This window comes from Microlunatus sp. YIM B11417 (assembly GCF_059617205.1).
Map to the genome: position 1 here is coordinate 111,280 of NZ_JCAMPJ010000006.1, position 55,985 is coordinate 167,264.

General features: G+C 70.6%; 55 protein-coding genes and 1 pseudogene (2 of these 56 only partly in view). 34 read left to right on the plus strand and 22 right to left on the minus strand.

Annotated elements, in window-relative coordinates:
• The 7 genes from AC6CCG_RS25400 to AC6CCG_RS25430 all read left to right on the plus strand — a co-directional run.
• Positions 1 to 486, plus strand: the 3' portion of a protein-coding gene (locus tag AC6CCG_RS25400) for a F0F1 ATP synthase subunit B (protein ID WP_496657722.1). Its footprint begins 69 nt before the window's first position; 486 of the gene's 555 nt are visible here — the last part of the coding sequence; the start codon falls outside the window, past its left edge; the stop codon is at positions 484 to 486.
• Complete coding sequence (locus tag AC6CCG_RS25405; RefSeq protein ID WP_496657546.1) at positions 483 to 1,289, plus strand: F0F1 ATP synthase subunit delta; 807 nt, start codon at positions 483 to 485, stop codon at positions 1,287 to 1,289. The genes AC6CCG_RS25400 and AC6CCG_RS25405 overlap by 4 nt, the downstream gene beginning before the upstream one ends.
• 63 nt (positions 1,290 to 1,352) lie before the next feature.
• Positions 1,353 to 2,987 carry a F0F1 ATP synthase subunit alpha gene (gene atpA / locus AC6CCG_RS25410; protein ID WP_496657547.1) on the plus strand — a complete coding sequence of 545 codons (1,635 nt, stop codon included), beginning with the start codon at positions 1,353 to 1,355 and terminating at the stop codon, positions 2,985 to 2,987.
• A 6-nt stretch (positions 2,988 to 2,993) separates the two neighbouring features.
• The gene (locus AC6CCG_RS25415) at positions 2,994 to 3,905 is read left to right on the plus strand and encodes a F0F1 ATP synthase subunit gamma (protein ID WP_496657548.1); all 912 of its coding nucleotides are present in this window, start codon (positions 2,994 to 2,996) and stop codon (positions 3,903 to 3,905) included.
• A gap of 48 nt (positions 3,906 to 3,953) precedes the next feature.
• Positions 3,954 to 5,405 carry a F0F1 ATP synthase subunit beta gene (gene atpD, locus AC6CCG_RS25420; RefSeq protein ID WP_496657549.1) on the plus strand — a complete coding sequence of 484 codons (1,452 nt, stop codon included), beginning with the start codon at positions 3,954 to 3,956 and terminating at the stop codon, positions 5,403 to 5,405.
• 48 nt (positions 5,406 to 5,453) lie between these two features.
• Entirely contained in the window at positions 5,454 to 5,855 is a 402-nt protein-coding gene (locus tag AC6CCG_RS25425) for a F0F1 ATP synthase subunit epsilon (protein ID WP_496657550.1), read from the plus strand.
• A gap of 95 nt (positions 5,856 to 5,950) precedes the next feature.
• Entirely contained in the window at positions 5,951 to 6,433 is a 483-nt protein-coding gene (locus AC6CCG_RS25430) for a DUF2550 domain-containing protein (RefSeq protein WP_496657551.1), read from the plus strand.
• A 12-nt stretch (positions 6,434 to 6,445) separates the two neighbouring features.
• Here the strand turns inward: AC6CCG_RS25430 and AC6CCG_RS25435 are convergent, their stop codons facing one another.
• Entirely contained in the window at positions 6,446 to 7,246 is an 801-nt protein-coding gene (locus tag AC6CCG_RS25435; RefSeq protein WP_496657552.1) for an MOSC domain-containing protein, read from the minus strand.
• A gap of 42 nt (positions 7,247 to 7,288) precedes the next feature.
• On the minus strand, positions 7,289 to 8,065 hold the full coding sequence (locus AC6CCG_RS25440) for an endonuclease/exonuclease/phosphatase family protein (protein ID WP_496657553.1): 777 nt from the start codon (positions 8,063 to 8,065) through the stop codon (positions 7,289 to 7,291).
• Positions 8,066 to 8,135: 70 nt separating this feature from the next.
• On the opposite strand from AC6CCG_RS25440, the gene AC6CCG_RS25445 reads away from it, so the two are divergent.
• The 3 genes from AC6CCG_RS25445 (at position 8,136) to AC6CCG_RS25455 (ending at position 11,134) form a co-directional block, all read left to right on the plus strand.
• Positions 8,136 to 9,167: a glycoside hydrolase family 5 protein gene (locus AC6CCG_RS25445; protein ID WP_496657554.1), complete on the plus strand. Its 1,032-nt coding sequence runs from the start codon at positions 8,136 to 8,138 to the stop codon at positions 9,165 to 9,167.
• 580 nt (positions 9,168 to 9,747) lie between these two features.
• A complete protein-coding gene (locus AC6CCG_RS25450; RefSeq protein WP_496657555.1) occupies positions 9,748 to 10,215 on the plus strand; it encodes a methylglyoxal synthase in 468 nt (155 codons plus the stop codon).
• A 13-nt stretch (positions 10,216 to 10,228) separates the two neighbouring features.
• Entirely contained in the window at positions 10,229 to 11,134 is a 906-nt protein-coding gene (locus AC6CCG_RS25455) for a siderophore-interacting protein (RefSeq protein ID WP_496657556.1), read from the plus strand.
• Positions 11,135 to 11,179: 45 nt separating this feature from the next.
• Here AC6CCG_RS25455 and AC6CCG_RS25460 read toward each other — a convergent pair whose 3' ends face one another.
• The 3 genes from AC6CCG_RS25460 to AC6CCG_RS25470 all read right to left on the minus strand — a co-directional run bounded on the left by AC6CCG_RS25460 (position 11,180) and on the right by AC6CCG_RS25470 (position 14,092).
• Positions 11,180 to 12,235 (minus strand): sugar phosphate isomerase/epimerase family protein, encoded by a 1,056-nt coding sequence (locus AC6CCG_RS25460; RefSeq protein ID WP_496657723.1) that lies wholly within the window; start codon positions 12,233 to 12,235, stop codon positions 11,180 to 11,182.
• 5 nt (positions 12,236 to 12,240) lie between these two features.
• Positions 12,241 to 12,867: a cob(I)yrinic acid a,c-diamide adenosyltransferase gene (locus tag AC6CCG_RS25465; RefSeq protein WP_496657557.1), complete on the minus strand. Its 627-nt coding sequence runs from the start codon at positions 12,865 to 12,867 to the stop codon at positions 12,241 to 12,243.
• A gap of 211 nt (positions 12,868 to 13,078) precedes the next feature.
• Positions 13,079 to 14,092 carry an NAD(P)H-dependent flavin oxidoreductase gene (locus tag AC6CCG_RS25470; protein ID WP_496657558.1) on the minus strand — a complete coding sequence of 338 codons (1,014 nt, stop codon included), beginning with the start codon at positions 14,090 to 14,092 and terminating at the stop codon, positions 13,079 to 13,081.
• Positions 14,093 to 14,160: 68 nt separating this feature from the next.
• Between AC6CCG_RS25470 and AC6CCG_RS25475 the strand changes: the two genes are divergently transcribed.
• The gene (locus tag AC6CCG_RS25475) at positions 14,161 to 15,039 is read left to right on the plus strand and encodes a peptidylprolyl isomerase (RefSeq protein WP_496657559.1); all 879 of its coding nucleotides are present in this window, start codon (positions 14,161 to 14,163) and stop codon (positions 15,037 to 15,039) included.
• Positions 15,040 to 15,104: 65 nt separating this feature from the next.
• Here the strand turns inward: AC6CCG_RS25475 and AC6CCG_RS25480 are convergent, their stop codons facing one another.
• Positions 15,105 to 15,938, minus strand: coding sequence for a GNAT family N-acetyltransferase (locus AC6CCG_RS25480; protein WP_496657560.1), 834 nt, complete (start codon positions 15,936 to 15,938; stop codon positions 15,105 to 15,107).
• Positions 15,939 to 15,947: 9 nt separating this feature from the next.
• Entirely contained in the window at positions 15,948 to 16,892 is a 945-nt protein-coding gene (locus AC6CCG_RS25485) for a hypothetical protein (protein WP_496657561.1), read from the minus strand.
• 67 nt (positions 16,893 to 16,959) lie between these two features.
• Between AC6CCG_RS25485 and AC6CCG_RS25490 the strand changes: the two genes are divergently transcribed.
• Positions 16,960 to 17,376: a hypothetical protein gene (locus AC6CCG_RS25490; RefSeq protein WP_496657562.1), complete on the plus strand. Its 417-nt coding sequence runs from the start codon at positions 16,960 to 16,962 to the stop codon at positions 17,374 to 17,376.
• Here the strand turns inward: AC6CCG_RS25490 and AC6CCG_RS25495 are convergent, their stop codons facing one another.
• From AC6CCG_RS25495 to AC6CCG_RS25505, 3 genes are read right to left on the minus strand one after another with little or no spacing between them, the layout of a single operon-like run.
• Positions 17,377 to 17,505 (minus strand): hypothetical protein, encoded by a 129-nt coding sequence (locus AC6CCG_RS25495; protein ID WP_281385343.1) that lies wholly within the window; start codon positions 17,503 to 17,505, stop codon positions 17,377 to 17,379.
• Positions 17,506 to 17,545: 40 nt separating this feature from the next.
• A complete protein-coding gene (locus AC6CCG_RS25500) occupies positions 17,546 to 18,337 on the minus strand; it encodes an alpha/beta fold hydrolase (RefSeq protein ID WP_496657563.1) in 792 nt (263 codons plus the stop codon).
• Entirely contained in the window at positions 18,334 to 18,606 is a 273-nt protein-coding gene (locus AC6CCG_RS25505; RefSeq protein WP_496657724.1) for an Rv1322 family protein, read from the minus strand. The genes AC6CCG_RS25500 and AC6CCG_RS25505 overlap by 4 nt, the downstream gene beginning before the upstream one ends.
• Positions 18,607 to 18,717: 111 nt before the next feature.
• Between AC6CCG_RS25505 and nucS the strand changes: the two genes are divergently transcribed.
• Positions 18,718 to 19,416, plus strand: coding sequence for an endonuclease NucS (nucS, locus tag AC6CCG_RS25510; RefSeq protein WP_496657564.1), 699 nt, complete (start codon positions 18,718 to 18,720; stop codon positions 19,414 to 19,416).
• A 125-nt stretch (positions 19,417 to 19,541) separates the two neighbouring features.
• On the opposite strand, the gene AC6CCG_RS25515 is transcribed toward nucS, so the two are convergent.
• The 3 genes from AC6CCG_RS25515 to AC6CCG_RS25525 form a co-directional block, all read right to left on the minus strand.
• On the minus strand, positions 19,542 to 20,558 hold the full coding sequence (locus tag AC6CCG_RS25515) for a hypothetical protein (protein WP_496657565.1): 1,017 nt from the start codon (positions 20,556 to 20,558) through the stop codon (positions 19,542 to 19,544).
• Between the two features lie 233 nt (positions 20,559 to 20,791).
• On the minus strand, positions 20,792 to 21,859 hold the full coding sequence (locus tag AC6CCG_RS25520; protein ID WP_496657566.1) for an AI-2E family transporter: 1,068 nt from the start codon (positions 21,857 to 21,859) through the stop codon (positions 20,792 to 20,794).
• Positions 21,860 to 21,956: 97 nt separating this feature from the next.
• Complete coding sequence (locus AC6CCG_RS25525; RefSeq protein WP_496657567.1) at positions 21,957 to 23,741, minus strand: hypothetical protein; 1,785 nt, start codon at positions 23,739 to 23,741, stop codon at positions 21,957 to 21,959.
• A 318-nt stretch (positions 23,742 to 24,059) separates the two neighbouring features.
• On the opposite strand from AC6CCG_RS25525, the gene AC6CCG_RS25530 reads away from it, so the two are divergent.
• The 6 genes and pseudogenes from AC6CCG_RS25530 to AC6CCG_RS25555 all read left to right on the plus strand — a co-directional run.
• Positions 24,060 to 25,259 carry an acetyl-CoA C-acyltransferase gene (locus tag AC6CCG_RS25530; RefSeq protein WP_496657568.1) on the plus strand — a complete coding sequence of 400 codons (1,200 nt, stop codon included), beginning with the start codon at positions 24,060 to 24,062 and terminating at the stop codon, positions 25,257 to 25,259.
• Positions 25,256 to 26,209: a methylmalonyl Co-A mutase-associated GTPase MeaB gene (meaB, locus tag AC6CCG_RS25535; RefSeq protein WP_496657569.1), complete on the plus strand. Its 954-nt coding sequence runs from the start codon at positions 25,256 to 25,258 to the stop codon at positions 26,207 to 26,209. The genes AC6CCG_RS25530 and meaB overlap by 4 nt, the downstream gene beginning before the upstream one ends.
• A gap of 130 nt (positions 26,210 to 26,339) precedes the next feature.
• Positions 26,340 to 26,504, plus strand: coding sequence for a hypothetical protein (locus tag AC6CCG_RS25540; RefSeq protein WP_179757933.1), 165 nt, complete (start codon positions 26,340 to 26,342; stop codon positions 26,502 to 26,504).
• 4 nt (positions 26,505 to 26,508) lie between these two features.
• On the plus strand, positions 26,509 to 27,051 hold the full coding sequence (locus AC6CCG_RS25545; RefSeq protein WP_496657570.1) for a PH domain-containing protein: 543 nt from the start codon (positions 26,509 to 26,511) through the stop codon (positions 27,049 to 27,051).
• A 74-nt stretch (positions 27,052 to 27,125) separates the two neighbouring features.
• Positions 27,126 to 27,635, plus strand: a complete 510-nt coding sequence (locus tag AC6CCG_RS25550; RefSeq protein ID WP_496657571.1) for a MarR family winged helix-turn-helix transcriptional regulator — start codon at positions 27,126 to 27,128, stop codon at positions 27,633 to 27,635.
• A gap of 16 nt (positions 27,636 to 27,651) precedes the next feature.
• Positions 27,652 to 28,665: pseudogene (locus AC6CCG_RS25555) on the plus strand (DUF6716 putative glycosyltransferase); the annotation flags it as partial.
• A 49-nt stretch (positions 28,666 to 28,714) separates the two neighbouring features.
• Here AC6CCG_RS25555 and AC6CCG_RS25560 read toward each other — a convergent pair.
• Positions 28,715 to 30,082: a cytidylyltransferase domain-containing protein gene (locus AC6CCG_RS25560; RefSeq protein ID WP_496657572.1), complete on the minus strand. Its 1,368-nt coding sequence runs from the start codon at positions 30,080 to 30,082 to the stop codon at positions 28,715 to 28,717.
• A 162-nt stretch (positions 30,083 to 30,244) separates the two neighbouring features.
• On the opposite strand from AC6CCG_RS25560, the gene icmA reads away from it, so the two are divergent.
• From icmA to AC6CCG_RS25575, 3 genes are read left to right on the plus strand one after another with little or no spacing between them, the layout of a single operon-like run.
• Positions 30,245 to 31,930, plus strand: a complete 1,686-nt coding sequence (gene icmA, locus AC6CCG_RS25565) for a coenzyme B12-dependent isobutyryl-CoA mutase large subunit (protein WP_496657573.1) — start codon at positions 30,245 to 30,247, stop codon at positions 31,928 to 31,930.
• Between the two features lie 33 nt (positions 31,931 to 31,963).
• Positions 31,964 to 32,554, plus strand: coding sequence for a TetR/AcrR family transcriptional regulator (locus AC6CCG_RS25570; RefSeq protein WP_496657574.1), 591 nt, complete (start codon positions 31,964 to 31,966; stop codon positions 32,552 to 32,554).
• Between the two features lie 26 nt (positions 32,555 to 32,580).
• Complete coding sequence (locus tag AC6CCG_RS25575; RefSeq protein WP_496657575.1) at positions 32,581 to 33,546, plus strand: alpha/beta hydrolase; 966 nt, start codon at positions 32,581 to 32,583, stop codon at positions 33,544 to 33,546.
• On the opposite strand, the gene AC6CCG_RS25580 is transcribed toward AC6CCG_RS25575, so the two are convergent.
• Entirely contained in the window at positions 33,489 to 33,737 is a 249-nt protein-coding gene (locus AC6CCG_RS25580) for a hypothetical protein (RefSeq protein ID WP_496657576.1), read from the minus strand. The two genes, AC6CCG_RS25575 and AC6CCG_RS25580, sit on opposite strands and share 58 nt — an antisense overlap.
• Positions 33,738 to 33,797: 60 nt before the next feature.
• Between AC6CCG_RS25580 and AC6CCG_RS25585 the strand changes: the two genes are divergently transcribed.
• The 5 genes from AC6CCG_RS25585 (at position 33,798) to AC6CCG_RS25605 (ending at position 40,826) form a co-directional block, all read left to right on the plus strand.
• Positions 33,798 to 34,136 (plus strand): nuclear transport factor 2 family protein, encoded by a 339-nt coding sequence (locus AC6CCG_RS25585; RefSeq protein ID WP_496657577.1) that lies wholly within the window; start codon positions 33,798 to 33,800, stop codon positions 34,134 to 34,136.
• A 39-nt stretch (positions 34,137 to 34,175) separates the two neighbouring features.
• Entirely contained in the window at positions 34,176 to 34,772 is a 597-nt protein-coding gene (locus AC6CCG_RS25590) for a chorismate mutase (protein ID WP_496657578.1), read from the plus strand.
• 336 nt (positions 34,773 to 35,108) lie between these two features.
• Complete coding sequence (gene hrpA, locus AC6CCG_RS25595) at positions 35,109 to 38,900, plus strand: ATP-dependent RNA helicase HrpA (RefSeq protein ID WP_496657579.1); 3,792 nt, start codon at positions 35,109 to 35,111, stop codon at positions 38,898 to 38,900.
• A 10-nt stretch (positions 38,901 to 38,910) separates the two neighbouring features.
• Positions 38,911 to 39,801 carry a proteasome assembly chaperone family protein gene (locus tag AC6CCG_RS25600; protein ID WP_496657580.1) on the plus strand — a complete coding sequence of 297 codons (891 nt, stop codon included), beginning with the start codon at positions 38,911 to 38,913 and terminating at the stop codon, positions 39,799 to 39,801.
• A 104-nt stretch (positions 39,802 to 39,905) separates the two neighbouring features.
• Positions 39,906 to 40,826 carry a phosphotransferase gene (locus AC6CCG_RS25605; protein ID WP_496657581.1) on the plus strand — a complete coding sequence of 307 codons (921 nt, stop codon included), beginning with the start codon at positions 39,906 to 39,908 and terminating at the stop codon, positions 40,824 to 40,826.
• A gap of 40 nt (positions 40,827 to 40,866) precedes the next feature.
• On the opposite strand, the gene AC6CCG_RS25610 is transcribed toward AC6CCG_RS25605, so the two are convergent.
• Entirely contained in the window at positions 40,867 to 41,211 is a 345-nt protein-coding gene (locus AC6CCG_RS25610; RefSeq protein WP_496657582.1) for a winged helix-turn-helix transcriptional regulator, read from the minus strand.
• A 194-nt stretch (positions 41,212 to 41,405) separates the two neighbouring features.
• Between AC6CCG_RS25610 and AC6CCG_RS25615 the strand changes: the two genes are divergently transcribed.
• A complete protein-coding gene (locus AC6CCG_RS25615; RefSeq protein WP_496657583.1) occupies positions 41,406 to 42,839 on the plus strand; it encodes an MFS transporter in 1,434 nt (477 codons plus the stop codon).
• A 111-nt stretch (positions 42,840 to 42,950) separates the two neighbouring features.
• A complete protein-coding gene (locus AC6CCG_RS25620; protein ID WP_496657584.1) occupies positions 42,951 to 43,811 on the plus strand; it encodes an acyl-CoA thioesterase in 861 nt (286 codons plus the stop codon).
• 188 nt (positions 43,812 to 43,999) lie between these two features.
• Here the strand turns inward: AC6CCG_RS25620 and AC6CCG_RS25625 are convergent, their stop codons facing one another.
• The 3 genes from AC6CCG_RS25625 to AC6CCG_RS25635 all read right to left on the minus strand — a co-directional run bounded on the left by AC6CCG_RS25625 (position 44,000) and on the right by AC6CCG_RS25635 (position 48,063).
• The gene (locus AC6CCG_RS25625) at positions 44,000 to 44,950 is read right to left on the minus strand and encodes a sigma-70 family RNA polymerase sigma factor (RefSeq protein WP_496657585.1); all 951 of its coding nucleotides are present in this window, start codon (positions 44,948 to 44,950) and stop codon (positions 44,000 to 44,002) included.
• A 141-nt stretch (positions 44,951 to 45,091) separates the two neighbouring features.
• Entirely contained in the window at positions 45,092 to 47,251 is a 2,160-nt protein-coding gene (locus AC6CCG_RS25630) for a S9 family peptidase (RefSeq protein ID WP_496657586.1), read from the minus strand.
• An 11-nt stretch (positions 47,252 to 47,262) separates the two neighbouring features.
• A complete protein-coding gene (locus AC6CCG_RS25635) occupies positions 47,263 to 48,063 on the minus strand; it encodes a thioesterase family protein (RefSeq protein WP_496657587.1) in 801 nt (266 codons plus the stop codon).
• Between the two features lie 61 nt (positions 48,064 to 48,124).
• On the opposite strand from AC6CCG_RS25635, the gene AC6CCG_RS25640 reads away from it, so the two are divergent.
• The 3 genes from AC6CCG_RS25640 (at position 48,125) to AC6CCG_RS25650 (ending at position 51,724) form a co-directional block, all read left to right on the plus strand.
• Complete coding sequence (locus AC6CCG_RS25640) at positions 48,125 to 49,606, plus strand: glutamate-cysteine ligase family protein (protein WP_496657588.1); 1,482 nt, start codon at positions 48,125 to 48,127, stop codon at positions 49,604 to 49,606.
• 14 nt (positions 49,607 to 49,620) lie between these two features.
• Positions 49,621 to 50,028, plus strand: coding sequence for a universal stress protein (locus tag AC6CCG_RS25645; protein ID WP_496657589.1), 408 nt, complete (start codon positions 49,621 to 49,623; stop codon positions 50,026 to 50,028).
• A gap of 205 nt (positions 50,029 to 50,233) precedes the next feature.
• On the plus strand, positions 50,234 to 51,724 hold the full coding sequence (locus tag AC6CCG_RS25650; protein ID WP_496657725.1) for an RNA polymerase sigma factor: 1,491 nt from the start codon (positions 50,234 to 50,236) through the stop codon (positions 51,722 to 51,724).
• A gap of 76 nt (positions 51,725 to 51,800) precedes the next feature.
• On the opposite strand, the gene AC6CCG_RS25655 is transcribed toward AC6CCG_RS25650, so the two are convergent.
• Positions 51,801 to 52,049, minus strand: coding sequence for a DUF7455 domain-containing protein (locus tag AC6CCG_RS25655; RefSeq protein WP_496657590.1), 249 nt, complete (start codon positions 52,047 to 52,049; stop codon positions 51,801 to 51,803).
• Positions 52,050 to 52,262: 213 nt separating this feature from the next.
• Here AC6CCG_RS25655 and AC6CCG_RS25660 point away from each other — a divergent pair, with 213 nt between their 5' ends.
• Positions 52,263 to 54,356, plus strand: a complete 2,094-nt coding sequence (locus AC6CCG_RS25660) for a DNA gyrase/topoisomerase IV subunit B (protein WP_496657591.1) — start codon at positions 52,263 to 52,265, stop codon at positions 54,354 to 54,356.
• Positions 54,357 to 54,428: 72 nt separating this feature from the next.
• The gene (locus AC6CCG_RS25665) at positions 54,429 to 55,187 is read left to right on the plus strand and encodes an isocitrate lyase/PEP mutase family protein (RefSeq protein WP_496657592.1); all 759 of its coding nucleotides are present in this window, start codon (positions 54,429 to 54,431) and stop codon (positions 55,185 to 55,187) included.
• 1 nt (position 55,188) lies between these two features.
• Here AC6CCG_RS25665 and AC6CCG_RS25670 read toward each other — a convergent pair whose 3' ends face one another.
• Together AC6CCG_RS25670 and AC6CCG_RS25675 are read right to left on the minus strand one after the other, a co-directional pair.
• The gene (locus tag AC6CCG_RS25670; protein ID WP_496657593.1) at positions 55,189 to 55,707 is read right to left on the minus strand and encodes a beta-class carbonic anhydrase; all 519 of its coding nucleotides are present in this window, start codon (positions 55,705 to 55,707) and stop codon (positions 55,189 to 55,191) included.
• Positions 55,708 to 55,763: 56 nt separating this feature from the next.
• On the minus strand, positions 55,764 to 55,985 hold the end of the coding sequence (locus tag AC6CCG_RS25675) for an HdeD family acid-resistance protein (protein ID WP_496657594.1). It continues 363 nt past the right edge of the window; the window shows 222 of its 585 coding nt (coding positions 364-585); the start codon falls outside the window, past its right edge; its stop codon occupies positions 55,764 to 55,766.

The following is a 55,985-nucleotide window of genomic DNA, read 5'->3' on the forward strand; positions in this document are numbered from 1 at the left end:
ATCCTCCTCATGATCGTGCTCTATCTGGTGATCCGGGCCAAGGTGATGCCCCGCTTCGAGCAGATGTACGACGAGCGTCGTGCGGCGATCGAAGGCGGGATGGAGAAGGCGGAGAAGGCCCAGGCCGAGGCTCAGGCCGCGCTGGAGGAGTACCAGGCGCAGCTGACCGAGGCCCGGGGCGAGGCCGCGAAGATCCGGGAGGACGCCAAGACCCAGGGCGCCCAGATCCTGGCCGAGATGCGGGAGCAGGCGCAGGCCGAGGCGGCCCGGATCAAGGCGACGGCCGAGGCGCAGCTGGAGGCCGAGCGTTCGCAGCTGCTGGCCGAGCTGCGGCGTGAGGTCGGCGGCCTGGCCACCACACTGGCCGGTCGGATCGTCGGCGAATCGCTCGACGACGACGAGCGGTCGCGCCGTACGGTCGAGCGCTTCCTGACCGATCTCGAGGGCCAGGACGTCGCGGCGTCGGAGACCGGGGCTTCCCGATGAGCTCCGCCGCCGAGGACCGACTGAGCGCGCTCGACGCGTCCCTGGACTCGATCCTGGCGTCCGGGGCCGAGCAGGGGCTGGCGGTGGGCTCGGACCTGTTCGCGATGGTCGACGCGCTCGACGCGCAGCCGGCGCTGCGGCGGGCCCTGACCGATCCGGGGACGCCGGAGGAGGCGCGGGCGGGCATCGTCCGGTCGCTCTTCGACGGCAAGGTCGCCCCGGCCGCGGTCGAGGTGCTGGTCGCGGCGGTTCGGTTCCGCTGGGCCGGCGGCCGTACGTTCACGGCGGCGCTGGAGCGGCAGGCGGTCCGGGCGCAGTTGCGCGCGATCGGGTCGTCCGGCCTGGAGGAGACCGAGGACGAGCTGTTCCGGTTCGGCCGGCTGGTCGAGTCCGAGACGGCCCTGCGGTCGACGCTGGGTGACCGGTCGGCACCGCTGAACCGGCGGCAGGATCTGGTCACCGAACTGCTGTCCGGCAAGGCCAACGACGCCACGATCGCGCTGGCCCGGCGGGCCGTCGCGGCCCGGCAGCGGACGTTCGCCAACACGATCGCGGGCTACGTATCCTTGGCGGCAGCGGAGAGCAGCCGGCTGCTGGCGACGGTACGGGTGGCCCGACCGCTGGAACCGGCCCAGCTGGAGCGGCTGCAGCAGGCGTTGAGCCGGCAGGTCGGCCGGGAGATCTCGGTCCAGGTCATCGTCGACGCCGAGGTGCTCGGCGGGGTCCGGGTGGAACTCGGCGACGAGGTGATCGAGGGCACCGTGGCCGGACGACTCGACCAGGCACGACGGCTTTTCGAATAACCGCGTCGATGAGACAGCGGTCCAAGATCACTTACTAGGCAACGTAGGCGAGAGCAGGAAACGATGGCAGAACTCACGATTCGCCCGGAGGAGATCCGGGACGCACTGGACCGCTACGTCCGCGACTACCAGCCCGAGACCGCCAGCCGCGAAGAGGTCGGCACGGTCGCCACCTCCGGTGACGGGATCGCCCGGGTCGAGGGCCTGCCCTCGGCGATGGCCAACGAACTGCTCGAGTTCGAGAACGGCACGCTGGGCATCGCCCTCAACCTCGACGTCCGCGAGATCGGCGTCGTCGTCATGGGTGACTCGGAGGGCATCGAGGAGGGGCAGCCGGTCAAGCGGACCGGGAACGTCCTCTCGGTCCCGGTCGGCGACGGCTACCTCGGCCGCGTGGTCGACGCGCTCGGCCGCCCGATCGACGGCCTCGGCGAGGTGACCCCGCTGGACGAGCGGCGTCCCCTCGAGCTGCAGGCCGCCGGCGTGATGGACCGCCAGGAGGTACGTCAGCCGCTGCAGACCGGCCTGAAGGCGATCGACGCGCTGACCCCGATCGGTCGCGGCCAGCGGCAGCTGATCATCGGCGACCGCAAGACCGGCAAGACGGCGATCGCGGTCGACACGATCATCAACCAGAAGGACAACTGGGCCTCCGGCGACGAGAAGCAGCAGGTCCGCTGCATCTACGTCGCGATCGGCCAGAAGGCGTCCACGGTGGCCGGCATCCGGGCTTCGCTCGAGGAGGCCGGTGCGCTGGAGTACACCACGATCGTGTCCGCCCCGGCGTCCGACCCGGCCGGCTACAAGTACATCGCCCCGTACACCGGCTCGGCCATCGGCCAGCACTGGATGTACCAGGGCAAGCACGTCCTGATCGTCTTCGACGACCTGTCCAAGCAGGCCGAGGCGTACCGCGCCATGTCGCTGCTGCTGCGCCGCCCGCCGGGCCGCGAGGCGTACCCCGGCGACGTGTTCTACCTGCACAGCCGGCTGCTGGAGCGCTGCGCGAAGCTCTCCGACGAGCTCGGCGGCGGCTCGATGACCGGCCTGCCGATCATCGAGACCAAGGCCAACGACGTGTCGGCGTTCATCCCGACCAACGTCATCTCGATCACCGACGGCCAGATCTTCCTGCAGTCCGACCTGTTCAACGCCAACCAGCGGCCGGCCATCGACGTCGGCATCTCGGTGTCCCGGGTCGGCACGGCGGCCATGGTCAAGGCCATGAAGACCGTGTCCGGTTCGATCAAGGTCGACCTGGCCCAGTTCCGCGACATGCAGGCCTTCGCGATGTTCGCCTCCGACCTGGATGCGACCACCCGGCGCCAGCTGGAGCGGGGCGAGCGGCTGACCGAGCTGCTGCGGCAGGCCCAGGGCAGCCCGTACCCGGTCGAGGAGCAGGTGGTCAGCGTCTGGGCCGGCACCACCGGCAAGTTCGACGAGGTCCCGGTCGACGACGTGCTGCGCTTCGAGACCGAGCTGCTGGAGTACCTCCGGCACAACTCGGACACGCTCGCCACGATCCGTGAGACCAAGCTCTTCGACGACGACACCGCCGCCGCGCTGACCAAGTCCATCGACACCTTCAAGCAGGGCTTCCAGACCTCCGACGGCCGCCTGCTGGCCGGCCGCGAGGAGCACGAGGCGCTGGAAGAGGACGAGGTCGAGCAAGAGCAGATCGTCAAGCAGAAGAGGTGATCGTCGATGCCAGCTAGCCTGCGCGAACTGCGCCAGCGCCGTGCCTCGGTGTCGAACATCAAGAAGATCACCAAGGCGATGGAGTTGATCGCTGCCTCGCGGATCATCAAGGCCCGGCAGCGGGCACAGTCGGCGGCGCCGTACGCCCGGGAACTGACCCGGGCGGTGTCGGCGGTGGCGACGTTCTCCAACACCGATCACCCGCTCACCACCGAGTCGGAGAATCCGCGCCGGGCGGCGATGCTGTTGATCACCGCCGACCGCGGCCAGGCCGCCGCCTACTCGTCCAACGCCATCCGGGAGGGCGAGTCGCTGACGCGGCTGCTCACCGACGAGGGTCGCGAGGTCGTGCCGTACCTGACCGGACGCAAGGCGGCCGCCTACTACGGCTTCCGCCGGCGTGAGGTCGCCCAGCAGTGGACCGGGTTCTCCGATGCGCCGAACTACTCGGACGCGCGGGAGATCGCCGACACCCTGATCAGCGCCTTCCTGACGCCGTACGAGGAGGGCGGGGTGGACGAGATCCATGTCGTCTACACCCGGTTCGTCTCGATGGTGACGCAGCGGCCGGAAGTGATCCGGATGCTGCCGCTCGAAGTGGTCGAGGGCACGGAGGCGCCGGCGACGGAGGACCTGCTCCCGCTGTACGAGTTCGAGCCGAACGCCGAGACGGTGCTGGACACCCTGCTGCCGCTGTACGTGGCCAGCCGGATCCAGTACTGCCTGCTGCAGTCGGCCGCCTCCGAGCTGGCCGCGCGCCAGCGGGCGATGAAGGCTGCCACCGACAATGCCGAGGAACTGATCCAGAAGCTCACCCGGGATGCCAACCAGGCCCGTCAGGCCGGCATCACCCAGGAGATCAGCGAGATCGTCGGCGGTGCCGGCGCCCTGGCCGACGCGAACGCCGAAGCCGACTGACTCCCGTACACCCGAACGTTGACCGAGAACACACATCAGTGAGGAACCATGACCGCCACAGTTGAGGAGAAGAAGGAATCGGCCCCAGCCGGCGTCGGGCGCGTCGCCCGGGTGATCGGCGCGGTGGTGGACGTGGAGTTCCCCGCCGACCAGATGCCGGACATCTACAACGCGCTGCTCGTCGATGCCACGGTGGGTGACGAGACGCGGACGATGACCCTCGAGGTCGCGCTGCACATCGGCGACAACCTGGTCCGGACCATCGCGCTGAAGCCGACCGACGGCATGCAGCGTGGCGCCGAGGTGCGCGACACGGGGGCGCCGATCACGGTGCCGGTCGGTGACGTCACCAAGGGCCGCGTGTGGAACGTGACCGGCGACGTGCTGAACGCCGACCCGGCGACGGTGAAGATCGAGGAGCGCTGGCCGATCCACCGGCACGCCCCGGCGTTCGACCAGCTGGAGTCGAAGACCGAGATGCTGGAGACCGGCATCAAGTCGATCGACCTGCTCACCCCGTACGTTCAGGGCGGCAAGATCGGCCTGTTCGGCGGCGCGGGCGTGGGCAAGACCGTGTTGATCCAGGAGATGATCTACCGGATCGCGCAGCTGCACTCCGGCACCTCGGTGTTCGCCGGCGTCGGCGAGCGCACCCGTGAGGGCAACGACCTGATCAACGAGATGGAAGAGATGGGCGTGTTCAAGGACACCGCCCTCGTCTTCGGCCAGATGGACGAGCCGCCGGGCACCCGGCTCCGGGTCGCGCTGTCGGCGCTGACCATGGCCGAGTACTTCCGGGACGTGCAGGGCCAGGACGTGCTGCTCTTCATCGACAACATCTTCCGGTTCACCCAGGCCGGTTCGGAGGTGTCCGCGCTGCTCGGCCGGATGCCGTCCGCGGTGGGTTACCAGCCGAACCTGGCCGACGAGATGGGCCAGCTGCAGGAGCGGATCACCTCGACCCGCGGCCACTCGATCACCTCGATGCAGGCGATCTACGTGCCCGCCGACGACTACACCGACCCGGCGCCGGCGACCACCTTCGCCCACCTCGACGCGACCACCGAGCTGTCCCGGGAGATCGCCGCTCGCGGTCTGTACCCGGCCATCGACCCGCTGACCTCGACCAGCCGGATCCTGGACCCGCAGTACGTCGGCCAGACGCACTACGACGTGGCCACCCAGGTGAAGCAGATCCTGCAGCGGAACAAGGAACTGCAGGACATCATCGCGATCATGGGTGTCGACGAGCTCTCCGAGGAGGACAAGATCGTCGTCGCCCGGGCCCGCCGGATTCAGCAGTTCCTCAGCCAGAACACGTACATGGCGGAGAAGTTCACCAACGTGCCCGGCTCGACCGTGCCGCTGACGGAGATCATCGAGTCGTTCCGGATGATCTGCGAAGGCGAGGTCGACCACATCGCCGAGCAGGCGTTCTTCAACGTCGGTGGCATGGAGGACGTCGAGCGTCGCTGGGCCGAGCTGCAGCAGGACAACTGATCATGGTCGTACGTTCCCTGAGCCTGTCGAAGGGCAAGGAGGTGGAACATGGCTGACGCCTTGCAGGTCGAGGTCGTCTCGGCCGATGAGGTGGTCTGGTCCGGCCAGGGCACCCTCATCATCGCCCGTACGGTCGACGGCGACATGGGCATCATGCCCGGGCACGCGCCGGTGCTGGCGGTGCTGGCGCCCGGCGGCGTCGAGATCGTCACCGCCGACGCCTCCCGCGAGGTGGTGGCGGTGGACGGCGGCTTCCTGTCCGTCGCCCAGGGCCGGGTGTCGATCCTCAGCGAGTACGCGCGGATGGCCGACGAGATCAGCGTCGACCAGGCGGAGCGTGAACTCGCCGACGCCCAGGCCCGGCTCGATGCCGGCGAGGACACCGAGGAGGTCCGTCAGCACGTGATGCGCGCCAGTGCTCAGGTGCGGGCGGCACACAAGGTACGCTGAGGACTTCCGCCCGAAAGGTGTCCGGTTCAACGAATCGGACACCGGTGGCGGGACGCCGAAATCCGACCACCGAGAGACAGGGCCCCTAGACGACGATGGCAGGCTGGGTCGGCGCCGTCGTGGTTGCACTGGTGATCTTGGTGGTCGTGGTCCTGCCGCTGGTCAGCCTCGCCCTGAGGCAACGCTGGGTGACCAGGCAGGGCAGTGCGTTCGAATGCAGCATGCGCCTGCGGCCCGTGGCCGTGGGCCAGCTCCAGGCCGATCAGACTCCGAGCACCAACTGGGTGCTCGGAGTCGCTCGTTACAGCCACGACCGGGTGGAGTGGTTCCGCTTCTTCTCCTTCTCCCCGTTCCCGCGGATGACCTTTCGCCGCAACGGCTCCCGCGTCGTCGACACCCGAGATCCCGACCCGGCCGAGGCGGTCGCCCTCTATGACGGCCAGCGCGTCGTCCGGATCGCCATCGGCCACCAGGAGTCCATCGAGGTCTGGGAGCTCGCCATGAGCTCCGACTCCCTGACCGGCTTCCTGGCCTGGCTCGAAGCCGCCCCGCCCGGCACCGCCATCAACGGCTTCTGATCACCCGGGCGGTCACCGGACCCAGGTTCCCGACCAGGGATCGACCTTCAGCGGGTCCCCGACGGTGAGGGTGCCGGGCCTCAGCACCGAGGCGTAGACGCCGAAGTGGGCGCCGGAGCCGAACGCGGACTCCTGGCGGCCGCGGTAGCCGGTGATCAGCCGCAGCGTCTGGAGATCGACCGCTCCGGTCTCCGGGTGGCGGGTGGTGGCGGCGCAGCGCTTGACCGGTCCGCCGGCGCGCAGGACGGCGTCGCCGATCTCGAGCCGCAGGCCGTCCCAGGAGTCCTCGACGTGGGGTTCGCCGCCCTCGAACTCGATCAGCATGCGGAACCGTCTCGGGTCGACGTCGGAGAGGCCCGCTCGGCGGGCGAGCTCGTCGACCGAGCCGATGCCGATGAGGGTCACCGGTTGCACGTCGTGGGCCGGCTCCCGGGCCTGTACGAGGCGGACGGGCCGGCCCAGGGCGTCGGAGAAGAAGGCGTCCCAGCGGGGATCGGCGACCGTGTCCGCGTCGAGCGCCCGGTGTCCCGACAGGTTCGCTCGGACGGGGCGGTCCGGTTCGACGACGCCGCTGATCAGCAGGTCGGGCCCGCGGCTGACCTGGAGGCAGCGGCTCTGCTCGTCCCATCGGGCGGTCAGCCCGTACAAGCCGGGGTTGTGGGTGCAGCTCTGCAGCCGGCCCGCTTCGTCGATCAAGAGGAACCGGCGGTCGCCGACGGCGCCGTACGGCGTCAGGGTGATCGAGCGGGGATGGTCGAGGGCCAGCCCCTTCACCGGGGTCGTCGAGAAGCGGGTGATCGTGTACGCGGCCACCACGCCATCCTGACAGGCGGTGGGTGGGTGCCGGGCCGGCGCCTACGGCCGGGGCGGCAGGGCGAGGGCGGCGCGGACGGGGACGTGGTCGGAGGGGTAGCGGCCGCCGACGGTGCGGTCGACGATCTCGGCGTCGATCACGCCGATCCCCGGGCCGACCAGGATCCAGTCGATCCGGTCGGCGCCGGGCTGTGGCGGGGCGTAGTTGCCGAAGGTGCCGATCGCCGGGCCGGTCGCGGCCTCGTCGAGAGCATCCCGGAGTCCGCTGTCGATCAGGATCCGGTGGGTCGGGGTGCCGGTGCCCACGTTGAAGTCCCCGAGCAGCATGACCGGCTCCTCGATGCCGGCGGCCTGCTCCGCCAGCCAGGTCGCGGACCGGATCCGGGAGGGCTCGCTGACATGATCAAGATGGCCGTTGATCACCACGAACCGTACGCCGGAGACGGAATCGGCGAACCGCGCCCGGGTGATCATCCGGGGCAGCTCGTTGCCCCAGGTCGCCGAGCCGGGCAGCTCCGGGGTGTCGGACAGCCAGCGGTGGGCGACGTCGAGAACGGTCAGCCGGGCGGTGTCGTAGAAGATCGCCGAGGTCTCGTCGGAGTTCCGGCCGCGCCGGCCCTCGGCCACGTACGCGTAGTTCCGTGGCAGCAGCCCGGCCAGGTCCGCGATCGCCTCCGGGTGTCCCTCCTGGGTGCCGAGGACCGTCGGTGCCAACTCCCTGATCAAGGTGGCCACCGGCTCGCGCCGGACCGTCCAGGGATGATCATCGTAGGCGTGGCTGGTGCGCAGGTTGTAGCTGACGACGGAGAGCGGTTGCACGGTCCACGATCGTAGTTGGCCGCGGCGGCCGTGCCGCGGCCGGTACGGACCACCCCGGTACGGTGTGCCCATGCGTGGCGTGAATCTCGGTGGCTGGCTGGTGCTGGAGAAGTGGCTGACCCCCTCGCTCTTCGCGGGCGTGCACGCCGAGGACGAGTACCAGTTCATGACCACGCCCGGCGCGGTGGAGAAGCTGCGCCGGCACCGGGCCGAGTTCCTCACCGAGGACGACTTCGCCTGGATCGCCGATCATGGACTGGACCTGGTTCGGATCCCGGTCGGGCACTGGGTGTTCGGCGATGCGCCCGAGACCGGGCCGGACGGACGTCCGCTGCTGCTCGGCTGCCTGGACGAGTTGGACTGGGCGATGGAGCAGTCGCGGCGGTACGGGCTCAAGGTGCTGCTCGACCTGCACGGCGCACCGGGTTCGCAGAACGGCCGTGATCACAGCGGCAGGAGCGGCCGCCGCGAGTGGTACGCCCGGGCGGACTACCGCCGCCGGACCGTGGACGTGCTGGAGCGGCTGGCCCGGCGCTATCGCGACGCCGACCACCTGTGGGGGATCGAGCTGCTCAACGAGCCGATGGACCCGCGGGTCTGGACCTTGATCAAGTTCTACCGCGAGGCGTACCGGAGACTGATCACCATCCTGCGCCCCGGCACCAGGATCGTCTTCTCGGACGGCTTCGTGCCCTGGCTGACCCGCGGCGCGATCCGGCCGGTGCCCGACTTCCCGGTGATCATGGACTGCCACCTCTACCAGTGCTTCTACCCGTGGGACCAGCGCAACACCATCGAGCACCATCTGCGCAAGGCCCGCCGTTCCCGGGCCCGATTGATCACCTGGCTGAACCGCCGGCATCCGGTGATCGTGGGGGAGTGGAGCGTGGCGCTGCCTGGCCGAACCATCGCCGGTCTGTCCGACGAACTGCGGCACGCCCTGCGGCGCGACTACGCGGCCGCCCAGCAGGACGGGTACGCCGACGCGGCCGCCTGGACCTACTGGAACTACACGGCCGAGGAACGCAACGAATGGAACTACCGGGCCCTGGTCGAGGACGGCCAACTGGTTCCGCGCCTACCGGGTCCGGACCGGGCTTAATTCGGGTGAATTGAGTCCGCTCCCGGCCACCGTCCGAGGTTCCAGAATTCTATAGAATTCGCCGTCATTCTGTGGAGTTCGCCAGCCGCGATTGTCGGCACCGACAGTTGTGCCACGATTGACGAGATGGTCCGTGTGGCGGGTTGCCAGAAGCCGATCAGTCCCGCCAGACTCCTGCGCGGCGGGGAATCCAATTCCGGGTGTCGTTCGCCCAGGTTCGGCCCGGAATCCCCCGGAGCGGGCGGTCGCCCGGAGAACGGCTGCCTGCCGCCTCACCTCCTTCGTCCATAGGGGGTGAGGCGCCGCTCCGTTTCGGCCATTGATCAGGTGAATTCCTGCGGAGGGGCCGCCCCACCTACCGGGGGGTGGAGGTGGGGCGGCCGAGGTCACCCGAGAAATCCGGGGCCCGGTGCGGTACCGCACAGTCAGCCTGCCATTCCGTTCAGCCTCCCGCAAGAATAAAATCGAACGAATTTCGGGAATGGGACTTCGGGTTTTCATCGCTGACGCAATTACTCGCTATTCGCGGCTGCAACGTTGCCTTCACACGGTCGTATCAATCCGCCGACACACTGGCCGGATGGACGACATTCAGGAGTTGGCACGGCGGCGTCACATCGCGATGGTGGCGCACGACAGCAAGAAACTCGAGCTTCTCCAATGGGCCGACTTCAACCGGCGCACGCTCTCCCGGCACACCCTCTACGCGACGGGCACCACCGGGACGATGCTCACGTTCGAGCTCGGCCTGGAGGTGACCCGGTTCCTCTCCGGGCCGGTCGGTGGCGATCAGCAGATCGGCGCCAAGATCGCGGAGAACGTGATCGATCTGCTGATCTTCTTCTGGGACCCGCTGGAGGCGCAGCCGCACGACCCGGACGTCAAGGCCCTGCTCCGGCTGGCGAATGTCTGGAACATCGGTGTCGCCTGCAATCGGGCCAGCGCTGATCTGATGATCTCCTCGCCGCTGCTCGACAACGGCTATCGGCCGCATCGGCCCTCGGTGGACTCAGTACGGGACTCGTGGACTAAGCTTAGGGCAACCTAAGTCGGGAGGTCCCATGTCGTCGATCCGCCAGGCCGTACGGGAGTTGTCCAACCGGGGCGACGTGTTCAGCTGCCCGGTCCGGATCGACTCCGTGACGACGATCTCGCCGGGCCTGCTCCGGGTCCGGGTGACCGGCGCCGGCTTGGCGGCCTACACGGACCCGCGGCCCGCCGACGCCTTCAAGATCGCGATCCCGGTCGACGGCGGACCGATCGACTTCCCGGGCCGCCGAACGGACCGGCTCCCGGTCTGGAACGACGGGCCGCGGCCGCTGCTGCGCGCGTTCACGGTCCGCGGGGTCGCCGAGGACCGGTCCTGGCTGGACTTCGACGCCTGGTGGCACGGCGACGCCTACACGGCCGGCTGGCTGCGCCGGGCGCCGGCCGGCACCGAGATCGGGCTCTCCGGGATGCGCCGCGAGTTCGTCCCGGGCCCCGGCGTGGACCGTCACGTGCTGGTCGGCGACGCCTGCGCCCTGCCCGCGGTCGCCGCGATCGTGGAGTCGCTGCCCGAGAGGACCGCGGTGACGGCCGTGCTCGGCGTCACCGACGAGGCGGACCGCGCCGTACTGCCGGACCGGCCCGGTGTCGCCGTGCACTGGACCACGAACAGCGCACCGTACGGCAGCGACACGGACCTGGCCGAGGCGGTCCGCCAGGTCCTGCCGGAGCCGGCCGGCGAGCGGCTCCAGGTCTGGCTCGGGGCCGAGGCGGGCGTGGTCCGCGAGGTGCGCCGGTACGTGCTCGACCGGCGCCTGGTCGACCGGGACGACCTGCACGCGTCGGCGTACTGGAAGGCCGGCGAGGACTCGACCGTGCGCGACGCCGCCCTGCTCACGGAGTATCAGCGGTTGGTCGCCGACGGCGCCAGCGCCACGGACCCGCACACCCGGGAGCTGGCCGAACTCGGCGCCCCCTGACCGAACACCCGGCCGATCGAACACCCGGCCGGGTCCGGCCCGGGTTCAGCTGGAGAAGGCGGCGTCGAAGGCGGCCTCCGGCGGCGTGATCGCGTTCAGGGCGCGGACGTACGCCAGCGCCTCCGGGGCACCGGCGAGCCGGTCCATGCCGGCGTCCTCCCACTCGATGGAGATCGGCCGGTCGTAGCCGATGTGGTTGAGCATCCGGAAGATGTCCTCCCAGCGGGTGTCGCCGCGCCCGGTCGAGATGAAGTCCCAGCCACGCCGCTGATCGGCCCAGGGCAGGTGCGAGCCGAGCACGCCGTTGCGGCCGTTGTTCATCCGGACCTTGGTGTCCTTGCAGTCGACGTGGTAGATCCGGTCCTTGAAGTCGTCCAGGAAGCCGACGTAGTCCAGGCCCTGCCAGACCATGTGCGACGGGTCGAAGTTGAGCCCGAACGCCGGCCGGTGGTCGATCGCCTCCAGGGTGGCGACCGTCGACCAGTAGTCGTAGGCGATCTCGGACGGGTGCACCTCATGGGCGAACCGCACGCCGACCTCGTCGAAGACGTCCAGGATCGGGTTCCAGCGATCGGCGAAGTCGCGGTAGCCGGCCTTGATCACGTCGTCGCCGACCGGCGGGAACATCGCCACGTAGTGCCAGACCGACGAACCGGTGAAGCCGATCACGGTCTCGACGCCGAACCGGGCCGCGGCCCGCGCGGTGAGCTTCATCTCCTCGGCGGCGCGCTGCCGGACGCCCTCCGGGTCGCCGTCGCCCCAGACCCGCGGATTCACGATCGCCTTGTGCCGGTCGTCGATGATCGACTCGCAGACGGCCTGCCCGTTCAGGTGGTTCGAGATCGCCCAGCAGCCGAGGCCGTACCTGGCCAGGATGTCCTTGCGGTCCTGGACGTACGCGTCGTCCTCGGCGGCCTTCGCGACGTCGAAATGATCACCCCAGCAGGCGATCTCCAGGCCGTCGTAGCCCCACTCCGAGGCGAGCTTGCACATCTCCTCGAACGGCAGGTCGGCCCACTGCCCGGTGAACAGGGTCACCGGCCGGGCCTGCTTCGGGTTCGCCTGGCCGGTCGCCTCGGGCAGCGTGTTCGGTGCGGTCATCGTGGTCACTCCTGAACTGTGTGAGAGGGATGATCATGGTCGGTCCGGCCGGAGCCCGGCACCCAGAGCACCTCGCGCTCGGGTCCGTTGACGTACCGGGTCAGGATGAACAGCAGGTCGGACAGCCGGTTCAGGTACGTCAGCGGCAGCGGCCCGAGCCGGTCGCCCTCGGCCTCCCTGGCCGCCCAGCCGGTCCGCTCGGCCCGCCGGACGACGGTCCGCGCGACATGCAGGTGGGCCGCGCCGAGGGTGCCGCCGGGCAGCACGAAGGACTCCAACTTCGGCAGCCCGTCGCCGAACTCGTCGCACCAGCGTTCCAGCCGGTCGATCGACTCCTGGGTGATCCGGAGCGGGTGGTGCTGGCCCGGCATCAGCTTGGCGTCCGGCGGCGGCACCGGGTTGGCCAGGTCGGCGCCGACGTCGAACAGCTCGTTCTGGATCAGGCCGAGGACGTCCCGCACCCGGTCCGGCAGCTCGCCGCCGGCCAGTGCGACGCCGATCGCGGAGTTGGCCTCGTCGACGTCGCCGTACGCCGCGACGCGCAGATCCGACTTCGACGTCTCCGAGAAGTCGACCAGCCGGGTCCGCCCGCCGTCGCCGGTCCGGGTGTAGATCCTGGTCAACCGGACCATGCTCGCCTCGCCGCGAATGCCATGATCAAACCCTACGAGGGCCGGGCGGTTGCCGCATCCCAGGGTCCGCTCTCCCGGACGAGCGTGACACCGAGTCCTGAGCCTGTCGACTCGTGTGCTGAGCCTGTCGAAGGACCAGGGCACATCGGGCCCGGCCCTTTGACAAGCTCAGGGAGCGTCGGCTCGGTGTCGCTGACCAGGTCGAGGTCGTTCAGAGCAGGTGCGCGAGGGCCCGGACGACCGCGGCGGCCGGGCCGGTCCGGGCGTTCCGGAAGCCGGTGCCGGCCCACAGGTGCAGCCGGTGCGGGTCGCCGGCCCGGGCCGCCGCGCGGCGCAGCTCCCGAGTGAGGTGGTGCAGGGCCGGATAGCCGTACGGGGCCTCGGCGTGGTGCCGGTCGGCGAAACCGTTCCGCAGGGCGCGGGCCGGGCGCCCGGTGAAGCAGTGCGTGATCATGGTCTCGGTGAAGGCCGGGTCGGCGAGCGCGTCCCGGTGCGTCGCCGAGGCGCCGCTCTCGTCGCAGCGCAGCAGCAGCGTGCCGACCGCGACGCTCTCGGCACCGGCCGCGATCAGGTCGCGGACGTCGTCCGGCCCGGCGACGCCGCCGCCGGCGATCAGGGGCAGCCCGAGGCCGGCCACGGCCCGGACCAGGTCGGTCAGAGCGATCCCGGCCGCGGCCGCACGCGGGTCGAACCGGGCGCTGTGCCCGCCGGCCTCGACGCCCTGGACGACCAGTCCGTCGACCCCGAGGTCCTGTGCCGCCGCGGCCTCGGCCGGAGTGGTGACGCTGGCCAGCACCCGGGTGCCGACGCGCTGCAGCGCCCGAACGGCGGTCCGGTCGGGCAGTCCGAAGGTCGTCGAGACCACCGGCACCGGATCGGTCAGCAGCAGGTCGAGTTTGGCCGGCCAGGTGTCGTCGTCCTCGACCGGGACCGGGGCGAGGGCGACGCCGAGCGCCGCGGCCTCCGGGGCCAGCCGGTCGGCATAGCGGCGGAACGCCTCCCGGTCGACCGGCTCGTCCTGCGGCAGGAAGAGATTGACCCCGAACCTGCCCAGCGGCCGGACCTCGGTCAGCAGCGCGGCCAACGCGTCGGGGGAGAGGTAGCCGCCGGCCAGGAACGGGAACCCGCCGGCCCCGGCGACCGCAGCGGCCAGGGCCGGGGTGGTCGGCCCGCCGGCCATCGGGGCCGCGACGAGGGGGAGGTCGGAGTCCAGGAGCCGGGCCATGCCGGCATCCTCCCACCGGCGCGCGCGTCGGCTCCGGAGCGGGCAAGACCGCATGGCACAGTAGGCACGTGAATCCCGTCCCGCGCCGTATCGCCCTGGCCCTGGCGGCGCTCTTCCTCACCGGGTGCGGCACCATCCCGGTCAACGACCCGCTCGGTTCCGGTACGGCAGCCCCGGACGATCCCGCCTCCAGCGCGGCGCCGTCCGGCGGCACCTCGTCGAGCCAGCCGCCCGTCGGCCCGGGCGCTCCGTCCACGCCGGCCGGGTCCGGATCGCCGGCTCCGTCCGGCACTCCGTCCAGCAGCGGCCCGCCGCAGGCCGGACCGCAGCCGCCGGCCACCGGCGGGGTGACCACCGTGCCGGAGGGTCCGGAGACCTGCGAGTACCCGGCCACCGGCAACGCGTCCAAGCCGGTCCAGCCGCCCAAGACGACCGGGGTCGCCAACGCCGGCCAGCCGGTGTTCTCGATGATGACGAACGCGGGCGAGGTGAAGCTCACCCTGGACCGGGCCAAGGCGCCGTGCACGGTGAACTCGTTCGAGTCGCTGGTGCTGCAGGGGTTCTTCGACCAGACCGCCTGCCCGCGGCTGGTCGACTCGGGCATCTACGTGCTGCAGTGCGGCGACCCGGTCGGTGACGGCGGCGGCAACCCCGGCTACAGCTTCGCCGACGAGACCGACGGTACGGAGTCGTACACCACCGGCGTGATCGCCATGGCGAACGGCGGCCCCAACACCAACGGCTCCCAGTTCTTCCTGGTCTACAACGACTCCACGGGCCTGGACGCGATGGAGCAGAAGTACACGATCTTCGGCACCATGGACCCGGCCTCGGTCGCGGTCGTGCAGCGGATCGCCGCCGAGGGCCAGGACGGCACGAATCCGTACGGGGGCGGCAAGCCGAACAACCCGGCCAAGATCAGCAAGGTGATCAAGCTCAGCGACTAGATGGGCGCGCCGACCGCGCACTGAGCTTGTCGAAGTGCTGAGCCGGTCCAGGCCCTTCGACAGGCTCAGGGAACGTGCTGGCCGAGGTCGAGCTTCATCCCCTCGTGGCTGGCGACGAAGCCGAGCCGGGCATAGAATCGGTGCGCGTCGACCCGTGACTTGTCGGTGGTCAGCTGGACCAGGCCGGCACCGCGTTCCCGGGCCCGCTCGATCGCCCAGCCGATCAGCCGGCCGCCGAGCCCCTGGCCGCGCTGGTCGGCGGCCACCCGGACCGCCTCGATGATCATTCGCAGGGTGCCGCGCCGGGACAGGCCGGCGATGAAGGTGAGCTGGCAGGTGCCGATGATCCGGCCTGCGTCCTCGACCACGGCGAGCAGCTGGTTGGGGTCGCGGTCGATCTCGGTGAACGCCGCGGCGTAGCCGGCCGCGTCGGTGGCGTCCTCCCGGCCCTGGCCGAGCGGGTCGTCGCGCAGCATCGCGATGATCTCCCCGACCTCGGCCGCCCGGGCCCGCCGGACGATCACTCCGTCGCCGAGCGGCCACTCCGGCTCGATCGGCTGGACGAACTCGAGCCGGTTGCCGTGCGGGTCGTCGGCGTAGAACCGCCGGAAGCCGGGCAGTTCGTCGTCGATCCGTACCGCGTGGCCGGCCGTCGTCAGCCGCTCGGCCAGCGCGTCCAGGTCGGCCACCCGGATCGCCGGATGGGCCTTGCGAGCCGGCCGGAAGTCGCTCTCGATGCCGAGATGGAGTTCGTAGCCGGGGCCGCGGAACCAGCAGCCGCCGCGGGCGGCGAGCGCCGGAGGCTTGGCGATCTCGGTCAGGCCGAGCAGGCCGGCGTAGTAGGCACGGGAGGCGGCTTCGGAGTCGGGCGGGCTGGCGAGCAGGACGTGATGCAGCATGACGACAGACTATCTTGACATCAAGACATCTTGGTTGGAGGTACGGGAGAGGGGCGTCATCAGCAGCGCCAGCAGGACGGGGAACTCGAGGTAGGCGTGGTAGCTGGCCAGCGCGCCGTAGAGGGCCTTGCCGGTGAAGTAGTCCGAGACGAACAGCGCGGCCAGGAAGACGCCACCGGCGGCCCCGACCGCCCAGGTACGCCAGCCGCGCAGCCACGGCACCCGGGAGTCGAACGCTGCCGCGGCCTCCGGCGCGAAACGGGGCAGGAAGCCGACCCAGACCACGTAGTGCATGGTCTGCAGGAACGCGAAGATCACCAACAGCCGGAGCCCGATCGTGACCGAGGCGTCCGGAGGAGCGCTGGCCGCGATCACCCGCGCGCCGTCCCCGACGAAGCTGGCCACGACGCCCGGGTCGGCGACGATCAGCGCGTCGGCGGCGCCGGCCAGGATCAGGGCCGGTACGACGAGCACCCAGAGCACCTGGGATGCGCGGAACCAGCCGCGGGCCGGCCCCGGGATCCGGCGGGCCCACTCCCACAGGAAGACCAGCGGCACCAGGTTGTGCAGGTGGGTCAGCATCACGAAGTGGTACGACGGCCAGCCGAACGAGCCGACCGCGGCGGCGGCGAGCACCAGCAGGGCGACGGCCAGGCGCCAGCCGCGCAGCCCGTACCAGCAGCCGACGGCGAGGATCAGGTAGCCCAGCCCGACCTCGGCGTAACGGGCTACGGCCGGCTGGTAGCCGGCGATCAGCCGGCAGACCACGATGCCGCTGATCAAGATCACCAGCAGGATCAGGAAGCGGCCGGTCAGGATGGCGGCGAATCGGCCGGCGACGTAGCGCAGCTCCAGCACGTTGTGCAGCACGCCGAACGCGATCAGCCCGAGCACCGTCAGTGCCAGCGGTGCGCGCAGGGCGAGGGCCAGCGCGGCGGCGGCCGCGATGATCATCGCGGCACTCAGCAGAATCGGCGCGAGCCGAGCCCCGCGCGGGCCCGGAGGGGGCAGACTGGGCACGGTGGTGGAGGCGGTGCTGAGCTGGGCCGGCGGGTTGCTGCCGGCGTTCGTGCTGACCTGTGCCATCGAGATCCCCGGTTACCTGCTCGGCTGGGCCACGCTGGGCTGGCTGGGCCGCCGGGCACCGCTGCGGGTGCCGGTGGCGGTGCTGCTCGCGATCCTGGTCAACCTGGCCACCCATCCGCTGCTCTGGCTGACCGCGGGCCTGCTGCCCTGGCTGGTCGTGCCCCTGGAACTGGTCGCGGTCGGGATCGAGGGCCTGATCGCCGCGCTGGTGATCCGCCGCCGAACGGCCGCCCTCGGCGCGTCGCCGCCGTGGGCCGGGCCGGTCTGGGCCTGGCCGGTGGCGCTCGGCGTCAACGCGCTCTCGGTGCTGGCCGGCTCCGCGCTGCTGTCGTTGATCATGGACGTGCTCTAGCTAGCGGCGCAGGTATCGGATCAGCAGTACGGCCACCACGGCGGCGATCACGGCCAGCACGACGATGATCACGACCGGGCCGACCTGGGTCGCCGGTTCCGGCGCTACGTCCAGCGGGAGCAGATGCATGGCCCCATCTTGGCGGCAACCGGGGCTGTTCGGGGTGATTTCAGGCCGCGAGGAAGACCCGCAGGGTGGCCAGGAAGGCTTCCGGTTGCTCCGAGTGCACCCAGTGGCCGGCGTTCTTGATCACGACCTTGCGGACCGCCGGGAACAGGGCCCGCATCGGTTCCCGGTCGGCGTCGGTGATGTAGTCCGAGCGCTGGCCGGCCACCCAGAGCACCCGGCCCTGGTACGGCGGCTCGGTCACCTCGGGCCAGGAGCCGAGCACGTCCAGCCGGTCGCCGAGCACCTGCAGGTTCTGCTGCCAGCGCCAGTGATCACCGTCCCGGCGCAGGTTCTGCAGCAGGAAGCCGCGGACCACCGGGTCCTCGACGTAGGGGACCAGGGCCTGATCGGCCGCGGCCCGGTCGGGGGTGTGTTCGAGGTCGAGCGAGCGCATGCCGCGGACGTACCGGGCGAACGGGCTGTCGCCGTCCAGCCGCTGCGGCCGCGGGGACACGTCCACCACGCACAACCGCTCGACCAGTTCGGGGTGGCGCAGCGCGATCATCATCGCGATCTTGCCGCCCATCGAATGGCCGACCAGGGCGAACGGCTCGCCGTCGGTCAGCTCGGCCAGCCGCGCGGCGACCAGGTCGGCGACCGCCGGGTACGCGACGTCCTCGGTCCACGGCGAGCGGCCGTGGTTGGGCAGGTCGACCAGCAGGCTGCGGTGATCATCGGAGATCGCCTTGGCGATGGCGGTCCAGTTCCGGCCCTGCCCGAACAGGCCGTGGCAGAAGACGACCGGGCTGCCGTGGTCGCCGACGATCATGGTGTTGAGCGCCGGGATGTTCATCGGCGACGCTGCCAGCAGGCGGTGTGCCAGTGCCGCCGGGACTCCAGGCCCGAATCGGCCTGCCAGCCCGGGTCGTCCGGCCACGCGACGACGTGCGGCGTGCCGGGCCGGATCGGTTGATCACAGCCGGGGCAGCGGTACTCCTTCTCGGCGCGCGCGCCTGGGACCGTGCGGACGATCCAGCGGCCGTCGCCCTTGTTCTCGGCGTGGGCGTGATGGGCTCCCAGCGGCCGGGCCGGCCGGGTGTGCTTGCTGCGGCGGCGGGCCATGATCACCACGAGACCGCGGCCGGGGAGTTGATCATCACCACTGCAGTCTGCCAGACCGCCCGGCGGCGGTTCGCCTGCGGTGATCGGGGCCCACGCCGGTACGGTGTCCGGGTGCGTTTGGTGATTGCTCGCTGCCAGGTCGACTATGCCGGCCGGTTGACCGCTCATCTGCCGATGGCGACCCGGCTGATCCTGATCAAGGCCGACGGCTCGGTGTCGATCCATGCCGACGACCGGGCGTACAAGCCGCTCAACTGGATGAGCCCGCCGTGCACCTTGACGGAGCAGCCGGCCGAGGCGGAGGACGTGCCCGGCCTGGAGTCGCTGGCGGCCGTCTGGGAGGTCAAGAACGCCGAGGGGGAGACGCTGCGGATCGCCCTCGCCGAGGTGCTGCACGACTCCAGCCACGAGCTCGGAGTCGATCCGGGCCTGCGCAAGGACGGCGTCGAGGCTCACCTGCAGGAGTTGCTGGCCGAGCATCCGGAGACGTTCGGCGCCGGTTGGAGCCTGGTCCGCCGGGAGTACCCGACCGCGATCGGCCCGGTCGACCTGCTCTGCCGCAACGCCGACGGCGGCTACGTCGCGGTCGAGGTGAAACGGCGCGGCGAGATCGACGGGGTCGAGCAGCTGACCCGGTATCTCGAACTGCTCCGCCGCGACCCGCTGCTCGGCGACGTCCAGGGCGTCTTCGCCGCGCAATTGATCAAGCCGCAGGCCAAGGTGGTCGCGACCGACCGGGGGATCGCCTGCGTCACGGTCGACTACGACCTGCTGCGCGGCCTGGACGACCCGACCGAGCGCCTCTTCTGATCCTGTTCCCCGAGCTCGAACTCGTACCAACACCAACGCGGCGGGTCCCGGACTGACCGGGGCCCGCCGCGTTGTTACGTGCAGGTGGGGAAGAGTGAGACGGGTACCTCAGAAGTTGACCGGGCTCACGAGACGTCCGCCGTCTTGGAGTCCTGCCGCTCGAGATCGGTGAAGTCGAGCTCCGGAACCTCCGGCAGCTTCTCCGCGGTCTCCAGCGCGAGCGCGGAGAGCGAGGCCAGCTGGCTGAGCATCTCCTGCTTGCGACGGCCGAGCAGCTCGTACTCGCTGCGCATCTGACGCTTCCGCCAAGCGAACTCCTGCCGAGCGCGCTCGTCGATCGTGGCGGCCTGGTGCTGTGCCTGGGCGACCAACTGGTCGGCTTCGGCCACCGCGGCGACCTTGATCTGCTCGGCCTCGGCGAGGGCGTCGGCACGCAGCTTGGCGGCGTTCTCGGCTTCCTCGGCCAGGTGCTGCGACGAGGTCCGGTGGTGCTCGGTGGCCTCGGCCAGCAGCTTGGACAGCTTCGCCTCGGACTCCTGCTGGGTGGTCCGGAGCTCGGTCAGCAGCTCGTCACGCTCGGTGGCGACCTGCTGGCGGACGTCGGCGATCTCCTTCTCGGCGGAGGCCACGATCGACTTCGCCTTGATCTCGGAGGACTGGACCAGGGCCCGGGCCTTCCGATCGGCCTCCGTGGTGACGGCCTCGGCCTGCAGCCGAGCCGCGGTCATCAGCTGCTCGGTCTCGCCGCGGGTCTTGCTGAGCAGCTTGTCGGCATCGGCCGCGGCCTGCTGCCGGAGCCGCTCGATCTCGGCGGTGCCGGACGCCTTCAGCTCCGCGCGCTCCTCGGCGGCGTGCTGGTTCAGCATCTCGATCTCGGCGCGGGCCTTCTGCAGGGCCTCCTCGGACTCCGCGGTCGCCCGCTCGGTCACGTCCTTGGCCTGCTCCTCGGCGATCCGCAGGATGTCGCCGGCGCGACCGCCGAGATTGGTGAAGTTGACTTCGCCACCCTTGGAGGTCTCGTCCAGCGCCTTGCGGAGCTGCTCGTTCTCCTCGGTCAGATCCGCGATCTGCTGGTTCAGCTGATCGGTCGAGCCGGAGAGGACCTCGATCCGGCTCTCCAGCTTCTGGAGTTGGCTCGACACAGCGGTCGGGTCGTATCCCTTACGGACCAGCGGAAACTGGGGGTTGGTGGTTTGGGCGAATGCGCTCACTCGAATCCTCGGGGCTTGTGGTACGTGTGGACAGGCGCCACCTGACGCCAAATGCTTTTCCCCGAGCCCGAGTCATGCTACTGAGCCAACGCCGATCCGACGAGGGTCTGCGGCGATTTTTCTTAGGATTCGCACGGAATCGGGTTCGGGAGGGCCCGCTTTGGTCAGGAAGTGTCCAGCTTCGGCTGCGCGACTTCGTGCAGAAGGAGCAGGACAGCGGCCGCGGTGGGCACCGCGATCAGGGCACCCACCACGCCGAGCAGCGTACCGCCGATCAGGGCGGCGATGACCACCAACGCGCCGGGAACGTTGACCGACCGCTTCATGACGCGCGGCGAGAGGACATAGCTCTCGAACTGCAGGTAGATCAAGTAGTAGATCACCGCGGCGATCCCGCTGACCGGCGACTGGACGAACGCGATCACGCAAACGATCACCGCGGCGATCGGCGGGCCGATCATGGGGATGAAGTCGAACAGCGCGACCAGCACCGCCAGTGCCAGTGCGAAGTTGCGCAGCTCCGGCACCCAGATCCCTACGATCCAAAGGAAGATGAAGGATCCGATGCCGGCGCAGGTGACCACGACGAAGAGGCCGGAGAGGTAGGAGCCGATCCGGTCCGACACCATGTCGCCCAGCTCGGCCACCCGCTCGCGTTTCGACGCCGGGGCGAGCCGGTAGATGCCGGTCTTGATCGCCGGCAGCGAGGCGAGGAACCACAGGGTCAAGATCAACAACGTGAAGCCGGAGAACACCGCGCCGATCACGATCTGGCCGGCGCCGAGGATGCCGCCGAACAGCTGGTTGACCCAGGCGCCCGAACTGAGGAACTGGGTCAGGTTGGAGATCACCTGGTACTGCTGGTCGAACGCGTGGATCTGCGGGTTGCGTTGCAGGTCGCCCAGGATCGTCGGCGCCTGAACGACCAGGTTGGTGATCTGCTGGGTGAACACCGGCACGATGGCGACGCTGGCCAACCCGAGCACGAGGAGGAGCCCGAGGACGACGATCAGCACCGCGAGCCAGCGACGTTTCACCCGCCGCCGCAGAAGATCGACCATCGGGTTCAGACCCAGCGCGATGAACATCGCGACCAGGATCAAGATCAACACCGACCGGGCCTGCAACACGAGGTTGGCCAGGCCGAACGCGATCAAGGCGCCCAGCGTCCCGGAGAAGCCGATCCAGAACGGCGGCATCTGGAACAGGAACCGACGCTGCGGTTCGGTCACCGCATCCGGACCCGGGGTCACCTCGGCGGTCGGTGGCCGCCGGGGTGCCTTGGAGGGCTCTGCTCTCGAGGGTTCGGCTGGTGAGGGATCGGTCGGTTCAGCCACGATACGGTTGCGGCCCCTGGCCGCTCCCGCCCGTCTGCTCGGGGTACGGGTTCGCACCCGGACGTGGCAGATGCTCGGTGCCGGCCGGGCGTGCCGGCGGCGGTGCGAGCACGGTGTGGTCGCCGCCACCCTGCTGATGCGGCTGGCCCTGCGGGCTCTGCGGGCTGCGCTGACCGGGTCCCTGAGGCTGACCCTGCTGGCCCGGACCCTGCTGGCCCTGCTGCGGCTGCGCGTGCCGCGGCTGGCCCTGCGGGACCTGGCCCTGGCCCGGATGCCCGAGTCCCTGCTGGTTCTGCGGCCGCGGGCCCTGCTGCGGCTGCCCCGGCGGAGACTGCGGGTGCTGCGGCTGGTTGGGCCGCTGCTGGGGGCCGCCCTGCTGCGGGCCCGGCTGGTTGGGCCGCTGCTGGTTGGGCCCGCCCTGGTTCGGTCCGCTCTGGTTCGGCCCGGGCTGGTTCGGTCCGGGCTGGCCCTGCGGCCGCTGCTGGTTCTGCGTGGGCTGCTGGGCCTGGCCGGCCGCAGCCGGGCGCTCCTTGTCGCGGATCAGCGTGCCGTCGTCGTCGGACTGCGCCGACGGCGAGGTCGCCGAGGCGGCGGGGGAGCCGGCCGAGCCCGGTGCCGGAGCGCCAGGCCGCTGCGGTTCGCCGGCCGAGGCCGGCGAACCGGCCGACTGGCCGTCCCGTACGGCCGGCTGGACGATCGTGGTGTCCGGGTCGAAGGACGGCTCGGCGGCGGAGTCGGGCTTCGACTCGGCCCCGGCCTTCGCCTCCGGCTCGTCACCGTCCGGCTTGTTCGCGTCGATGGTGTCCTCGGCCTCGCCGCTCGAGCCTTCCGGCAGCGACGGCGGCAGGTTCGGCGGCCGGAGCAGCGTGGTGTCGCCGTGCTCCGCCTCGAAGCCCTCGAGTTCGTCCAGGTCGGGGAACGTCTGCGCGGTCTGCTCGGCCAGCGCGGACAGGCTCGCCAGCTGATTCAGCACCGCCTGCTTGCGCTGCCCGAGCAGGTCGGTCTCCCGCTTCAGCTGCTGCTTGCGCCAGGAGAACTCCTGCTGGGTCCGCTCGTTGATCGCGGCGGCCTGCTTCTTCGCCGCGGCGATCCGCTCCTCGGCGTTGGCGATCGCCTCGGTCCGGATCCGCTCGGCCTCGGCGAGCGCCTCGGACCGGATCCGCTCCGCCTCGGCGATGTCCTTCTCCAGCCGGGCGGTGGCCTCCTTGTTGTGCTGGGTCGCCTCGGCCAGCAGCGCGGTGGTCTTGCTGACGTGCTCCTCGTGGGTGGTCTTCAGCTGGGTGATCGCCGCTTCCCGCTCGCTGGCGATCTGCTGCCGGGTCTCGGCGACCTCCCGCTCGGCCTGCCGGCGCAGCGTCTCGGTGTCCAGGTAGGCCTGCTGCCGCAGGGTCTGGGCCTCCTGCTCGGCCTGGCGCCGGTGCGCCTCGGCCTCGCGGCGGGCCGCGGCGACGATGTTCGCCGCCTCGCCCGAGGCCTTCTCGACCTGGGACTTGGCCTCTTCGCGGGTCCGGCTGCGGATCTGCTCGATCTCGGACTTGCCGGTGTTCTTGATGTTGCTGCCCTCGCGGGCGGCGGCCTGCCGAATCCCGTCGGCCTCCCGCCGGGCCACCTCGCGGATCCGGTCCGCGTCGACCGACGCGCGGTCGACCATCTCGCGGGCCTGTTCCTCGGCGAGCCGCAGGATGTCCGTCGCGCGCCCGCCGAGGTTCGCATAGTCGACGTTGTCCGGTGCCGGTCGGCTGTTGGCCTGGTTCAGTTGATCACTGACCGCAGCCAACTGATCCTCGAGGTCCCTGGCCTGACGACGTGCATTGACGACGGTTGCTTCGAGGGTCCGCACGTAGTCGTCAACCGCGGACCTGTCGTACCCGCGGATCGCGGACGGGAAGTTGCCGACCGCACTTGCCGTATCGTCAAAGAGATTCAGGCCGGTTTCTTCCGAAGCCACATCCGGTCCTCTCCGTGCACGCTGATGAGAACGCACCCGAGTGCGTTCTCCTTACCGTATCCTCATCGGCGGTCACGCCCAAGACGACCGGTGTCAGACTGGCCTGGAACGGGTGCGGGCCGCCCGAGGACTGAGGGGAGAAGCGTCGTGGTTTCGGTGATCGTGGGCGGAGCGCGGACGCCGATCGGGCGCCTGCTCGGCGGGCTGAGTGGCTTTCCCGCAACGAAACTGGGTGGGCACGCGATCGCGGCCGCCCTGCGCCGCGGCGGGGTCGACCCGGCCGCGGTGGACTCGGTGATCATGGGCCAGGTGCTGCAGGCCGGTGCCGGCCAGATCCCGGCCCGGCAGGCGGCCGTCGCCGGCGGGATCGCCATGGACGTGCCGGCCCTGACCGTCAACAAGGTCTGCCTGTCCGGCCTGAACGCCGTCGCGCTGGCCGACCTCATGATCAGATCGGGCGAGGCCGAGGTCGTCGTGGCCGGCGGCATGGAGTCGATGTCGCTGGCGCCGCACCTGCTGCCGACCTCGCGGACGGGAGTGAAGTTCGGCCCGGCCGGGCTGGTCGACCACATGGCCCACGACGGTCTCTGGGACCCGTTCACCGATCAGGCGATGGGCGCGCTGACCGAGGGCTGCAACACCGGCGATGCGCTGGTCAGCCGGGCCGACCAGGACGCGTTCGCGGCGCGGTCGCACCAGCGGGCCCTGGCGGCGACCCAGTCCGGCGTGTTCGCCGAGGAGATCGAGCCGATCGAGGTCGCCCACCGTCGTGGTGCCCCCTCGCTGGTCGCTGCCGACGAGGGCATCCGTCCGGGCGTCACGGCCGAGACGCTGGCCGCGCTGCCGCCCGCGTTCGGTGCCGGCGGGACGATCACGGCCGGCAGCTCCAGCCAGATCTCCGACGGCGCCGCGGCGCTGGTCGTCGCCGACGCCGAGGTCGCCCGCCGCAACGGCTGGCGGGTGCTCGCCACCATCGGTGCGTACGGGCAGGTGGCCGGCCCGGACTCGTCGCTGCAACTGCAGCCGGCCAACGCGATCCGGCGGGCCTGCGCGCGGCAGGGGATCGACGCCGCCGCGCTGGACCTGATCGAGATCAACGAGGCGTTCGCCGCCGTCGCGGTGGCCAGCGCCCGGGACCTCGGCCTGTCCGACTCCGCGATCGACGAGCGGGTCAACGTCAACGGCGGTGCGGTCGCCCTCGGCCACCCGATCGGCGCCTCCGGTGCCCGGCTGGTGCTGCACCTCGCCCTCGAGCTCGGCCGCCGCGGCGGCGGCACCGGCGTGGCCGGGCTGTGCGGCGGCGGGGGCCAGGGCGACGCGCTGCTGCTCACCGTCGGCGACGCGTGATCGACCCCGAAACCGTACGGGAGCGGCTGCGGGCCGGCGACCGCAGGCTGCTGGCCCGCGTGCTGTCGGCGATCGAGGACGACGCCGCGGTCCTGCGCGAGCTGGCCGCGGCGCTGGCACCGGCCACCGGGCACGCGTACGTCATCGGCCTGACCGGCTCGCCCGGCGTCGGCAAGTCGTCGGTGACCGCCGAGTTGATCGGTGCGCTGCGCGCCCGCGGTGACCGGGTCGGAGTCCTGGCCGTGGACCCGTCGTCGCCGTTCTCCGGCGGCGCTCTGCTCGGCGACCGGGTCCGGATGCAGGAACACGCGCTGGACGACGGCGTGTTCATCCGCTCGATGGCCAGCCGGGGCCACCTGGGCGGGCTGTCGGCGGCGGCACCGCAGGCGCTCCGCGGGTTCGACGCGGCCGGTTACGACGTGGTCCTGGTGGAGACCGTCGGGGTCGGCCAGTCCGAGGTCGAGGTGGCCCGGATCGCCGACGCCTGCGTGGTCCTGCTGGCGCCAGGGATGGGCGACGGGGTGCAGGCGGCCAAGGCCGGAGTGCTGGAGATCGGCGACCTGTTCGTGGTCAACAAGGCCGACCGGGACGGCGCCCAGAGCCTGATCCGGGACCTCCGCGGCATGGTCGCGCTGGCCGAGCACGGCCCGGACGACTGGAAACCGCCGATCGTTCGGACGGTCGCGACGACCGGCGAGGGGATCGCCGACCTGGTGGAACGGCTGGACCGGTTCCGGGCCGACGCGGAGCGGACCGGGCGCTGGCAGGGCCGCCGCCTGGGCCGTGCCGAGACCGAGGTGTCGGCGCTCGCGCTGGCCTCGCTCCGACGTAGGCTCGGCGCCGCGGACTCCGGCGGCGGCGACCGGCTGGTCAAACTCGCCGAGGACGTACGAGACGGAAGGCTGGACCCGTACGCTGCGGCCGATAGACTGGTCGCTGCGCGGGAGTGACCCGGACAATGCGCTGCGGGTGGTCTCGGGTGAGGCAGGAAGGTCGGCGTGGCAGGGCTGCGTATCGGGGCGACTGAGGTGACAATGGTGGGGACCCAGGCCCCGCGTCGAGCAGAAGGTGTTGATCTGAATGAAGTGGATCAAGCGAATCTTGCTGGTCATGGTGGTGGCGTTCGTCGCCTTCTACCTGATCGGGAATCCGAACGGTGCCGCGGGCGCCGTGCGCAGCGGGGTGGATGCGGTGGCCAATGCCCTGAACTCGTTCGTGGTGTTCTTCAGCGCTCTCGCTGGGTGAGTAGGTGTTCGGCGCGCTCAGCCGGCTGATCGATCCGCACGTCGAGAACTATCTGCTGGTTGGTGAGGGGGAGCAGATCGTCGACGAGGTGCGCCGGCACTGGATGGCGGTGGCCTTCCCGGTGGTGCGGGTCATCATCGCGGTGGTGCTGGCCTGCGTGTCGATCTTCGTCGGTCCGCTGGCTGGGGCGTTGTTGATGGTGGCGGCGCTGATCATCGCGCTCCAGGCCGGCTGGCGCATCCTGACGGCCCACATGGACCGGTTCGTGATCACGACCATGCGCGTGTTCCGCGTGCATGGCGTGTTCACGCAGAACCGGGCGACGATGCCGATGGCGCGAATCCTCGACATCACGGTGGAGAAGCCGGTGATCGGCCGCGTTTTCGGGTACGGACACCTCGTGTTCGAGTCGGCCGCCCAGGATCAGGGTCTGCGCGACATCAGGTGGGTTGGTCGGCCGGACGAGCGAGACGCTACGATCCAAACCGTGATCCAGCGGTCCGGTCTTCGGGCCAGCATGCAGATCAGTAAAGAGGAAGAAACGTGACCCAGGCTTCGCGCGAGGAAACGGGGGGACCCAGTCCCGCCGGTCCGGAGCGTCCGAGGCTGGTCCCGCAGCCGGTGCGCGAATCGTCCGATCGCCACCGGCTGCCGTTCGATCCGATCCAGGCGGCCGCCGACCAATGGTCGCGGCGCTGGGCCGAGACGCCGCGGATGCGCGCCGTCACCTCGTTGATGCGGGTGCACCAACTGGTGCTCACCGAGCTCGACGAGTTGCTCCGCCCGCTCAGCCTGACCTTCGCGCGGTACGAGGTGCTGGTGCTGCTCGCCTTCTCCCGCCGGGGCGCGTTGCCGCTCGGCAAGATCGGGGAGCGGCTGCAGGTGCACGCCACCTCGGTCACGCCGCTGGTGAAGCGGCTGGAGAACTCGGGCTTCATCACCCGGAACCGGCACCCGGAGGACGGGCGGGCGGTGCTCGCCGCGATCACCCCGGCCGGCCGCGAGGTGTTGCAGCAGGCCACCGACCTGATCGTCGGGGCACGGTTCGCGCTGGGCGCGATGTCGGAGGCCGACTGCGACCGGCTGACCGAGCTGTTGACGACGCCGCGTGCCGCGGCCGGAGACTTCTGAGGCCACGATGCCGCGGATGATTGCGGTCGCCGACTCCGACTCCTACCTCAAGTGGACCCACGCGACCGCTGCGCGCCTGCCGTACGGCTGGACCTGCGACACGATCATCGTCCGCAATCCCGCCCAGCCGTCGCCGGCCCAGATCGCCGCGGTCACCGACGAACCGGTCGAGGTGCTGTCGCGCCGGGAACTCGTCCAGCGGATCGGCTTCGAACGCCCGGACGCGGTGCTGCTCGGCTGCACCGGTCCGACGGTCGGCCAGTTGTCGGCCCAGCGCGGGCTGTCCGACTCACTGCGGCGTCCGGTGTTGATCACCGGGCTGCCCGGGATCAGTTTCCCGGCCAGCCCGAGGGCCGTCCGGTTCCGGGCCGGCTGTGACCTGCTGATCGTGCATTCCCGGCGGGAGCGGCGGGAGTTCAGCACGTTGGCCCAGACCATGGCTCCGGGCCTGCGGGTCGGCCTGACCCGGCTGCCGTTCCTGGTCGACACCGAGCCCGGCGCGGACAACCCGGACGGGCTGGAGCCACAGTCGCCCGCCCGGGTGCTGTTCGCCGGCCAGGCGATGGTGCCGCCGAAGGCCGAGCAGCGCCGGCAGATCCTGCGGGCCCTCGCGGAACTGCCCGGCGAGGTGCGGCCGGTGGTCAAGCTGCGGGCCGCCGCGGACGAGCAGCAGACCCACAACGAGCAGTATCCGTACCAGGGGCTGTGGAAGCAGCTGGTCAAGTCCGAGCAGCTGTCCCGGCGCCGGGTGTCGTTCACCCAGGGATCGATGCGGGCGGCGCTGGAGGGCGCTGACGGCCTGGTCACCGTGTCGTCGACGGCTGCGCTGGAGGCGATGGCGGCCGGCGTGGGCGTCTTGATCCTGAACGACTTCGGCGTCAACCAGGCCATGATCAACACGGTCTACGCGGAGTCCGGCTGCCTCGGCACGCTGGACGATCTGCGCCGGGGCGAGTTCAAGGCGCCCAACAAGGAATGGTTGATGGACAACTACTTCCACCCGGAGGCGGAGTCGGACTGGCTGGACCGGCTGGATGACCTGCTCGCGATCCGCGAGCTGCACGGCTTGGCCCCGTCGATCACGATGCCGGTCGACTCCCGTTCGGCGCGGCTGAAGCGGCGGCTCCGGCTGGAACTGCCGGCTCGGACCTGGCCGATGATCCGTCGGGTCCGGCGGCTGACGAAGCTGCGGCACCGGAAGCGCTGAGCGAGTCGTCGAGCCGGCGGCCGGACAGGATGCGGTCACAGATCTCGCGGACCGCGCCGTTGCCGCCGGACCGGTTCAAGATCACCCGGGCCGCCGAGCGGACCTGCGGGTGCGCGTCGGCGACGGCGGCCGGCCAGCCGACCAGGGACATCGGGCCGAGGTCGTTCACGTCGTTGCCGAGGTAGGCCACGTCGCGGCTGTCGATGCCGCGCTCGGCCAGCCAGGCCGACAGGGCGCTGATCTTGTCGTCGATGCCCTGCAGGTACTCGACGCCGAGCTTCGCGGCGCGGGCCGCGACGACCGGGTTGCGCTCCTTGGACAAGATCAGGATCGGGACCTGGGCCCGGCGCAGTTCGGCGATGCCGTAGCCGTCGCTGCGGCTGACCCGCACCGTCTCGTGGCCGTCCTGGTCGACGTAGGCGGTGTCGGCGGTGTGCACGCCGTCGAAGTCGGTGATCAGGGCCCGGACGCCGACCAGCTCGGTGCTGGGCGGGTCGACCAGGCTGGCCAGCGACTCGGCCATGATCAACTCCTGCGGGGTGTCGATCTCCATCGCGGTCAGCTCCGGCACCTCGACCACCCGGGTCCGGCCGAAGAAGCGGTGCTGGTGCGCCCGGAAGCCGGCCACCTTCATGATGTAGAAGGCACCGGTCTCGCGGAAGTCGGGCCGCCGGTCCTGCCGTCGGGGTCGTACCGCGGCGTCGTGGTTCTGGCCGATCATGGCGCCGCCGCCGGGCAACACGTCGTCGGCCCGGTCCCGCCAGATGAAGTCGTACGTCGCGACGCCGGAGAACGCGCTGTCGCAGTCGTCGTCGAGGACCAGCGAGACGCCGTTGTCGAGGTCGTCGGGCTGGATGAACGGGCTGGTGCACTGGACGAAGACGAGCACGTCCGGGGTGTGCCCGGCGGCGGCGAGCTCCTCCAGCGCGTGCAGCAGGGCCGACTCCGAACTGGCCAGGTCGCCGGCGATGGTCGGCGGCCGCTCGATCACGCGACTGCCCGCGGCGCGGCCGATCTCGGCGATCTCGGGGTCGTCCGTGCTGACGTACACGGCGTCGATGAAGCGGGACCGGCGGCAGGCCGCGACCGCGCGGGCGACCAGCGGGACACCGCCGACCCTGCGCAGGTTCTTGCCCGGTACGCCCTTGGAGCCGCCTCGGGCCGGGATGATCGCGACGACGCGGAGTTGTTCGGAATGAGAGGGCGCCTGTCCGTTCGCGGAGCGCGCGGGGGATTTCAAGGGGGTCGTCCCCCTTGGCTCTTCAACACTGACCACGGTTCGGGACGCTAGGACCGTTCGGCGTCGCGGAGGTTAACCCCGGGTGGCTGTCGTCCGAACGGTGGGTGGAGACGCCGCTTTACTCCAGTGGTGAGATTTAGTAGGGCGTCCTAGTATCTCGTTATGAGCGAGTCTGATCGGCGCCCCGGCTACGACCGCTGGCGGGCCGCCTATGCGGAGGCGGAGCGGGCCGGGCGGATCCGGGACGCCGACTTCAGCACCTTGTCCGGCGCCGAGGTCGACCCGGTCTACGGCCCCGCCGACGAGGCCGCGGACGAGCGGCTGGAGCGGATCGGGTGGCCGGGAGAGTTCCCGTACACGCGAGGGCTCTACCCGACGGGTTACCGCGGCCGGCAGTGGACCATCCGGCAGTTCGCCGGCTTCGGCAACGCGCGGCAGACCAACGAACGCTACAAGATGATCTTGGCCCGCGGCGGTGGCGGGCTGAGCGTCGCGTTCGACATGCCGACCCTGATGGGACGCGACTCCGACGAGCCGCAGAGCCTCGGCGAGGTCGGTCACTGCGGCGTCGCGATCGACTCCGCGGCCGATCTCGAGGTGCTGTTCGACGGGATCGACCTCGGTGCCGTGACCACCTCGATGACGATCTCGGGCCCCGCGGTGCCGATCTTCTGCATGTACGTCGTCGCGGCCGAACGGCAGGGCGTCGACCCGGCGGTGCTGGACGGGACGCTGCAGACGGACATCTTCAAGGAGTACATCGCCCAGAAGGAGTGGCTCTTCTCCCCGGAGCCGCACCTGCGCCTGATCGGCGACCTGATTGAGTACACCTGCGCCGGGATGCCGGCGTACAAGCCGCTCAGCGTCTCCGGCTATCACATCCGCGAGGCCGGGGCGACGGCCGTGCAGGAGCTGGCGTACACACTGGCCGACGGGTTCGGCTACGTCGAGCTGGGGCTGTCCCGGGGACTCGACGTCGACCTGTTCGCGCCCGGCCTGAGCTTCTTCTTCGACGCCCACATCGACTTCTTCGAGGAGATCGCCAAGTTCCGGGCGGCACGGCGGATCTGGGCCCGTTGGCTGCGCGACCGGTACGGGGCGAAGACGGCGAGGGCGCAGTGGCTGCGGTTCCACACCCAGACGGCCGGGGTGTCGCTGACCGCCCAGCAGCCGTACAACAACGTCGTCCGGACCGCGGTCGAGGCGCTCGCCGCGGTGCTCGGCGGGACCAACTCGCTGCACACGAACGCGCTGGACGAGACGCTGGCGCTGCCGACCGAACGGTCGGCCGAGATCGCGCTGCGGACCCAGCAGGTGCTGGCCGAGGAGACCGGGGTCGGCAACGTCGTCGACCCGCTCGGCGGTTCCTGGTACGTGGAGGAACTGACCGACCGGATGGAGGCTGAGGCGGAGCAGATCTTCGCCCGGATCCTCGAACTCGGCGACGGCGAGACGATGACGGCCGGGCTGCTGCGCGGGATCGAGGAGGGCTGGTTCACCGGCGAGATCGCGGAGTCGGCGTTCCGCTACCAGGCGGCGGTGGAGAAGGGCGACAAGCTGGTCGTCGGCGTGAACAGCCAGCTCGAATCGGTCACCGGGCCGGTCGAGATCCTTCGGGTCGGCCACGAGGTCGAGGAGGAGCAACGCAAGGTGCTCGCCGAGCGGCGCGCGGCCCGGGACCAGGCCGTGGTGGACGCCACGCTGGCCGAGCTGAAACGGCAGGCCGCCGGCGAGGCGAACCTGATCGAGCCGATGCTGGCGGCGGCCCGGGCCGAGGCGACGTTGGGCGAGATCTGCGGCACCCTGCGCGAGGTGTGGGGCAGTTATCAGGAACCGGCGCGCTTCTAGTGGTTGCAGCACGACCGTGCTAAATTTGGTTCCGTGGCCAAGGGTGACGAGACCCGTCGACTGATCCTGCGGCGCGGCGTCGAGACCGCGTACCGGATCGGTCTCGGTGGCCTGACCATCGGCAGCCTCGCCGTCGTCACCGGGCTGTCCAAGAGCGGCCTCTACGCCCACTTCCGGTCCAAGCAGGCCTTGCAGCTGGCCGTGCTGGACGAGGCCCGGACCGACTTCGGTGATCGTGTGGTCCGGCCGGCCCTGGCCGCGCCGCGCGGCATCCCGCGGCTCCGGGCCCTGTACGAGCACTGGTCCACCTGGGGCCGGGCCGGCCGGCCGGGTTGCTGCCTGTTCGTCAAGGCGGCCAACGAATTCGACCAGCAGGAAGGGCCGGTCCGGGACGAACTGGTGCAGGCGCACCGGGACCTACTGGACTCGATCGCGCAGATCGCCCGGACCGCGATCTCGGAAGGTCACTTCGCCGCCGACACCGATCCGGACCAGGTCGCCATCGACCTGTACGGGATCATGCTCGCCTTCTACCACGGCTGTCACCTGCTGGCCGATCCCGACGCCGACCGTCGCGCCGCGGTCGCCTTCGAACGCCTGCTCGGCGACGCCGCCGCCACCTGACCATCACTCCGGAGAGGCTTCGACCCATGCGTGGAGAACCGTCGACAGAAAAAAGCACGACCGTACGTAAATCGGAGCCGACCCGGCTCCGGGCGATCAAGCTGGCGCTGGCCGTGGGTGAGCGCGTCGCGCCGAGGCTGGCCGGCCGGCTGGCCCTGCGGCTCTGGGCGACGCCGCCGAGTGCCGCCGGTCGCCGGCAGGACAACCGGCCCGGCCCGGGCCAGGAGTCGGAGATCACGCTGACCGGCGGGCACCGGATCCGGGTGGAGACCTGGGTGCCGGACGGGGCCGGTCCGGCGGGCACGGTCTACCTGGTGCACGGCTGGGGCGGCTGGCGGGGACAGCTCGGCGCGTTCGTCGAGCCGCTCCGGGCCTCCGGCTACCGGGTGGTCGGGTTCGACGCGCCGGCCCACGGCGACTCCGGGCCCGGCGGGCTCGGCCGGCATCAGGCGAGCGCGATCGAGTTCGCCGAGACACTGCGGGCGGTGGTCGCGGTGCACGGGCCGGCCGCCGGCGTCGTGGCCCACTCGCTCGGTACGGCCACGACGATCCTCGCGCTGCGGGACGGTCTGGCACCCGGCCGGCTGGTCCTGCTGGCGCCGAGTGCGGACCCGCTGCTCGTGGTGGACCGGTTCCGCGACCAGCTCGGCCTGGGCCGTCGGTCCTCGGTCGCGTTCCTGGTCCGGCTGCAGCAGGTGGCCGGCCGGCCGCTGACCGATCTGAACTCGCTCGCCGTACCGGAGTCGGTGCCGCGGCCGCCGACCATGATCATCCACGATCGCGGCGACCGGGACACGCCGTACCGGGAGGGGGAGCAGCTGGCCGAGCGCTGGCCGGCCACCGAGTTCGTCGGCACCGAGGGGCTGGGGCACCACCGGATCCTGCGCGATCCGGCCGTGGTCGAGCGCGCGGTACGGTTCCTGGCCGGACCGGGTCAGCCGGAGGGTGGTCGCTCGGAACGTCCTTCGATGACGGCCCGGGTCACGCAGTAGATCAGGATCGCCAGTCCGAGGGTGAGCACGACGGCGTCGAACAGCAGGGAAGGGCTCGGGGTGCAGCCGCTCGGGACGCCCGAACCGGTTGCGGTGTCCAGGCAGTGCCCGGTGCCGTTGGCGGCGAGCAGCGCCACCGTCGCCACCTCGGCGACCAGGGCACCGGCGATCCAGCGGCCGTAGCTGGCCATGATCGGATCGTACGCCCGGAACCCTTGTCAGGACCGCGAAACCGGTCCGACACTGTGCCGATGGAGCGCTCGGAACTGCTGGACCGCCACGTCGCCGCGTTCAACCACGGCGTCCGGACCGGGGACTACGAGCCGATGCTGGCCGGCTTCGCGGAGGACGCGGAGTTGATCTTCGTCGGCCCTCCGGCCGGGCCCTTCGTCGGCCTGGCGGCGATCCGGGCCGGCTACGCTGCGGCGCCGCCGGACGACACCCTGCGCACGCTGGCCAGCACCGTCGAGGCGGACGTGATCACCGCCCGCTACGCCTGGGACGCCGAGCCCGACCGCGACGCGGGCGTGATGATCTTCGAGCTCGACGGCGACCTGATCCGCCGGCTCACCGTCCGGTTCGGGTCGTAGGATCGGTCCAGAGTCCACGACCCCGACCAGGGAGAACTCATGCGACGCCTGCTGCGGGCGGTCTGCCTCGCCCTGCTGCTCTGTCTCACCGCCGTGCTCGGCATGTCGCCGGCCGCCGCGGAGCCCGACCCCGGAACCCCTGCGGCCCGACGGATCGCCGGCGGGCTGCGGCCGGTGGTCGACCTCTCGGCCCAGCGGGTGCTGGTCGGCGATCTGGTCGCCGCCTCGAAGTGGGGCACCGACCAGCCGATCGACGACCCGGCCCGGGAGAAGGTGGTGCTCGACTCGGTGGCGGAGCTGGCCCGGGAACGCGGCACGGACCCGGACCGGGTGGTGGCGATCTTCCGCGACCAGATCGAGGCGAGCAAGGTCGTCCAGCGCGGCCTGTTCCGGCAGTGGACCCGGCATCCCGCGCAGGCGCCCACCGAGCGGCCCGACCTGGATCAGGTCCGCGAGGAGATCAACCGGCTCAATGTCGGCATCGTCGACGCGGTCGCCGGCTCCGAGCGCGACCGGGACTCACTGCTCTGCGATGTGGGCGTCGTGCTGGCGGAGGTCCGGGTCGCTCACGAGCGAGACCTGGACGCCCTGCACGCCCGGGCACTGGACCGGTCCGTCGACTCCGTCTGCGACTGACCCAAGCCGCCGACGTCCCCTGACCGGGGGCCAAGTCCCGCCACGACGTTCCCTGAGCTTGTCGAAGGGCCAAGTCCCGGCCGCCACGTTCCCTGAGCTTGTCGAAGGGCAGGGCCCGGCCACGACGTTCCCTGAGCTTGTCGAAGGGCAGGGCCCGACCACGACGTTCCCTGAGCCTGTCGAAGGGCAGGGCCGACTCGCCCTGGTCCTTCGACAGGCTCAGGACGCGGTGGCCGGGTCCTTCGACGGGCTCAGGACGCGGTGGCCGGGTCCCGTGACTGGCTCGCGTTTTAATCGGTTCGTCGTCTCCGCGGGACGGCGCCTAGGATGGCCGGAATGTGCGACCCGCGGATCGAGTTCGCTCCGGAGCTCCCGATCAGCGACCGGGTCGACGAGATCGCCGCCGCGGTCCGCGATCACCAGGTGGTGGTGGTCGCCGGCGAGACCGGGTCCGGCAAGACGACCCAGCTGCCGAAGATCTGCCTGAGGCTCGGCCGGAAGCGGATCGGGCACACCCAACCGCGGCGGATCGCTGCCCGTACCGTCGCGGAACGGATCGCCGAGGAGTTGCAGGTCGGCCTGGGCGACCTGGTCGGCTACCAGGTCCGGTTCACCCGCAAGGCGTCCAAGGACACCCGGGTCAAGGTGATGACCGACGGCGTGCTGCTGGCCGAGATCGCCCATGATCGCCAGTTGCGCTCCTACGACACGATCATCATCGACGAGGCGCACGAGCGCAGTCTCAACATCGACTTCCTGCTCGGCTATCTGAGGACGCTGCTGCCCAAGCGGCCCGAGCTGAAGGTGATCATCACCTCGGCCACGATCGACACCGAGCGGTTCGCCGCCCACTTCGCCGACGAGGAAGGGAACCCGGCGCCGATCGTCGAGGTGTCCGGGCGCACCTACCCGGTCGAGGTCCGCTACCGGCCGCTGCTCGAGGATCCCGATGTCGACCAGTCCGCCGCCGTCGCCGAGGCGGTCAAGGAGCTGGCCGCGGAGGGCAACGGCGACATCCTGATCTTCTTCTCCGGCGAGCGGGAGATCCGCGACGCGGCGGAGACGATCAACGGGTTGGGGCTGCGCTTCACCGAAGTACTTCCCTTGTACGCAAGGCTGTCCGCGGCCGAGCAGCACAAGGTGTTCAGCTCGCACACCGGGCGCCGGATCGTGCTGGCCACCAACGTCGCCGAGACCTCGCTGACCGTGCCCGGGATCCGGTACGTGATCGACACCGGCCTGGCCCGGATCTCCCGCTACTCGGCCCGGACCAAGGTGCAGCGGCTGCCGATCGAGCCGATCTCGCGGGCCTCCGCCGACCAGCGGGCCGGCCGCTGCGGCCGGGTGGCACCGGGCATCTGCATCCGGCTGTACGGCGAGGAGGACTACCTCGGCCGGCCCGAGTTCACCGAACCGGAGATCCTGCGCACCAACCTGGCCTCGGTGATCTTGCAACTCACCGCCGCCGATCTCGGCGAGATCAGGTCCTTCCCGTTCGTGGAGGCGCCGGACGCGGCCCAGATCACCGACGGCATCCGGCTGCTGGACGAACTGGGAGCGCTCTCCACCAAGGGAAGCCGGGACCGGCCGCGGCTGACCAAGATCGGCCGCCGGCTGGCTGCCGTACCGCTGGATCCGCGGATGGGCCGGATGCTGCTGGCCGGCGAGCGGTACGGCTGCCTGGCCGAGATGTTGATCATCGTCGCCGGGCTGTCCATCCAGGACCCGCGGGAGCGACCGGCCGACCAGGCCGAGCGGGCCACCGCGCTGCACCGCCGGTTCTGGGCCCCCGGTGGCGGCGATGATCAGGAGGCGGAGCCGGACGGCAGCGACTTCGTCGCGTACCTGCGGCTCTGGGACTACCTCAAGGAACGGCAGAAATCCCTGTCCGGCAACGCGTTCCGGCGACTCTGCCGGGACGAGTTCCTGCACTTCCTGCGGATCCGCGAGTGGCAGGACCTGCACGGCCAGTTGCGCCAGATCGCCCGCGATCTCGATCTCGGCCGCAACACGGTGCCGGCCTCGCACGCCTCGGTCCACACCGCGGTGCTGTCCGGCCTGCTGTCCCACGTCGGACTCGCCGAACCGGACCAGAAGCCGGCCCGCGGCCAGTCCGACCGGGGCGCCCGGGGCCGGCGTCAGCGCGGGCCCCGCGAGTACCTGGGCGCCCGCGGCACCCGGTTCGCGATCAACCCCGGGTCCAGCGTGGCCAAGACCCAGCCGCCGCTGGTGATGGCGGCCGAGATCGTCGAGACGACCCGGCTCTGGGCCCGTACCGTCGCGCCGGTCGACGCCGCGCAGATCGAGGAGGTCGGCGGCCACCTGCTCAAGCGCAGCTACGCCGAGCCGCACTGGTCCGCCCGGGCCGGCTCGGTGGTGGCCTCCGAGACGGTCAGCCTGTACGGCATCCCGATCATCGCCGGCCGGCAGGTCGGCTACGGCAAGATCAATCCGGCCGAGGCCCGGGAGATCTTCATCCGGTCAGCGCTGGTCGAGGGGGACTGGCGGACCCGGCACCGGTTCTTCGCCGCCAACGCGGAGACCCGGGCCGAGGCGGAGGCGTTGGAGGAGCGGACCCGGCGCCGCGACATCGTCGTCGACGACCAGGTGATCTTCGACTTCTACGACGCCCGGATCCCGGCCGAGGTGGTCTCCGGCGCCCACTTCGACCGTTGGTGGAAGGACGCCCAGGGGGAGACGCCGGACCTGCTCACGCTCTCCCTGTCCGACCTGGTCCTGGACGACCGCGGCGCCGACCCGGACCAGTTCCCGGACGTCTGGTCGGTCGGCAGCCACGACTACCCGGTCAGCTACCGGTTCGATCCGGGCACCGAGCGGGACGGGGTCAGCGTCGAGGTGCCACTGGCGCTGCTCAACCAGGTCGACCCGGCGCCGTTCAGCTGGCAGGTGCCGGGCGCCCGGTTGGAACTGGCCACCGAGTTGATCCGGTCACTGCCCAAGGCCGTCCGCCGAAACCTCGTCCCGGCCCGCGAGTACGCCGATCGCGCGCTGGCCTGGCTGGATGCCCATCCCGACCAGCGGTCCGGGTCGCTGACCGACGGCCTGGCCCGGGCGATCCGGGGGCTGACCGGTGAACTGATCGCGCCGGGGGACTGGCGGACCGGCGCGGTGCCCGGTCACGTGGAGACGACGTTCGTGATCACCGAGGGTGACCGTACGGTCGCCGAGGGCAAGGACCTGACCGAGCTCCGGGACCGGCTGGTCGGTCAGGTCACCAAGACCCTGCGCAGCGCGGCCGCCGACCGGCTCAGCCCGCCCGCGACCACCTGGCAGTTCGGCGACATCGCCACCGAGCTGCGGCTCGGCGACGGCGCGGTCGGCTATCCGGCGCTGTCCGACGCCGGCGACGCGGTGGCGGTCACGGTGCTCGACTCGCCGCTGCGGCAGCGGCACAGCCACCGGCTCGGGCTGCGCCGGCTGGTGCTGCTGAACATCCCCGACGTCACCCGCTGGCTGGTCGGCCGGTTGTCCAACACCGACAAGCTGGCGCTCGGCTCCAGTCCGTACGCGAGCGTGCCGGCCCTGCTGGTGGACGCCCGGCTGGCGGCGGTCGGCGAACTGATCGACCGGGCCGGCGGCGCCGAGTCGGTCCGGTCCGAGGCGGTGTTCCGGCCGCTGGCCGACCGGGTCCGCGCGGACGCGGCCGAGCTGGCGCTCGAGCTGGTCGTGCTGGCCGCCGAGAGCGTACGGCTCTGGCAGCAGGCCCGGGCCGGCCTGGACCGGGTCCGCCGGGTCAGCCCGGCCGCCGCCGACGACCTGACCGAACAGCTGCAGAACCTGGTCTTCGCCGGGTTCCTGGCCGCGACGCCGTACCGGCACCTGGTCCAGCTGCCGCGGTACCTGCGAGCCGCGGTGCTGCGGACCGAGGCCCTGCCGGGCAACCTGGCCCGCGACGACGAGGCCATGGCGACGGTGCTGGACTGCGAGGACGCGTACGCCGAACTGTGCGCCGGCCTGCCGCCGGGGCCGCTGCCGGACGGTGTCGCCGAGATCGGCTGGCTGATCGAGGAACTGCGGGTCAGCCTGTTCGCCCAGCGACTGGGCACCGCGGCGCCGGTGTCCGCCAAGCGGATCATGCGCGCGATCGAGCGAGAGGCGCGCGGGTAGATTGGGCCGCATGATGGATCCACGGGAGCTGTACACCTTGCGGGACGACGTGGTGGCCAAGCTCGCCGGGCACCATCCGGTGCTGATCGTCCAGTTGGACGGTTTCGTCGACGCCGGCCAGGCCGGCCGGCTCTACGGCGCGCACCTGCTGGAGCATCTTGATCACGAACTGCTGGCCGAATTCGATCATGATCAGCTGCACGACTACCGGAGCCGGCGGCCGGCGATGGTCTTCGACACCAACACCTGGAAGTCGTACGCGGACGTGCAATTGCGGCTGCATCGGGTCGTCGACGAGCAGGGCGAGGTGTTCCTGCTGCTGTCCGGGCCGGAGCCCGACGTGCAGTGGGAGCGGCTGGCCTCGGCCGTGCTCGGCCTGATCGACCAGCTCGGCGTCCGGCTCACCGTGTCGCTGCACGGGATCCCGATGGCGGTCCCGCACACCCGGCCGATCACGCTGACCGCGCACGCCACCGACCCGGAGCTGGTCACCGGCTACCGCAGCTGGATCGACCGGGTCGAGGTGCCGGCCAGCTTCACCGGCCTGGTCGAGTTCCGGCTCGGCCAGCAGGACCGCAAGGCGATGGGCTTCGCGGTCCACGTACCGCACTATCTGGCCCAGTCCGCCTTCCCCGAGTCCGCCGTCGCCCTGTCCCGGGCCGTCACCCAGGTCACCGGCCTGGTCGTCCCCACCGAGCCGCTGGAGAAGGCGTCGGCGTCGACGATGGCGGACATCGCCGAGGAGGTCGCCGGCTCGACCGAGGTGCAGGAACTGGTCGGCTCGCTGGAGCAGCAGTACGACGCGATGACCGCCGAGGGCGTCGAGCAGGTCCCCAGCGCCGACGAGATCGCCGCCGAGTTCGAGCGCTTCCTGGCCGAACGCGACAAGAACACCGAATAAAGAGCCCGCCGACCGGTCACCAAAGCAGGCGTTTGGGCGGCGTGTCGCTGCTGAAGTGACCTGTCGATCCTGAGGGTGAGGCGGTGCGGTGTGAGGATGACCGGGTGTCGTGTGGCGCTGCCGTGGATCCGGACCGACTCGCTCGGTGGTGTCGGGAGCATCTGGGCAGTGCTCCGGCACAGGAGCTGTTCAATTCCGGGCATCTGTCCGCCGTATTGGGCCTGCGCCTGGTCGACGGGCGCGAGGTCGTGGTCAAGATTCGTCCGGGCTCCCCGCGGATCGCGGCCTGCCTGGACGTTCAGCGCCGCCTGTTCGAGGCCGGCTACCCGTGCCCACGGCCGCTCACCGGAGCCGTGCCGTTCGGCGGCGATGTCGCGACGGCCGAAAGCTACGTGCCCGGGGGTGCCGAGCTTCCCGGAGCCGACGACACGGCCTCCCTCTTCGCGCAGGCGTTCGCGCGGCTGATCCGGCTGGCTCCGAGCCCGGCCGAGGTCGCCGCGCTCGACCCCGCGCCGTCCTGGGCGGACTGGAACCACTGCGGTGCCGGGCTGTGGCCGCGTTCGGAGGAGGCTCCCTCCGTCGACCTCAACGACGTGGGCGGCAGGACGTGGATCGATGCGGTCGGCCACCAGGCCCGGGAGCGGCTGCGCGCCGGTGGGTCCGAAGCCGTGGTCGGCCACTGTGACTGGATCGTCGACAACCTGCGGTGGGCCGGCGACGAGCTCTTGGTCGTGCACGACTGGGACAGCATGATCATCGAGCGGGAAGCCGTCCTGGTCGGCTTCGCCGCCGCCCTGTATCCGTCGGACGGTGCGGACGAACTCGCCACCGTCGAGGGGACCGAGCGGTTCCTCCGCGCGTACGGCCACGCGCGTGGCCGGGAACTCGGCACCGCTGAACTCCGGCAGGCGTGGGCGGCCGGCCTCTGGACCCGCGCGTTCGACGCCAAGTTTCAGCAGATCGTCGGGCAGCCCGTCACGTCGTTGACCGAGGAGGAGGCGCACCGGCGGCTCCGTCGATGTTGATCAACCGAGGCTGGACCATGGCCCGATCCGCTGCCGGCGGTCAGTTGACCTCGGCGGGTTCGGCGAGTCTCGTGTCGTAGTCGGTCCGGGCCGCGATGATCTCGGTCTGGTGCGTCTCGGTCCAGTCGACCAGGGCCTGGATGGTCGCGTGCAGCGAGCGGCCGAGCGGGGTGAGCTCGTAGTCGACGCGGGGCGGCACCACGGGGTGGACCGTGCGCTTGACCAGGCCGTCGCGTTCCAGGTGGCGCAGGGTGACCGCGAGCATCCGCTGACTGACGCCGTCGATCTTGCGGCGCAGCTCGGTGAATCTCAGGCAGCGCTGGTCCAGCAGGGCGATCACCAGCAGCGACCACTTGTCGGCGATCCGGTCCAGGATCTGCCGCACCTCGCAGTCCTCCCGGGTGTCCCACTGGAATGGGTCGCCGTCGTCGGTATCACAGGCGGAACCGGGTGACTTCAAAGTGCCTTCTTCCACAACTCCCCATGGTGACGGATGGTTGTGTCAGTTACAAGAAGTAACTGACCATGAGAACGGGAGTGCCGGTGAGTGTTTCGAGTCCACGACGCGCGGAGGTACGGATGTCGGCGCGCGCCCGGGCCGTCGTCTTCGTCCTGTCCGGGGCGATCTTCCTGGAGGGCATCGATCTGTCCATGATGGGCGTCGCGCTGCCCTCGATCAGGGCCGACCTCGGCCTGTCCACGCCCGAGCTGCAATGGGTGATGAGCGCGTTCGTGCTGGGCTACGCGGGCTTCGTACTGCTCGGCGGCCGAGCCGCCGACCTGCTCGGCCGGCGCCGGATGTTCCTGCTCTGGCTGACGATCTTCCTGGTCGCCTCCGGCTTCGGCGGCCTGGCCGGCGAGGGCTGGATGTTGATCATGGCGCGGTTCGTCACCGGCGTCGCGGCGGCGTTCATGACGCCGGCCGGACTGTCGATCATCACGACGATGTTCGAGGAGGGGGAGCGGCGCAACAAGGCGCTGCTGGTCTATGCGGGGATGGCCGCGGCCGGCTTCTCGCTCGGCATGATGGTGGGCGGGGCCCTGGCCGCCGTGCACTGGCGCTGGGTCTTCTTCGCGCCGGTGATCGCCGCGTTGCTCTTGTTGATCACCGCGGTCCGGGTGCTGCCGGCCGGTGCCGCCGAGGAACGCCGGCCCCGGCTGCGTGAGCTCGACCTGCCCGGGGCGGTCACCCTGACCGGGACGATGCTGATCCTGGTGCTGGCGCTGGTCCGGGTGCACGAGGTGCCGGTCACCGAAAGCTTGATCACCTTCGGCGCTGCGGCCCTGCTCGGGATCGTGTTCGTGATCATCGAGCGCCGGGTGCCGGCACCGTTGATCCGGTTCGGGATCCTCCGGTCGGCGTCGGTGGTCCGGGCCAACCTGGCCGCGCTGCTGGTACTCGGCGGCTTCAACGCCTACCAGTTCATCCTGGTGCTCTATCTGCAGGAGCTCCGTGACTGGACGCCGCTGCAGACCGGTCTGGCCCTGGTGGTGCTCGGCTTCGACGCCGTGCTGGCGCCGACCCTGACCCCGCGGCTGGTGGCCCGGTTCGGCAACGTCAAGATGATCGCGGCCGGCCTCGTCCTGGCCGCGATCGGGTACGGGCTGTTCCTGCCGCTCGACCTGGACCGGAGCTACCTGACCATGTTCCCCGCGATGGTGATCATCGCCGTCTCGTTCGCCCTGGTGTACGGCCCGACGACGATCCTGGCCACCGACGGCGTGGCCGAGTCCGAGCAGGGCCTGGCCGGCGGCCTGGTCAACACCTCCTTCCAGTTCGGCGCCGCCCTCGGCATCGCCGCCGCGTCGGTGATCATCGCCGCGGTCGCCGGCAGCGCCGAGGACCCGCATCAGCAACTCGAGGGCTACCGCTCGGCACTCCTGGTGCCGCCCGTCGCCGCGGCCCTCGGCGCCCTGATCGTCGGCTCCGCTCTGTTCCGCCGGCGCGCTCGGTCGGGGATCGTCGCGGATACCCAGCCGAGCACTGTCAGCACGGGCGGCCGGGAGGCGTGATCATGATCGAGCGAGCCGAAGCCGCGCCCGGGTGATCAAGCGCGGCGGCCCGGTCGCGCCGATCAGGTCCGCCGCTACGGAGTGCACGAGCGCGGCGGCTAGGGTCGGGGTGTGCCGAAGTCGATCGATGAACTGGTGGATCTGCTCGAGCTCGAGGAGATCGAGGTCGGGTTGTTCCGGGCCCGGCAGCCGGACACGCAGATGCAGCGGGCGTTCGGGGGGCAGGTGCTGGCGCAGGCCCTGTGCGCGGCCGTCCGCACCGTCGGCGCGGACCGGTCGCTCCACTCGATGCACGGATACTTCCTGATCCCGGGCCGGACCGACATCCCGATCGTGTACGACGTCGAGCAGGTCCGGGACGGCCGCTCGTTCTCCTCCCGGCGGGTGGTGGCCCGGCAGGGCGGGAAGACGATCTTCTACCTCTCGGCGTCGTACCAGATCGCCGAGGACGGGTACGAGCACCAGGACCCGCTGCCCGAGGACGTGCCGGGCCCGGACGACTGCCCGCGCTACGTCGACCTGCTGGCCGAGGCGACCGGGCGGGAGCCGGCGGTCTGGCAGCGCGAGTACGGGGCGCTGGACGTCCGCTTCGCCGGCGACTCCCGGCCCGGCGGCGCGCTGGCCGATCCGCGGCACCCGGCCCGGGCCAGGGTCTGGGTCCGGGTGGACGGCCGACTGCCGGACCAGCGGTGGATCCATCAGGCCGCGCTCGCGTACGCCAGCGACCTGACCCTGCTCGCCGCGGCCACGGTGCCGCACGGCGTCTTCATCGGCGACCCACGGCTGCAGGCCGCGTCGCTGGACCACGCGATGTGGTTCCTGCGCGAGTTCCGGGCCGACACCTGGCTGCTCTACGACCAGGTCTCGCCGTCGGCCTCGAACGCCCGAGGGCTGTCCACCGGCCGGCTGTTCCAGGAGGGGACGCTGGTCGCCGACGTCGCCCAGGAGGGCCTGATCCGCCCCACCCGTTGAATCCCGCCCGACCTCACACGGTTTCCTCACGCTTTACCAGAGAAGCTTCCTGTGCATTGCGCCGGTTTTTCACGTTAACGTGAAAAACCGACAGCGTCGGCGAGTGAGTGCCGGGGAAAGCGAACGGCCCCCGAGTGGGTGGTCGGGGGCCGTTCGTTTCTCTGTGGGTAGGGAAGAGAATCTCGGGGTCAGGCGGCGAGGACCGACTTGCCGCGCAACTTGGCGATCGCGTGCCGTTCGATCTGGCGGACCCGCTCGGCGGTGATGCCCCAGACGGCACCGATGTCGGCGAGCTTGGCCTGGCGGCCGTCCAGCAGACCGTACCGGCGGCGCACCACGTCGGCGGAACGCTCGTCGAGCTGGTCCAGCAGGGCCTCCAGCCGGGCGTGCTCCTCGGCGTCGAGATAGACCTCGTCCGGGCCGGGCATCGGCTCGCGGGCGATCAGGTCGCCGAGGGCGGTGTCGCCACCTTCCTCGACCGGCGCGTCCAGGCTCACGTGCTCCCGGCCGTACCGCATCAGGTCGATCACACGATCCGCGTCGATGCCCATCTCGGCGGCGATCTCCTCGATCTCCGGGTCCCGGCCCAGCCGGCGCTCCAGGGTGCGGCGCACCGCGCCGACCTGGTTGACCTGCTCGGCGACGTGCACCGGCAGCCGGACGATCCGGCCCTGCTGGGCGATACCGCGGCTGATCGACTGCCGCACCCACCAGGTGCCGTAGGTGGAGAACTTGAAGCCCTTCGTGTAGTCGAACTTCTCGACCGCACGAATCAGGCCTGTGTTGCCTTCCTGGACCAGATCAAGCAACGGCATCTGGGACCGGCCGTACTTGCGCGCCACCGAGACCACCAGCCGGAGGTTGGCGGTGATGAAGCGCTGCAGGGCGCGTTGGCCCTCCTCGACCAGGAACTCCAGTTCCTCGGTCTCGGCCGTCACGGCCTTCTTGCCGCGTTCGTCGTCCAGTTCGCCGGTGAGGATGCGTTCGGCGTACAGGCCGACCTCGATGGCCTTCGCCAACTCCACCTCCTCCTCGGCGGTCAGCAGGGGAGTCTTGGCGATTCCATCGAGATACAGTCCAACCGCGTCCTTGCCGTCGATGCCTTCGGAGACGCGGGTTCGCGTTGCTTGAGCTACCACAGTTGGCCCCTTTCCATGTCCGGGCCGGCGTTGTCTCTGCCGTACACAGGAGTCAACGCCACCGGACGCCGAAAGGATTCCTTCGTAGCCCTGAAGAATCCCTGAGACCTACCTCGGTGGAACCCCGATAGGCCGCAAGTCTTACTTTACTGAGATCTGCGTCACCTGGTCGATGATCCAGGCGTACTCGAAGGCCAGCTCGCGCCACGACTTGTAGCGTCCGCTGACGCCGCCGTGACCGGCCGTCATCTCCGTCTTGAGCAGGATCGGCCGGTCCTCGCCGTTGCGGGCCACTCGGCGCAGCGCGGCGATCCACTTGGCCGGCTCGACGTAGAAGACCCGGGTGTCGTTGAGGCTGGTGGTGGCCAGGATCGCCGGATAGTCGACCTCGCGCAGATTCTCGTACGGGCTGTACGACTTCATGTACGCGTACACCGCGGGATCGTGCAGCGGGTCGCCCCACTCCTCCCATTCGGTGACCGTGAGCGGCAGGTCAGGGTCGAGGATCGTGGTCAGCGCGTCCACGAACGGCACGGCGGCGTGGATCGCCCGGAACGTCTGCGGGGCCAGGTTCGCGACGGCGCCCATCAGCAGCCCGCCGGCGCTGCCGCCGCGGGCCGCCAGTCGGTCTGCGCTGGTGTAGCCGCGCTCGATCAGGTGCTCGGCGCAGGCGACGAAGTCGCTGAACGTGTTCTTCTTGGTCAGCTCCTTGCCGTTCTCGTACCAGTCCCGGCCGAGTTCGCCGCCGCCGCGGATGTGCGCGATCGCGTACACGAAGCCGCGCTCGAGCAGCGACAGCTGGGAGATCCGGAAGGTGGGGTCGATCGAGATCTCGTACGAGCCGTAGCCGTAGATCAGGGCCGGCGCGCTGCCGTCCAGCTCCAGGCCCGCTTTGTGCACGATCGAGATCGGGATCCTGGTGCCGTCGGCCGCGGTCGCCCATTCGCGGACCTGGACGTAGTCCTCGGAGCGGTACGGCCCGTGTTCGGGGTGGTCCAGCACCTCGGTCCGCTTCCGTACGGTGCGGGTGCCGGTCGGCACGTCGAGGTCGACCACCGAGTCCGGCGTGACCAGCGAGGTGAAGGCGTACCGGACGGTGCTGCTGTCGTAGTCCCGGCCGGTCACGTGGTCGACCGTGTAGAGCGGCTCGTCGAACTCGAGGTCCGTCCCGGCGCCCGGGGTGCCGTCGGCGCCGCGGGGGAGCAGCCGCAGCCCGGTCAGGCCGTCCCGGCGCAGCCCGAGCACGACGTGGCCCGCGTAGGCCGTGACGTCGGTCAGCCGGACTCCGGCCTGGTGCGGCAGCACGGTCCGCCACTGGTCCGGCGAGGTCGCGTCCAGCGGAGCCTCGGCCAGCGCGAAGTCGGGGCCGCCGTCCCGCTCCGGATCGTTGTGCAGGATGAGCAGCCGGTCGCCGGCCACCTCGACGTTGTACTCGATGCCCTGCCGGCGCGGCGCGATCGACCGCGGCGTCGCGGACGGGTCGTCGGTGGCCAGGATCAAGTACTCGGTGGTCAGCTTGCTGCCGACCCCGATCAGGATCCAGCGCTCGTCGCGGCTGGCCTCCAGCCCGACCCAGTACTTCTCGTCCGGCTCGCTGAACACGTCGACGTCCTCAGCGACCTCGGTGCCGAGCCGGTGCCGGCGGACCAGGTACGGCCGCCAGGCCGCGTCGGCCCGGGTGTAGAAGAGGTGGTCGGCGCCGGCCCAGCCGATCCCGTACACGGTGTCCGGGATCTCGTCCGGCAGCAGCTCGCCGGTGTCCAGGTTCTTGATCTTGATCGTGTAGCGCTCGTCGCCGCTGAGGTCGGTCGAGTACGCCAGCAGGGTGCCGTCCGGAGACACGCCGAGGGCGCCGACCGAGAAGAACTCGGCGTCACCGGCCTCCGCGTTGCAGTCCAGCAGCACCTCCTCGCCGTCGATCGGTCGCTCCGGGTCGGGCGGCGTGGTCGGGTCGGCGGCGATCACCCGGCAGTGGATCGGATAGTCCTGGCCCTCGACGGTCCGGGTGTAGTACCAGTAGCCGCGCTCGCCGTGCCGGCGGTGCGACGGGACGCTGAGATCGGTCTCCTTGGTCCGCGCCTTGATGTCGTTGAAGATCGCCTCACGCAGCTCGGCCAGGTGCCCGGTGCGCGCCTCGGTGTAGGCGTTCTCCGCCTCGAGGTAGCCGATCACCTCGGGATTCTCCTTGTCCCGCAGCCATTCGTACGGGTCGGCGAAGTCGTCGCCGTGGTGGCTCCGGACGATCGGACGGAAGGCGGCCGTCGGGGCGGTCGCGGCAGCGCGGTCGAGCTGGTCGGTCATAGCTGCCGACCCTACGCGCCCTCACCGACAAGCGGACGCACGGTCAGGATCTGCTCGGTGCGGCCGACCGGGCCGTCGAGGTCGTACACGATCGCGGAGGTGAGGCCGATCCCGGTCGGCCCGATCTCGGACCTGGCGTCGAAGCCCACCCAGGCGTCCGGGCCGGACAGCCGCGGCGCCCGGGTCAGGTGGATCGTCAGGTCGGTGTTGGGGAACATCCACTGCCGAGGCGGCAGCCGGGCGGCGATTCCGTTGGCGGTGTCCAGCAGACCGACGAAGCGGACCAGGTCGGAGGCGTCGACGCCGTCGATCAGCGCGGTCCGCGAGTGCAGCCAGGCCCGGGCGCGGCCTGGTTCCGAGCCGGGCACGACCCGGAACTCCAGACTGTCGATGTAACCGCCGCCCCAGGTGTCGGTGATCGGCCAGACCGGCAGGCCGTCCGGGGCCGGCAGCGGCTCGGGCCCACCACCCGCCACCGCGGACGTGTCGGCTGCGGCCAGCCGCCACCCGGTCGCCCGGACCGCCGGACGCCCGTCGATGATCATGGTCGCCTCGACCAGTTCGATCGTGCGGCCCGGCCGGATCGTCGAGACCTCGACCCGGAACGGCTCGGCACTGATCACCCCGAGGATCTCGTACGTCAGCCGGCACAGCTGCAGTTCCGGCCGCGGCGCGTGCGTCTCGATCACGTGCGCCAGCAGCCCGGCCACCGGCGCCATGTGCTGTTCGGTGTCCCGCCAGGCGCCCTGGACGTGCACGGTCGGCCGGTACCGGTGATCACCGAGGTCGACGTAGTAGGAGTTCGGATCCACGGCCCGACCCTAGTGCCCGCGGTTGCTGACATTGCGGCGCCGATGGGTGACGATGGATCGCATGGGCGACGAGGTCGAACGGCGGGAGTTCACCCGGGCGGACCGGACCCGCTATCGCGCCAAGGTGCGGACCGGCCTCGATGTCTTGGCCCTGATGCTGACCGAGTCGCGGTTCGAGGCCGACCAGCCGATGGCCGGCCTGGAGATCGAACTCAACCTGGTCGACCAGGACCAGCAGCCGGCGATGCGGAACGCCGAGGCGCTGGCGGCGATCGCCGACCCGCAGTTCCAGACCGAGCTGGGCCGGTTCAACATCGAGATCAACGTACCGCCGCGGCAGTTGGCCGGGCGCGGGCTGTCGTCGTTCGAGGACTCGGTCCGGGCGGCTCTGAACCACGCGCAGAAGCGCGCGTCCGAGGCCGGCGTCGGGCTGGCGATGGTCGGCATCCTGCCCACCCTCGCGCCGGAGCACGCGACCCGGGACAACCTGAGCGAGAACCCGCGCTACTCGCTGCTCGAGGAGGAGATCTTCGCCGCCCGCGGCGAGGACATGGAGATCGACATCGACGGCGCCGAACGGCTCCGGATGGTGTCCGACACGATCATGCCCGAGGCGGCCTGCACCTCGACCCAGGTGCACCTGCAGGTCAGCCCGGACGACTTCGCCGGCTACTGGAACGCCGCTCAGGCCATCGCCGGCGTCCAGATCGCCGTGGGCGCCAACTCGCCGTACCTCTTCGGGCACCGGCTGATGGCCGAGTCCCGGATCCCGCTGTTCGAGCAGAGCACCGACACCCGCAGCGACGAGCTCAAGGCCCAGGGGGTACGGCCTCGGGTGTGGTTCGGCGAGCGCTGGATCACCTCGATCTTCGACCTGTTCGAGGAGAACACCCGCTACTTCCCGGCGCTGCTGCCGATCTGCACCGACGAGGACCCGGTGGCCGTGCTGGACAGCGGGGGAGTGCCGAAGCTGGAGGAGCTGCGGCTGCACAACGGCACCGTCTACCGCTGGAACCGCCCGGTGTACGACATCGCCGGCGGGGTGCCGCACCTGCGGGTCGAGAACCGGGTGCTGCCGGCCGGCCCGACCGTGCTCGACACGATGGCGAACGCCGCCTTCTTCGCCGGCCTGGTCCGCGCGCTGGCCGACGCCGACCGGCCGCTCTGGTCGGCGATGTCGTTCCAGGCGGCCCGGGAGAACTTCGTGGCCGGCTACCGGTACGGGATCGACGCCGAGGTCTACTGGCCCGGCGTCGGGCGGGTCAGCGTGGTCGAACTGGTGCTGCGGAAGCTGCTGCCGCTGGCCGAGCAGGGGCTGCGGCTGTGGCGGGTCAACGGCGAGGAGACCGACCGGCTGCTCCAGGTGATCGAGCGGCGCTGCGTCCGTGCGGCCAACGGCGCGACGTGGCAGACTGCGGAGGTGTCCGGGCTGGAGGCGGCCGGTCGTGATCGGGGAGCGGCCCTGCGCGCCATGCTCGCCCGCTACCTGGAACTGATGCACAGCAACGAACCGGTCCACACCTGGGAGGCACTGCGTACATGAGCGATACAGGGCGGATGAGCGACTCCGATGCGCAGGCACCGGCGACACCGACGATCGTCGTCGGTTACTCGGCCAAGCCGGAGGGGAGCGCGGCGTTGCGGACCGCCATCGTCGAGGCCGGGCGGCGCGACGCCCGGCTGATCGTCGTGCACACGTCGAGCGCGGACGAGGTCGTCGCGCTCACCGAGGAGCTGGACCAGTCCGGGGTGCCGTACGAGGTCCGCAAGGCGCCGGACGAGCTGGACCCGGCCGACGAGGTGATCAACGCGGCCGAGGAATCGGACGCGGTGTTCATCGTGATCGGGCTGCGCCGCCGTTCGCCGGTCGGCAAGCTGCTGCTCGGCAGCAACGCCCAGCGGGTGCTGCTGGACGCGTCCTGCCCGGTGCTCGCGGTCAAGGCCGAGCCCATCGCGGGGAGTTGATTCACGGAAGTTGATCTTGGCGCGGCAGGCTACCGTCGGAGCCCGTACCGCCGTGCCGATTCAGCCATTTTGGGTGGGCGTGTAAGAATACGTTCAGGAACGGCTCTTGACTTCCGACGGGCCGCGCCTGCCCTAGATTCGATCCGGTACGCCCGAGAGGTCCTTAGTGTCATCCTCTTCAACTCCCAACGCCGCGCGCGAGGGAATCACGTCCGAATCCACCGTCGAAGCCAGCGAGTCTTCGGCACCGCACCAGTCGAACGGCAGCGTCGCCGCTGCCGGTGCGACGCGGGCCAGCCAGGTGTCCGCTGCGGTGAGCAAGGACGAGGCGCCGGCCGCCAAGCGGCCAGGCCGTCCACCGGCGAAGAAGGCAGCCGCCAAGAAGGCGAAGCTGAAGGCGGTCGCCGACGAGCCGGACGAGGAGGCCGCCGGCCCGGGAGCCCGGAAGCCGGCCAAGAAGGCCGCCGCGAAGGGTGCGGCCGCGAAGAAGGCCACCGCCAAGAAGGCGTCGAAGTCGGACGACGATGACGACGACGTCGAGATCACCGACGAGGAGCTGGAGGCCGACCTGCTGGTCGAGGTCGACGGCGACGACGTCGTCCTCACCGTGGGCAAGAAGCTCACCACCGACGACAAGCGGCGTGCCCTGGACGAGGTCGACGAGTCGACCTTCGAGCCGGGCAAGGAGGCCAGCCTCGAGAAGGAGCTGACCGAGGACGAGGGCTTCAGCCTGTCCGACGCCGACGACGCCGACGAGCCGGAGCAGCAGGTCGTCACCGCCGGCGCCACCGCCGACCCGGTCAAGGACTACCTGAAGCAGATCGGCAAGGTCGCGCTGCTGAACGCCGAGCAGGAGGTCGAGCTCGCCAAGCGGATCGAGGCCGGCCTGTTCGCCGACGAGAAGCTGAACGACGTCGCGGCCAAGGTGAAGGCCGCGCAGCGCGACGACATGGAGTGGATCGCCGAGGACGGCCGCCGCGCCAAGAACCACCTGCTGGAGGCCAACCTGCGACTGGTCGTCTCGCTGGCCAAGCGGTACACGGGCCGCGGCATGCTCTTCTTGGACCTGATCCAGGAGGGCAACCTGGGCCTGATCCGTGCGGTCGAGAAGTTCGACTACACCAAGGGCTACAAGTTCTCCACCTACGCCACCTGGTGGATCCGGCAGGCGATCACCCGTGCCATGGCCGATCAGGCCCGGACCATCCGGATCCCGGTCCACATGGTGGAAGTGATCAACAAGCTGGCCCGGGTGCAGCGGCAGATGCTGCAGGACCTCGGCCGCGAGCCGACGCCGGAGGAGCTGGCCGCCGAGCTGGACATGACGCCGGAGAAGGTCGTCGAGGTCCAGAAGTACGGTCGCGAGCCGATCTCCCTGCACACTCCGCTGGGCGAGGACGGCGACTCCGAGTTCGGCGACCTGATCGAGGACTCCGAGGCGGTCGTCCCGGCCGACGCGGTCAGCTTCACGCTGCTGCAGGAGCAGCTGCACGACGTGCTGGACACGCTCAGCGAGCGCGAGGCCGGCGTGGTCTCGATGCGGTTCGGCCTGACCGACGGCCAGCCGAAGACGCTGGACGAGATCGGCAAGGTCTACGGCGTGACCCGGGAGCGGATCCGCCAGATCGAGTCGAAGACGATGAGCAAGCTGCGGCACCCGTCCCGGTCCCAGGTGCTGCGCGACTACCTGGATTGATGCCCCGAGTCCGTACGACGCAACGGCCCCCGATCGAGGAGATCGGGGGCCGTTGCGTTGAGGTCTCTCGTGGGGGTTACTTCAGTCGCTCGGACTCGTCATGGATCTGCAGGGCAACCTGCTTCAACTTGTCGGCGTGCTGTTTTCCGTGGTGGGCGCAGAACAGGAGTTCGGACCCGGTCGCCAGGGTCACTCGTACATAGGCCTGGGCGCCACAGCGGTCACAGCGGTCGGCTGCGTTGAGTGCTGGGTCTTCGATCACGGATGTGCTCACGATAGGCCTCTCTTTCGCAACAAGTCCGGTCCTCCCCCGGGTGTGAGTCATCCCGAGTCGGCGACCAGTACGGGCGTCGATATCTAGTGAACATCCTTCCGGGGGTGGAATGTTCCCCATTTCGGCTCATGATCGTGAAAGTCCAGTAACGATCACCTCAGGATCCGCCCAGCTAACGTCAAGAACGGCTTTCCGGAGACCGGATCCGGGGGACACCGCGGGCACCTCCCGGGAACCGTCGGTGGGCGCCGGTAAACTCACAGAGTGCCAAGTCCCGCGAAATCCACAATCGGCAAGCCTGCAACGGAAAGCCGTGATTACGAGGCCCGGCACCTGCTGGTGCTGGAGGGGCTGGAGGCCGTCCGGAAGCGGCCCGCGATGTACATCGGTTCGACCGATACCCGGGGGCTGATGCACTGCGTCTGGGAGATCATCGACAACGCCGTCGACGAAGCCCTGGCCGGCTCGGGCAACGAGATCTTGATCACGTTGGGTTCCGACGGCAGCGTCTCGGTCCAGGACCACGGCGCCGGCATCCCGGTGGACACCGAGCCGCGGACCGGGCTGACCGGCGTCGAGGTGGTCTTCACCAAGCTGCACGCCGGCGGCAAGTTCGGCGCGGGCTCGTACAACGCGACCGGCGGCCTGCACGGTGTCGGCGCCTCGGTGGTGAACGCCCTGTCCAGCCGGCTGGACGTCGAGGTGGACCGCAAGTCGACGGTCTGGGGGATGTCGTTCCGGCGCGGCGTGCCGGGCACGTTCGACGGCCCGGGACCCGACGCGAAGTTCACCCCCGGCGGCGGCCTGAAGAAGCTCGGCAAGGCCAAGCGCGGCGCCACCGGCACCCGGATCACGTACTGGCCGGACCGGTCGATCTTCCTCAAGGACGCCCAGCTGTCCATCGAGGAACTGCACGCGCGGGCCCGGCAGACCAGCTTCCTGGTGCCCGGGCTGGCGCTGGTGGTCACCGACAACCGCGGGCCGGAGACCGCGGTCGAGAAGTTCCTGCACGACGGCGGCATCACCGAGTTCTGCGAGTTCCTGGCGCCGGACCGCGCCATCACCGACGTGGTACGGCTGCAGGGCCAGAGCCGGTTCACCGAGACCGTGCCGATGCTCGACGACAGCGGTGCCATGACCCCGACCGACGTGGAGCGCGACCTCGACGTCGACATCGCGATCCGCTGGGGCGAGGGGTACCAGACGACGGTGCAGTCCTACGTCAACATCATCCGGACGCCCAAGGGCGGCACCCACGTCACCGGCTTCGAGCGGGCGCTGACCAAGACGTTCACCGAGGTGCTGCGCGGCACCCGGCTGCTGAAGAACGGCGACGAGGTGATCAAGGACGACGTGCTGGAGGGCATGACGGCCGTCGTCACGGTCCGGCTCGCCGAGCCGCAGTTCGAGGGCCAGACCAAGGAGGTGCTGGGCACCCCGCCGGTCGCAGCGCTGGTCCAGAAGACCGTCGCCGCCGAGCTGAAGAACTTCCTCACCTCGACCAAGCGGGAGACCAAGGCCCAGTCCAGGGCGGTGATGGAGAAGGTCGTGTCGGCGTCCCGGTCCCGGGTCGCCGCCCGGCAGCACCGGGAGGCGCAGCGGCGGAAGAACGCGCTGGAGTCGTCCACCCTGCCGCCGAAGCTCAAGGACTGCCGCAGCAACGACGTCGACTCGACCGAGCTGTTCATCGTGGAGGGCGACTCGGCGCTGGGCACCGCGCTGCGGGCCCGCAACGGCGACCACCAGGCGCTGCTGCCGATCCGGGGCAAGATCCTCAACGTGCAGAAGGCGTCCGTCGGCGACATGCTGAAGAACGCCGAGTGCGCCTCGATCATCCAGGTGGTCGGCGCCGGGTCCGGCCGCAACTTCGACCCGGAGGCGGCGCGCTACGGCAAGATCATCTTCATGGCCGACGCGGATGCCGACGGCGCGCACATCCGCTGCCTGCTCGCGACGCTGTTCTTCCGCTACATGCGGCCGCTGATCGAGGCCGGCCGGGTCTACACCGCGGTGCCGCCGCTGCACCGGTTCGAGCTGACCAACCCGAAGAAGGGTCAGGAGAAGTACCTGTACACGTACTCCGACGCGGAGTATCAGCGCAAGGCCGCGGAGCTGACCAAGAAGAACATCCGGTTCAGCGAGCCGCAGCGGTACAAGGGCCTGGGCGAGATGAACGCCAACCAGCTCTCCGAGACCACGATGAACCCGCGACACCGGACGCTGCGCCGGATCACCGTCGACGACGCCATCCTGGCCGAGACGACCTTCGAGATGCTGATGGGCAACGACGTCGCGCCGCGCAAGGAGTTCATCATCGACGGCGCGTACGCGCTCGACGCCGCGACCATCGACGCCTGACGCTTCGGCCGCTGTCGAAGCTTTGCGGGCGCAGACTGGGTGGATGGAACCGGTAGTGAGCAGGGTGACGGCATGACCGGGTTCGGCGACCTGCACCGCAGCGGCGACCCGCTGGTGCTGCCGAACGTCTGGGACGTCGGTACGGCGAAGCTGCTGGTGCGGGACGGGTTCCCGGCGATCGCGACGACCAGTCTCGGCGTCGCCGCGGCGAACGGCCTGCCGGACGGCGCCCAGTTGACCCGGCGGTTCTCGGTCGAGCTGGTCCGGCAGCTGCGCGCCGCCGCGCTGCCCGCCTTCCTGACCTGCGACCTGGAGGCCGGGTTCAGCGACGATCCGGCCGAGGTCGCGGCCCTGGTGGTCGAGCTCGGAGTCGACGGGGTGAACCTGGAGGACTCCGTCGACGGCGTGCTCGTCGACCCGCAACTCCACGCGGAACGGATCGCCGCCGTGAAGCGGGCCGCGCCGGATGTGTTCGTCAACGCCCGGACCGACGAGTTCTGGCTCGGCGCCGGCGACCTCGACGCCGCGGTTGCGCGGGCCCTGACCTACGTCGAGGCCGGCGCCGACGGGATCTTCCTGCCGGGCGCCGAGGCCCTGTCGGTGGTGGAGCCGTTCGTCCGTGCGGTCCCGGCGCCGGTCAACGTGCTGGCCTCGGCCAAGGTGACGGTCCGCGAGTACGCGGCCGTCGGGGTGGCCCGGATCAGCACCGGCTCGCTGCTCTACCGGGTGGCCCAGGCCGCGATCAGGGAGGCGGCGGACGCGGTCCGGCGGTCGGCGGCGGTGCCGCCGGCGCTGTCGTACCGGGAGGTTCAGGAGCTCAACGGAGCCTGAGTCAGTGCAGCTGCTTCAGGGCGCCGGTGTCGACGTCGTAGAGGAAGCCGCCGATCTCGGCACGGCCGGCGATGAGTGGGTGCTCGCGGAGCAGGGTGACGTCGGCGGCGAGCCGGCCCTCCTGGTCGGGCGTCGCACCGATCTTCAGGTCGCCCAGGTCGGCGCCCGTGCTGGCGCGGACGGCGGCGGCGATGTCGGCATCGGTTCCGGTCGCCATCGCGCAACGGGTGTGCGGGACGAGCAGGATGCGCCGTACCTCCAGCAGGTGGACGCCGACGATCACGCCGATCAGGGCGTCGGCGGTCAGGTGTGCGCCCGGCGTACGCAGGATCTTGGCGTCGCCGATCCGCAGCCCGACCATGTGCAACGGCAGGATCCGCGAGTCCATGCAGGTCAACATCAGGACACCGGCTCGGGCGATGCCGTCGAAGCCGCCATCGGTGAACTGGCGCTGGAACTCGACGTTCGCCGCCAGCAGGTCCTCGAACCGGTCGTCACCGGCGGGCACGGGTTGATCCACGACAGAAACTGTACGGCTCGGTGGCCGGGTCGTACACGCCGGACCGCCGTACGGGATCAGGCGGCCCGGGCCGGCCGGTTCGTCGAGCGGCGGGTGACCACCGCGACCACGATGATCGCGACGCCGAGCACCAGCAGCAGCACGCCGCCGACCGAGGTCATCAGCAGCAGACTGGTGCTGGGCCAGATCAGGACGACGATCGCGGCCAGGATGCTGATCACCCCGAACACGATCTGCGCCACCCGCTGCAGTCCGGGCCAGTTGTCGACCACCCCGGA

Bases quoted from the DNA above. Each gene is read 5' to 3' on its own strand.
- AC6CCG_RS25405 (WP_496657546.1), top strand. From the start codon at position 483: ATGAGCTCCGCCGCCGAGGACCGACTGAGCGCGCTCGACGCGTCCCTG.
- atpA (WP_496657547.1), top strand. From the start codon at position 1,353: ATGGCAGAACTCACGATTCGCCCGGAGGAGATCCGGGACGCACTGGAC.
- AC6CCG_RS25415 (WP_496657548.1), top strand. From the start codon at position 2,994: ATGCCAGCTAGCCTGCGCGAACTGCGCCAGCGCCGTGCCTCGGTGTCG.
- atpD (WP_496657549.1), top strand. From the start codon at position 3,954: ATGACCGCCACAGTTGAGGAGAAGAAGGAATCGGCCCCAGCCGGCGTC.
- AC6CCG_RS25425 (WP_496657550.1), top strand. From the start codon at position 5,454: ATGGCTGACGCCTTGCAGGTCGAGGTCGTCTCGGCCGATGAGGTGGTC.
- AC6CCG_RS25430 (WP_496657551.1), top strand. From the start codon at position 5,951: ATGGCAGGCTGGGTCGGCGCCGTCGTGGTTGCACTGGTGATCTTGGTG.
- AC6CCG_RS25445 (WP_496657554.1), top strand. From the start codon at position 8,136: ATGCGTGGCGTGAATCTCGGTGGCTGGCTGGTGCTGGAGAAGTGGCTG.
- AC6CCG_RS25450 (WP_496657555.1), top strand. From the start codon at position 9,748: ATGGACGACATTCAGGAGTTGGCACGGCGGCGTCACATCGCGATGGTG.
- AC6CCG_RS25455 (WP_496657556.1), top strand. From the start codon at position 10,229: ATGTCGTCGATCCGCCAGGCCGTACGGGAGTTGTCCAACCGGGGCGAC.
- AC6CCG_RS25460 (WP_496657723.1), bottom strand. From the start codon at position 12,235: ATGACCGCACCGAACACGCTGCCCGAGGCGACCGGCCAGGCGAACCCG.
- AC6CCG_RS25465 (WP_496657557.1), bottom strand. From the start codon at position 12,867: ATGGTCCGGTTGACCAGGATCTACACCCGGACCGGCGACGGCGGGCGG.
- AC6CCG_RS25470 (WP_496657558.1), bottom strand. From the start codon at position 14,092: ATGGCCCGGCTCCTGGACTCCGACCTCCCCCTCGTCGCGGCCCCGATG.
- AC6CCG_RS25480 (WP_496657560.1), bottom strand. From the start codon at position 15,938: ATGCTGCATCACGTCCTGCTCGCCAGCCCGCCCGACTCCGAAGCCGCC.
- AC6CCG_RS25485 (WP_496657561.1), bottom strand. From the start codon at position 16,892: ATGATCATCGCGGCCGCCGCCGCGCTGGCCCTCGCCCTGCGCGCACCG.
- AC6CCG_RS25495 (WP_281385343.1), bottom strand. From the start codon at position 17,505: ATGCATCTGCTCCCGCTGGACGTAGCGCCGGAACCGGCGACCCAGGTC.
- AC6CCG_RS25500 (WP_496657563.1), bottom strand. From the start codon at position 18,337: ATGAACATCCCGGCGCTCAACACCATGATCGTCGGCGACCACGGCAGC.
- AC6CCG_RS25505 (WP_496657724.1), bottom strand. From the start codon at position 18,606: ATGGCCCGCCGCCGCAGCAAGCACACCCGGCCGGCCCGGCCGCTGGGA.
- AC6CCG_RS25540 (WP_179757933.1), top strand. From the start codon at position 26,340: ATGAAGTGGATCAAGCGAATCTTGCTGGTCATGGTGGTGGCGTTCGTC.
- icmA (WP_496657573.1), top strand. From the start codon at position 30,245: ATGAGCGAGTCTGATCGGCGCCCCGGCTACGACCGCTGGCGGGCCGCC.
- AC6CCG_RS25575 (WP_496657575.1), top strand. From the start codon at position 32,581: ATGCGTGGAGAACCGTCGACAGAAAAAAGCACGACCGTACGTAAATCG.
- AC6CCG_RS25580 (WP_496657576.1), bottom strand. From the start codon at position 33,737: ATGGCCAGCTACGGCCGCTGGATCGCCGGTGCCCTGGTCGCCGAGGTG.
- AC6CCG_RS25585 (WP_496657577.1), top strand. From the start codon at position 33,798: ATGGAGCGCTCGGAACTGCTGGACCGCCACGTCGCCGCGTTCAACCAC.
- AC6CCG_RS25590 (WP_496657578.1), top strand. From the start codon at position 34,176: ATGCGACGCCTGCTGCGGGCGGTCTGCCTCGCCCTGCTGCTCTGTCTC.
- hrpA (WP_496657579.1), top strand. From the start codon at position 35,109: ATGTGCGACCCGCGGATCGAGTTCGCTCCGGAGCTCCCGATCAGCGAC.
- AC6CCG_RS25600 (WP_496657580.1), top strand. From the start codon at position 38,911: ATGATGGATCCACGGGAGCTGTACACCTTGCGGGACGACGTGGTGGCC.
- AC6CCG_RS25615 (WP_496657583.1), top strand. From the start codon at position 41,406: ATGTCGGCGCGCGCCCGGGCCGTCGTCTTCGTCCTGTCCGGGGCGATC.
- AC6CCG_RS25630 (WP_496657586.1), bottom strand. From the start codon at position 47,251: ATGACCGACCAGCTCGACCGCGCTGCCGCGACCGCCCCGACGGCCGCC.
- AC6CCG_RS25640 (WP_496657588.1), top strand. From the start codon at position 48,125: ATGGGCGACGAGGTCGAACGGCGGGAGTTCACCCGGGCGGACCGGACC.
- AC6CCG_RS25645 (WP_496657589.1), top strand. From the start codon at position 49,621: ATGAGCGACTCCGATGCGCAGGCACCGGCGACACCGACGATCGTCGTC.
- AC6CCG_RS25655 (WP_496657590.1), bottom strand. From the start codon at position 52,049: ATGACTCACACCCGGGGGAGGACCGGACTTGTTGCGAAAGAGAGGCCT.
- AC6CCG_RS25665 (WP_496657592.1), top strand. From the start codon at position 54,429: ATGACCGGGTTCGGCGACCTGCACCGCAGCGGCGACCCGCTGGTGCTG.